A 57671-nucleotide genomic window follows, 5' to 3' on the forward strand; every position below is an offset into this window, starting at 1 on the left:
TGCTGTTGCTATTACTGAAACCGCTGATGGCCCAGTGGCTAAATGCAAATTATTGCGCGACTTAAAAGTAGGAGAAAAAGTAGTTGTTGATGTGGTCGGCATCCGCACCATCCGCAAAACAGAATCGCGGGAACAGCGCAATTCTCAAGAATTCAGCTTTATGTCGGGCAGCGTTTCTAGCGAACGCCGGGTAGAATTGGTGGTGGAACAAGTAGCGTGGGAATTGCGCCAAATTCGCGATCGGGGTGGCAAAGTTGTAGTTACCGCAGGGCCTGTTGTCATCCACACTGGCGGTGGCGAACATTTAGCGCATTTGATTCGCGAAGGTTACGTGCAAGCGTTGTTGGGCGGAAATGCGATCGCAGTTCACGACATGGAACAATCGAATATGGGAACCTCTTTAGGGGTTGACATGAAACGCGGTATTGCTGTGCGTGGCGGACATCGGCACCACTTGAAGATAATTAACACTGTGCGACGTTACGGGAGTATTGCAAAAGCTGTTGAAGCAGGGCTGGTTACTAACGGTGTGATGTATGAGTGCGTAAAGAACAATATACCGTTTTCTCTTGCCGGTTCGATCCGCGATGACGGCCCGCTTCCTGACACGCAAATGGATTTAGTTAAGGCTCAAGAAGAATATACTGAGCTGTTACGAGGTGCAGATATGGTGTTAATGCTTTCGTCTATGCTGCACTCAATTGGTGTGGGAAATATGACGCCGGCTGGTGTGAAGATGGTCTGTGTGGACATTAATCCGGCGGTGGTGACGAAATTGAGCGATCGGGGTTCGATCGAGTCTATTGGAGTTGTTACCGATGTAGGATTGTTCCTCAGTTTGTTGGTGAATCAATTGGATAAATTGACCAGCCGCCATCATGTAGCTCAATCTGTTTAGATTTAGCTAGTCTACTCGTTACCAGGCTCTTCCTGGTAACGCAGATGCGGAGGCTGTGGAATTAAGAGATTTAACCGCAGAGGGCGCAGAGAACGCAGAGGGAGATCCCAGAGAGATGAATAATTCCGATGAAGCGTGGATTTGATATTACTTAGGGCCATAAAAAACCTCAGACCCGCAAGTCTGAGGACCGGAGTTCCTGAAAATCGTCACTTCTTGCTATTGTCGCCAACAAACAGCACAACATACAAGAGGGGTGCAACCCAGCACGGCAGCTTTTGGCAGACAGAGATTGCTTCCTGACTCGCAACGCGAAAGCAATTTTTAATTCAAAGCTTCACGAAAGCAAAACAGTTTCTCTCACAATTTTCAGATATGGGTTGATAATTTTGCTTTAGGAGGGGAGTCTGTCCTCGATCGCAATATAAGGAGCACCGTGAGTCCCCGTATATATTTGAGTTGGGCGGTAAATGCGGTTTGCCTCTAGCTGTTCTTTCCAGTGGGCCAACCAGCCGGCAACACGGGCGATCGCAAAAACTGGTGTAAATAAGTCCAGCGGAATTCCCATTTTTCGATAAACCAGACCAGAATAGAAATCTACATTTGCATAAATTCCTTTGTGACCCAATTTCTCTTCAACCACTTCTTCCAACTTGACAGCAATGTCGTAATAATCATCGCGGCCGAAGTTCTCAAACAACTGTTCCGCTAACCTCTGAAGAATAGTTGCTCTCGGATCTTTCACCTTGTAAACTCGGTGACCGAAACCCATGATTTTGTCCTTATTTGCAACGCACTTCTCGACAAAAGGCCGCACGTTTTCTACCGAACCAATTTGCTCCAACATATCAATCACTTCTTCATTAGCTCCCCCGTGCAGTGGCCCCGCCAAAGTGCCAACTGCTGAAGCAATCACTCCGTAAGGGTCTGTCAGCGTCGAAGCTGTTACCATTGCCGAAAATGTAGAGGCATTAATTGTATGTTCAGCGTGGAGAGTCAGACAAGTGTCAAAAATGCTAGCTAACAGCGGATCGGGTTCTTGCTCGTTGAGCATATAAAGAAAGTTAGCCGAGTAGTTCAAGTCATCCCTCGGCCGCACCGGGTCATTTCCCCGTCGCATTTGCTGGAACGCTGCTACCATTGTGGGAATCTTAGCTAGCAGTCGCACTACAGCTTCTCGAATGTATGCCGGGTTAGCCAGAGCTCTGCGAGAGTAGAACAAGCCCAAGGCGGCCGCTGAAGCTTGCAGGGCGTCCATTGGATGTCCTCTTTCTGGAAAGCATTTCATCATGTCCCGGATGCGATATTTGATCCGGCGGTGATAGCGAATTTCATGCTCGAAAGCTTCTAGTTCTTCCTTTGTCGGAAGTACCCCCCAGATTAATAAATATGAAGTTTCCAGAAAGGAACTTTTGAGTGCCAGTTCCTCGATGCTAATCCCGCGATATTCCAGCAACCCTTTTTGTCCATCGACGTAGCTAATGCTGGACAAGGTGGCGGGAACACCTTCTAAACCTGGTTTGAATTCGCCGACGACCATTGCGATACCGTTTTGTGTGAGTTCAATCTACTAAAAGTACATTACCAGAAACGAAGATAGTGTCACAGTCTTGACAAATAATCATTTAATTGGGGTTCAGAAACCGGGTTTTTCAAGAGACAGCCCGATCGCACCGCTGCGTATTGTCACCCCTCAAACCCGGTTTCGCCGTGCCAGAATGCGGTTTTAAGAGGGCTGGCGCGTCCTGTTACTGTCGGGGCGGTTCGCTGTTTCTAGGGCAGCAAAAACTTGGGCGCAGTTAGCCAAAACATTTGGCTGCGGCCGACTGGGGAGCCGGTCTCCGGGAGGATTAAGCCGATGATACCTGCTTTTTTGAGAATCAGGGCATCTTGCGATCGAGCCCAAAGCAAAGTTTCGGCCCAGTTGCCTAAGTCGGGTTGGTGGCCCACCAGGGCCAAGCTGCGGCTACCTATTTCCTGCCACTGTTTGTACCACTCCAGCCAGTTCCCGATGTCTCCTGAAGGTGCGAGGGTGGCGGATTCTTCTATTTGGGAACTCAAACCGACTGTTTGCAGGATTTGGGCGGTTTGCTGGGCCCGCAGTAGGGGACTGGTGAGAATCAGGTCAAACTGAATTTCGAGTTCGTACAGCCGTTGGGCAATTTTCCTGGTTTTACGATCGCCCTCTTTAGTCAGCGGGCGTTCAGAGTCTGTATCATATTCTTCGGGTGCGGCGGCGATACCGTGCCGGATCAGATAAATAACCATATATTAATACTTCCAGGCATTGGTGCCCGTTTTTCTAGGAGCAATCTAGGATATACCTACCTTTTGCCTATTCTACAACTGGATTAACCTCTGGCGCTGTTATCGGGTTGGCGCTTGTGTAGCGATCACGCCCTTGTCGTTTCGCATCATATAATGCTCGATCGGATGCCAGGAGCAGTTCATTCGGCGATTTTTCACAGCAGGGAACCATGCTAGCAATTCCCATGCTCACAGTCACGATCGAGCTAACATCAGATTGCTCGTGAGGGATTGCCAAATCTCGGATTGCCTGACGCATCGACTCAGCAACCGCGATTGCCCCGGCAGCATCCGTACTCGGCAGGATAGCAGCAAATTCTTCGCCCCCATACCGCACAAACAAATCGGTAGAACGTTTAACCGAGGCTGCTGCAGCTTTCGCGACTTTCACCAAACAAGTATCCCCAGCTTGATGTCCGTAGCAATCGTTATATCGCTTGAAATAATCTACATCCAACATAATCAACGAAAGCTGTTGTTTTGCCTGCATCAGCCGATGCCATTCCGACTGCAATCGCTCATCAAAACAGCGGCGGTTTGCTACTTGTGTTAACCCATCTGTCGTAGCAATTAATCTTTCTCGTTCCGCCCGGTGTCTTAGCATCTCATCTGCCCGCTTGCGTTCTGTAATATCAGCAAAAGTCGTTACTACTGCATAGGGTTGAGACTGATTCATCTGGAACAGCGGTTGCGAATTAATCGAAATCCAAGTCAGCGTTTGATCCGATTTGTGAATGCCCATCACCACATTTGATAGCGGTTGTCCCGTCCGTAGGGTAATCATTGCCGGATGCTGTTCGCCGGGGAAGGGAGAGCCATCTTCCTGAACGGTTCGCCAGTCTAAATCTATGGATGTACGGCCCATCATTTGTTCGGGGGTCAGCCCTATAATCCTTTCGGCACTGGCATTACAGGTAGTAATTTGTCCGTCTGCTAGCTGAAGTATGACGCCTTCAGTCATGCTTGTAATCACAGAACGATACCGTTCCTCGCTTTCGAGCAATTGACTCAGGAGAATGTTTTTAGCATCAAACTCTGAAGCCAGATGCAGGCTACCCGCCAAAAACCCCGCCATCAGTTGTAAGGTATGAATATCTGACTCTGTAAAGGCACAGGGTGTAGCTGAAACAACTTTTAAGACGCCAACCCGATCGTCTTGATAGAACAAGGGAACAACCACCAGTGACCGGATACCAATGCGCTGACAGACAGCCTGATCCACCCGTGCATCGGTTTGTGAATCATCGCAAAGCAGGATTTTGCCGGTCGCAATACATTTTCCCGATAAACTTGTCGCTACTTTGATCCGTAATCCAACATAGGCGCTGGCGATACCGCTCGCTGCCCGATACACCAACTCATCCCCTTCCAGCATTTCAATCACGGCCCCATCGGCACCGAGCGATTTTTGAGTTCGATCGGTAATCACCGCCATCACTGCATCCAGGTTAGGATTGGGGGTGGCGATTTCCTGTTGGGTGGCAACCACCACAGCCAGACGCTGGAACTCTTGTTTTAATGCTGCTTCTGCTTGCTTGCGATCGGTGATATTTTTCATAAAGCAGTGATGCCCGATCGATCGCTCCTGCGAGTCGTAGGCTGCCAACATCACCACCTGCTTGTAAAATATCGAGCCATCTTTCCGGATACCCCGGGCCTCAACCTCCACTCGGCCGCAGGCTAGCATTTTTTGATAAGCGGCCATCATCCTGTCGCAGTCTTCGGGATGAACTGTTTTCTGCCAACTCATACCAACCATTTCTTCAGGCTGATAACCTGCTAGATTCGCGTAGGCTTGATTAACGGTGATGTACCGTCCGAAAATATCCAGCCGCGAGATGCCCTCAACGGCATTAGCAAGAGCTGTACTCAATTCTCTGAGTTCTGTTTCTGCCTGGACAAGATCCGTAATGTCTTGGCATGTACCAAACAACCGAATGACTTTTCCCTCTGCATTGAGCTGAACCTGTCCTCTGCCTTCGGTATGGCGGATAGAACCATTCGGGCGCACGATTCTGAGGCGCAATAGATAAGGCTCTCCGTGAGTGAGTGCTCGTTGAACTACCAGGTGTAGCTGTTTGGCACTTTCGGGATGGTAAAGCCGCAGGTTTTCTTCATAAGTAGGTTCGCCTAGGGCCCTGGATCGTCCCAAAATCTCGAAGAGTTCGGGAGACCAGGTAATTTTACCTGTAAGTACGTCCCATTCCCAGTTACCGATGTGGGCAACCCGCTGGGCTTCTGACAACCTGGTTTGACTCTTTTGCAGGGCTGTTTCTGTCTGCTGGCGGTCGGTAATGTCGTTTTCGTTCACGAGCAACATCGGGTTGCCTGTTACCGGGTCGTCGGTACACCGCACGTCCATCCCATGCCAGCGAATTCCCGCCAGAGTAATAACTTGAGCCTCAACACTAAAGACCTCACCGGACTTAAGAACTGCCATTGCTCGCTCTCCTACCTGAGAGTCAACAAAGCGGCTCACAAAAGCATTGTCTGTCGCAGAGTGAGGCGGCTGCATATCCCCATAACAGCGCAAGGCCGCCGGGTTTTGCAGCAGCGGCACACCTTCGAGGGTGTACAGCGAAACCATCAGCGTGGTGTGTCGGAGTGCCTCGATCGATCGCAAGGTTTCCTGCTCAATCTGATCGGTAGTTTCAACCATCCCCTCTACCAGCATTGCCAAACGCCCGCTGTCAATCCTGATGCCAGAGCACCGACAGCCGACAGAAACAGGCTCACCGCCCGGATAAAACGTCCACTGCTCGGACAAGGTTTTGCCTTGCTTAAACTGCTGTAGATTGCTCTGCAAGCGAATCCGAGTAGACTCTGACATATCGCTAAAGTTGCGACTTATGAGCTGCTGCTGCGTCGAAGCATTCCACAGGTGTAAAGATGTCTGGTTTGCCCATCGCATTTGCAACTTTTCAATATCAAATATCCAGATCGGGTTTTGCAACAAGTCAAAGGCACTGAGGTGAAAAATATCTCCGCTAGGGGAATAGGCAAAGTCTGGTTGCAGGCAATTTTGATGATTGACTCTTGGCGCGCTTTCTGTATTAATCGCAGTTTGATTCGGTTCTGTTTCGAGTTCTGGCGGTTGATTGGGCGCCAGCACCGGGCGGTGAGATTCCAAGTGCCGCATCCTCAACCCAAGCTGCACTGCAACGTGTTGCACGATCTGAACGTCGAGAGGTTCCCACTGACGCGGACTTTGGCATTGATGAGCAATCAACAGTCCCCAAAGCTTTGGAGATTGCTGCTGTTTGCCATCTAGCAAGATTGGCACAACTAAATTTGCCTGAACCAGGAGGCGCGAGAGCAATTCGACATCACAAGCTTGAAGATCACCAGCGTGAATATCAGAAATGGCACTCGTTTCTCCCTGGCTGTAACGCTCTACCCAGTTGGCTTCAAAGCAAGAATCATAAATCTGTTTTCCTAGGATTCGCGGCCACTGGGCATCAACCGATTCAGCCAATACTACACCATTTCCTTTTGGTAGGAAGCGATAAATAATCACGCGATCGGTTTGCAGCAGCATCCTGGTTTCTTTTACCGCACATTGCAAAATTGTCTCCAGATCACCGACCTCGTTGATTTGAAGTGCAATTTCTGAAATTTTTTCTATGATTTTCTCTAACGACCAAGAGAAAGTCTGTTTTGTAGACATCTCGGTGTTCCTTTTTTTGTCAAGCATTTTTATACTATTCTAACCCGCGACAAATAAATATAATAAATATAATAATAATAATAATTTGTTTTAGGTCGTAGCAACTGCTTGTTTGATTGATTGAGGAACGAAACCAACACTTTATGTTAAATAAAAAAAACTAAAAGTGTACAAATTTTATTTTTTATGTGATTTAGCCAAGAATTTAATTTTTTCCCTGTCTATAAGCTGTGTTGCATCTAGATTGCCTATGGTATTAGAGAGGGAGAGGGGGAGAAGAGGAGAGGGGGAGAGGATTTGACGATTTTTGAGCGGGACTCGAAATATACAATTTAAATGCACAACAGCTTAGTAATCCTTGCAGGAGTCGTAAATTTTTTACCCCACCCCAACCCTCCCCTTATCAAGGGGAGGGAGTAAGAAATTTACCAAGGATTTAGGATGGCTATATGTGGCTTATTGTACGGCGCTTTTTTATAATAAGTTAGCGAAAATCTCCTGCACCAACTATAATACATGGTGATTTATTTAGGTAATTTATAGGAAAATATCAAAAACCTAGCCCTGTATAATTGTTAAAACTTCAAAAATATGTTAGGAATTCTAGTAAAATAAATAAAACTAAATTTGCCCCGAAACTTGGTTGTTTTACCAAAATACTTCGTTCTTTACCTCCCTATACAATAGTTGAAAAAACGGTTTTTTGGGTTTGTAATTTTTGCCAATAGGGATAAAATTTATTATTGTTACTCCTGGAATAATCAACCGGGTTGTTTAACCTTCTTACTTCGTTCAAACCCTCAATAAAAGTATAAAAAACCCGGTTGATGAGAGTGGGAGTGCGTCGATGATTGATTGTCAAGTTGAGATTTTGCCCGGAATGAGAAAAAAACGCGGCAAAACCTCGTAGCAACCGGAAGCAGAACCCCAAGATCGCATTCCCCGACTGTTGCTGGAATCAAGACCGCACCTAGAAACCCCAGAGTTAATGATCGTAAACAGGATTGTCTTTAGGGCTAATTAAATGCAGCAACTTTTGCTTGATCTGATCGTCGAATACTTCCCATTTTAGCCTTGCATAATCGCTGTTCTCATTCCCGCCAGAAAGAAATCCCACGGGAATTTCAAAACCTCCAGCTTGACTTCGACCGCCACCAAAAAAGCGTCCTTGAGCATCTTGACCGAAGGCTTCTTTAATGAATTCGTCGGGGTCGAGAGTAAGTTTATTGGTTCGCAGCGAGCCAATTACTACTTCAATTTCTTCGTCTTTGTCGTGAACAATTGCGTAAACAACGGCTGTATGTACGTTCTCCTCTGTTACTAAAAAGTCCGCTGCTTGGGGAATAGAATCCCGGTCGTCATAACGGAGGTAGCCGATGCCGGCGATCGAAAAATTGTTCTGGACAGTGCGGTGTTTGAGCGATCGCTCGATCGCATCCATCACCCACTTAGAACGAGACGACTGTAACACGGCATTCAGCAACTGCGGGTCGTAAAACCGGCTCAAATAAGCAGCCGCTAAAAAGTCCTCCTCCTGAGCTTGTCTGAGGGCGATCGTATCCGATCGCAAACCGTGCATCAAAGCTGTAGCGCACTTGATGTGGAGACTGACGCTGGCGTCGAGACTTAGGAGTCCAGACTGTAAATACTCGGCAAAAATCGTGGCTGTAGCGCGGATTTGAGGGCGCAAATCGGTAAATTCTGCGTTCATTTCCCCCTGCAAATTGTGGTGGTCGATGACGGCGGCGATCGGAACTCCGGCCGCTAAAATATACTGGGTTAAGTTACAAGTAGTCCCTTGGTTGTCAATGAAAGCGCAGCCCTGAAACACGGACAAATCCTTAGTTTTTACTGTTTCCACCGTCCAGCGCTGCAACGGCAACCCTGTCAATTTAACTAAGGCAATATTTTCTTGGTGGCTGAGGGCGCCGGCGTAGATAATCTCGCAGAGGATATCGTATTGTTCGGCGATTAATTTGTAAGTCCAAGCGCTGGAAAGTGCGTCGGGATCTGGAAAATCTTGCAGCAATATTAATTGGCGAGTGCCTTTGTGCCGATCGAACATTTGGCGCAATTGCTCGACTTTGCGATCGTGCAATTCCTCGCGGAGACGGCCGCGATTCTCTTCGGAAGCAACTTCGGCTTTGCTGCGCCGTTTCGCAGGCGCACTTACTTCGGCGACAACCTCGCTGCTGGCCTCAAGTTCACCTTCGCGGTTGCCAGATGTTCCATCGGAATTGGTAAGGGCGTGGTCTTTCATCATTAAAAATTAACAATTTAACTATTTAGGATTGGCGCGACATTCGCTCTTAAACCCGGTTTCTTTGTAGATGCCTCGTTGTCAAAGCCCATACTTATTACGAGAAACCTGATTTAAGAGCGTAAATTCTCTCTTTACTTTTTTAATTCATGCAGAGAGTGTGTGTTGCCAGGAACGAAGCAATCTCAGAACTAATAACTCCCGCAAAAAACCCCCGCGCTTGCGCTGACAGGGGTTTTAAAGGCCTATTACATATTTTTGCCATTCTTTGTGCATACCGCTCTTAACGTGTTTAGTCACTTCAAAATAAAGACCGCTGTGAGGTTTCCGAGGCGGATAGCGCAGCGGCATTCCCGCTTCTTTCGGCGTGCGGCTACCTTTATTGACATTGCAGCGCACGCAGGCGGTGACGAGGTTTTCCCAACTGTCGCCTCCTCCGCGCGATCGGGGAATTACATGATCCAGGGTTAAATCGTCCCCCGTATAACTACAGTATTGACAAGAGTGTGCATCCCGGTGCAAGATGTTCCGGCGGGTTAGCGGAATATCCTTATAGGGAACTCGGACGTAATGCCTGAGTCGGATCACAGTTGGTAGCGGGAAGTTTGGCGCAATAAATTTCCCGTTGTGTTCTACCTGTTCTGCTTTTCCTTTCAGCAACAAAACTACCGCCCTTCGCCAATTGGTGATGTTAAGGGGTTCGTAGGAGGCGTTCAGCACCAGAACATTGCCCATTGTTGATTATTAAAGAGAATATTTTTTTCGATGTTAACACAGGTTCCAGTTTAGGTGGGACGGCATCAGGAACAGCGAGGCTCAGCAAAAAAAGGTGAAAAACCACTCCTTTACCCTATACCTTGGCGCCTGCGCCCCCTAGCGCTGCATCTATTTTCTGCCGTCGGTGTTTGTCAGGGAGCATTTTTCCCTGAGTTTTGGCTGAGATGAGGCCAGTGGGTGCGAAGGCAAAAATTTGCCAAATAAATTTTATTTTTTTCTCTAAATGCCTAATCTTCCCGGCAACAAACAGTTTAACTTTTTAGACTATTAGTAACCTTAAATGAAAAAGCTTATTACTGCTCATGAAATTTCGGCTCTTAAAGTCAGCTTTTAGCGCGTCAATTATTGCCCTTGCTGCTCCCATTTTAGCAAACAGTCCAGCCTTTGCCCAAGCGCCTTCATTCTTCTGCGGCGCTGCTGGCGGCCGCCCCGCTACAATTGCTGTCCAACAAGGCAAAAATATTCCCGTTATTTTGTGGCTAGCTGATAACTATTTCAATGAATCAGGAGAAGATGCGATTACTCGGTGTACCAGAGTCTCAGGAATTCTCAACAACTCGCAACCGCAAGGAAGCTGGGAGAATATTGTCACAGCAGGTGCATCGTCCAACGGTCAACTAATTATTTGTGCAGCTAATCCTCAAGACGGTTCCTGTAGATTATTATATCAAGTACCCAAAGGTCAAAATCCCGAACAAGCCCGACAAGAACTCTTAAAAAGAGTTACAAATCCTAATGTAAGTGTTTCGCCTGTTAAAGTAAATTGATAGTCATTAGTAGGGACATGGCATTGCCCATAGGTGTCAACTTAAGGTACAACCAATAGTCCGGCAGGGGTTTCAACCCCTGCCTCAACTCATTAGTCCTCTAAAAGAGGACTAATGAGTTGAGATTCTTCTCTTCAGTCCTCTTTGAGAGGACTTTCGCTATTAGACAGGGGTTTCAACCCCTGGCGGACTTAATGGATGACTAACGGACTTGGCGGGCTGACAGCTTAAGTTGACACGCTTTGGGCATTGCCGTGTCCCTACTTGCAGAGAGTTGAAACTCTGGTAAAATACTTCGGTTGACTGGTGAAAAAATTGCAGCTTTGCTTCAGCAATTCTTCTAACCCTTCAACCTGCCTCAGCCAGACAGTGCCGTTGCTTCCAGCTACAGCAATTTGCTTTCCGTCTCCACTCCAACTGACACTAACAACATTCTCCTCGAACTCAAATTGAGCCACCTGTCGCCCCGCTAAATTCCACAGTCGCACTGTCTTGTCAATTCCCACTGTAGCCAGCCGTTCTCCGTCGGGGCTAAAACTAATTGATTTCGCATCAAAATGCAAGGTTTGAAATTCCTTAACTAATTCTTTTTCTGACAGATTCCACAGCCCAACTTTGCCATTTAATGTTACTGTAGCAAAGCGATACTGGTGTTGAGCCGGAGTGAAACTGATCCCAATTGCCTGAATAGGCAGTGTTTTTTTCAGCTTGCCCGACAAGTTCCAAAGTCGCACTGTAGATTTGCCATCTAAAGTCGCCATGAAATCGCCCTTTGGGCTAAAATTTACGCTTCTCACTAAGCCGTTGTGACCTGGGAGTTTCAGGCTAGACGATACTAATTGTGGCAGTTTAGACAAATCCCAAATTGCAGCATAGCTGTCTATCCCTGCCGCCGCTAATAACTTTCCTTCGGGACTAAAACTGATGCTGGTAACAGAGCCTTTAATTCCTTTCAAATTAGCAATATTTTTACCTGATAAATTCCAGATTTTAACTGTGCTGTCCCTTCCGGCGGTCGCTAAAAATTTACCATTCGGGCTAAAGTTTACCATATTAACTGACTGCTGGAAAGCTTTCCATTCAGCAATTTTTTGCCCGGAAAAGTTCCACATCCGAACTTGATCGTCTATTCCTGCGGTTGCTAAAGTCTGCCGAGTTGGGCTAAAAGTGACGCTGGTAACGGCACCTTTATGAGCTTGCCAATTTCTCTTGGTTTTGGGAAGTGATGAGGATTTTCTCTCCTGTGTTTCGCTAATTTTATCAAGAATTATTTGTAAAGCTAACAGAGGTCTAGTTGCCGGGTATTGTTCTAGCTTATGTTTGTTTTTAACCAAGGTTTTTAATTTTTTACCGGAGGCGATTGCCCTCAGTAAAGCTTCTGATAAAGCTTCGGTGTTTTCTGTTTTTTGAGATACCGCCAACAGTAAAGCATCGCTGCCATTTTGTTCGATTTCAATACTTGCTTGTGCTAATTTAAACCGCTGGTAAGCAAGAGTTGAAAAGCCGATCGCCGCCAGTAACGATGCTGCCAGTACCGCAGAACCGATGCCGATCCACTGTTTGGCTTTTTGTTTGGCAGAGTCAGCTTCACTCAAAGCTTTTTCGGCATCACATACAGCTTTTTTGGTTTCGAGTGTAGCTGAACGCAGCAGTTGATTTTGGTCGCTCAAAATAACTTTCTGGCTGGCAGTCAAAAACTGAAAATCTTCGTTTCTTAAACTTTTTCCTGCCGCCCAAACTAATGCTGACTGCAAATCATCCCCTCGCAACAGTTGGGAATCATCTTCACAGCTAGAATTTAGCCAGACTTTGATCGCTTCCGAGTAAGGCGAGAGTTTTTCTAATTTTTCTTCAATTAATTCTTTGTTAAATACAGCTTGATAAATAGGATTAGAAATTGTTAATTTTTCCCCGCGCTTAACGATTAATCCGCTTAATCGCAACTCCATTTGTTCGGCACTACCATCGGGGACAATTTCAGCTTGTTCTAAAATGTGCTGATATAATCCTAGTCTCCTGACAATGCGCTGGTTTTCTTTGAAAAGCCGATCGCGAATTGTGGACAAATGTTCTGGAACATCCTGAGATTCCCAATTCTCCACGATTTTCAAGCGTACTACCTTTTCAACCCATTCTTGAGGATTATTGACTTGCTCTGACTCCCCCCCTTGGCAAGGGGGGGCTGGGGGGGGTAAATCCGGGATTAAATCTGCATTTTCCAGCAAGAGTTTGCACAGCTTTTGAGTCAAAAAAGGTTGCCCGCCAGTCCAATACAATACTTCTCTCAAAACTTCCTGATAACTGTCTGTCAGCTCTGCCAACCCCGCTGCTAGCGGTTGCGCTTCTGTTTCGTCAAAACCAGTTAATTCGATCGCATTGCCAATATTAAAAGGGGTATTGCTGATGGCATTTTGCTCGCGGCACAAATCCGTCGGCGATGCTACGCCTAAAAGGGCCCAAGTTAGGCGATCGAACTCTGAATTGTTGGCGCGCTTGTTGTAGCACGATCGAATTAAGGCTAAAAAATCATCGGCGGGAAAATCTAGGGCGAGAATGCTGTCGATTTCGTCAATAAAAATGACAATATTGCTGGAAATGTTGGGTAAGAGTACGGTTTCGATGAATTCGCTCAATCTTTGAACCGGGGTTAAAAAATTGCGATCGCGCCACCAAGTCCGCACGTTGACAATATCCGACAGGTTAAAGTTATTTTCGAGAATGCGTAGCAAACCAGCATACCACTGTTCGGGAGTGACGCCGCGGTTGCCAATTTCCGAAATGTCGATGGCAGCACAAGCAATTCCTTCATTTCTCAGCCGCTGAATTGTCCGCACCTGCAAGCTAGATTTGCCCATTTGCCGGGAATTCAAAACATAACAAAATTCCCCGGCTTTCAATCCGTTATAAAGGTCGTCGTCGGCTTGCCGCTTCACATAATTGGGAGCGTTATTTGTCAAACTCCCACCGACTTGATAGTAACTGGGTTTTGTGGTATAATCCATAGGATAAAATGGTACAATAAAAAAATCACCTTTTAGTCATTCGGCGGTGTCAACCGCTACTACATCATTTAAAATATCTCTTTACATTTACCGAAACTGGCACAATTAGTAAGGTGCGTCATATCCGCAACCCCGAATAATTGCCCTATAACGAAAGTCGGACGCACCCTACAATTTTAGCGCAGTTTACCGCCACCAATAAGGCCTAATAACATGAAAACTGATTGGACTGGATATAACGACGACAAAGACAAGTTAAGAACAGAAATTTGGTCTTTGCTGAAGCAGCAAGCCGCATCTGTTGGCGATCCGTTTGGTCATATTCCCAACTTTGTCGGTGCTGAGTTAGCTGCCGAAAAATTGGCAAATTTACCAATTTGGCAACAAGCAAAAACGATTAAGTGCAATCCAGATGCGGCGCAAAATCCGGTGCGGATGCGAGCTTTGCAAGATGGAAAACGCCTGTATATGGCAGTACCGCGATTGACAGACGATCGCTGTTTTGTTGAGTTAACGGCTGAGGATTTGCAGAGGCAAAATATATCAATTGCCGAAAGTGCGATCGCCCGCAAAGCTCTCGATTGCGGAAAATTGGTAAGTTTTGCAGAAATGGAGCCGATCGATTTAGTAATAGTCGGTTGTGTCGCGGTGGCGCGCAACGGGGGAAGAACCGGGAAAGGTGCAGGTTTTGCCGATTTGGAATTGGCGATGTTGCAGGAATTCGGGTTAGTACAAATCGATACGCCAATTGTGACAACAGTGCATCCTTTGCAAATAGTCGAAGATTTGCGTTTACCGATGCAAGCTCACGATTGGGCGCTGAATAGGATTGTTACTGCTGAGGGGGTAATTGAGACTAATACAAGTTATCCGCGTCCAATTGGGTTAAACTGGGATAGTTTGCGATCGGAACAGTTGGAAAAAATACCAATTTTGCGAAAGTTGAGAGAGCAATTAACCAATAACAAATAGCTTTCAATCAAAATCAAGGCAAAAGAGAGTTAACAGCGAGCGCCCCAATTTCTATCCCTTCAATAATAATCGGTATAACAGCCGATCGCCCGAAATCCAACCTTTGACTGTAATCTGGCTGCTCAACTTCCACAAGAGGTTGAGAGTACACCTCAACCAGTCCTTCAACAAGATTCACAATCCAATAAATCGCAATTCCAGCGCGGGCATAAATCCGTTTTTTAACAGTGCGATCATCGCGCTGAAGTGTCGTATCAGATACTTCAATAATCAGGGCAATATCTTCAGCACCCGGATGGCGATCGAGATACTGTCGCGTATCCCCTCGGACAACCACTATATCAGGTTCAGGTTCGCTGTTAGATAGCGTTATCGGTTCTTGGGAATCAACATACCACCCTGCAGGTAAAATATTCTCTAAAGCTGTTCTGACAAGACGAGTTGTGACTGGATGCGGTGGATTTTTGGGCCTTTTGAAAACCAGCCAACCTTCCAGCAATTCTACAGAGTCATCATCCGTGAGAATGCCAGCTTTAATTATCGCATGATACTGCTCGATGCTCAAGCGCAAAATCAGATCGTTCGGAATTGCTGCAACAGTTTCGACGGGCGGCATAACTGTAGGGGGGAGTTGATTATTTTCTTATTTTACTGTTTATTTAACGAACCGCGAAGGCGCGTTCGGCGAAGCCGTTCCCGTAGGGTAGGACGCAAAGTAAGAAAGAAGAAGAAGAGGAAGAAGGTAATTTCATAATCTATCTACGTGGTGAACACGCGCCATGCAATGAAAGCAGTAAAACCTAGATAACCAAACACGGTTATCCAATCTAGCCAATTATCGGAAGTTATAAAAAAAATATCGTTCATGGGTATCATTCACCTGATTATTAATTACAGAAATTATACCAAATCCTCGTTAGTTATCCCCATCTCTCTCTTCTGGAGAATCTGCGTCCTCTGCGTCCTCTGCGGTTAAATCATTCCGATGGAACCGCTATTGAGATGACTGGCTTTTTGGAAAAATTATATTAAGTTTTTTTCAGATTTGCCGTATGCTTCGTCAAGAAATCTAACAGTGCTTCCGCCTGTGGGGATGGCTGTAAACTAGCGTAAGAATAGCGATACAAACCTCTGCAAATCAGAGATAACCGCGTTGGGAAATCAAGGACTGATGGGATATCGACAATCACATCATCAACTGGTGGAATATCCCCTCGCTGACAATATACTGCATAGCTAATTCGAGGCGATTTAGCCCGACTGCTGCTGCGGCTTCCCCAGTGAAAAACATATTGATCCCAGCACGAGACAGTACCAGCTTGTGTAGGTAAAGCCCGGATATCTTCCAAAGCAAATTTAGTAGCTTTTGTCTTGAGATTTTTGATAGCTTCAGCATACTCTGGATCGCGGTTTGCCGGAATCATGTACATACATGAATTGAGGGGATTAGCCTCAGTAATTGTCACCCAGATAGTAAGCACTGTCGGCATACCGTTGGAGTCTATAGTATTTTCGTACTCGGCGTCGCGGTGAGGCTCAAATCCTTTGCCGCTGTCAGAAGTTTCTATGTAATAAACCCAAAAATTTGGAACTAGCTTGTAGCCGTTTCCCAAAATTCCTGTCAAGGTTGAGTTAAAGTAACCAAATGCTTGATAGAAGATATCGTAGACGAGGGCAAACATTGTCGGAAACCCTGCTTTTCGGACATTTTCTATACAGTCGCGCATCTGGTGAATAGTCGCAGCAGGTATGACGCTAGGTGTTTGGAAATAGCCTTCTTCTCGCAGTTGCAGCCTGTACTCGTCAATTTCTGCTTTTGGGATTCCCGATACTTCTGAAAAGCCTTCAAATGGTCGATCGGAAATAGTTGAATTGGGGTTGAGATCGCGCCAGTAGTTAATATCTTCTGCTTGGGGCAGAAGTGGAATTAATTTATCTAAGTCCAGAGACTTTCTCAGAGTCACGGTTTCTTCAGTCATCGATCCTATTTTACCTTGATACTGCACAGGGGAAAGCCGGATCGATCGCTCTTTTGCGATATTTGTGCTGCTGTTTCCCCCTACTGCTGATTCTACGTCATTAACGAGCTAAAATCTCCAATTAATTAACTCCCCAATTAGTTTTAAAATAGTGTCGATACAGTTCGCACCTCGGCACGCACTCGTTACCATGCAATTTTACCAACCCCAAACTGTCTAATTTAAACGCCTGCATCGCCTTTAATTGCACCGGAGAATCCGCCGCCACAATATCTCTCATCCCCTGCGCCAACTCAGGATATTCTTCTAAGTTCCACAATTGCCGGCGCAAATGGTCGCTGTAAATTCCCGCATCTGCGATCGCACTTTGTTTTAATTCATCGAGTGTCAAACCCGATCGCGAAATGTGATATAATGCAACTCGCACTAAATACGGATGACCGCCGACAATTGCCATCAATTCCTCAACTTCTGCCGCCGACCAATTCAAGTTGTGGCGCGCTGCTAAATCTTGTATTTGCTGAGAGTTGAATTCGGGCAAATCTACGGGAAGTCCGACGTTGAAAGGCGATTGATTGATGTTCATCGGGATGTAAACTTCGGTGGAGTGAACTACAATTAATCGCAGTTTTTTCCAGATGTCGCGTCGCTTCGATTCTTCGTGCCACGCCCGCAGCAGTCCTAAAAAGTCTTCGGCTATGTCTGGATATTGGAACACGCGATCGATCTCGTCTAATCCTAAAATTAAAGGACTGTCGATTTGCGGCAAAATGTATTTTTCAAAGTAATCTTTGCAGTTAACTTTGCTGCCAAAAATCTCGTCCCAATAATCTTCTAATTGATTTGGTAAGTGCAACTCGCGCCCCACGTAAGCGCAAAACCACTTTAAGAATTTATCTAAGTTGGCGAATACGGCTTTATCTACTAACTGAAAAGTTAGTGGCACTGTGCAATAGCCTTGACGGGCTCCGTGATGCAAAATTCTTGCCATCAAGGAAGTTTTGCCCATTTGTCTCGGTGCTTTGATTCTAATTAAGGCGCTGGGCTGCACAATAGTTTGATAACAGCGTTCTTCGATGGGCGGGCGTTCTACATAAAATTGAGAAGCGACATCGACTTGTCCTCCCGGTAATTCTGGTTCTGCGGCGGGTAGAGGTATTTCGTCGCTGCTAATTTCTAATAGCTGTTTTTGTGTTAAATCTTCCGTTTTTTCTGTAACGGGTGCGGGTTTTTCTGCTAGCAAATTCAGAACTTCTTCGATAATAATTGGAGTGTCGGCGGTGGTTTTCCATTCCCTCTGTTTGATGCGGTACAGATAGCCCCGCAAGTCGTGATTTAGAGGCGCGTTCAGGGGGAAACCGACGCGGATGGGGAGAATTATTGGTTTTCTGTCAGGGCGGGAGTCTTGTAGTTCTTTTGCTTGCTGAACTTGATATGTTAGCAATTCGCTTTGGTTTCCCGTTGGCGGCAACAGTAGCAGCAAATAATCGCATTCTTGGAGGAAGAAATTAATGCGATCGAACCAATTATCTCCCAATCTAATGTTATTTTCGGCGGTGAAAACTGTATGACCGATCGCGCTTAAGGCCGTTTCTAACTGTTTTCCCAACTCGCGATCGGGTTCGGCGCTGCGATAACTGACAAATACTTTAACAATTCTGCTGCTGGTGGCTGTTTCCCCCGCTGGTGGCAAATTGTCCAGCTCGTCTAAATTTTCCGCTTCCTCAAGTTTAGCCGATCGGTGGTCGCCATTCGCCAGATTCATTTCAAAAGCCGCGAACAACTGGCGAATTTTACTCAAATCCGCACCTTCTCTACCCTGCTTAATTTTGCTGACTGTATCGGCACCGACGCCAGATTCAGCCTCGATTTCCGTCAGAGTACCTCTAATGTTATGTCGGTCAGACCATTCTTGGAGCGCCTCGTTAAGTTTCTTTAAGCCAGAGGCAGTGAGAATGCGACCGCGATCGCGTTTTGACTTGAGCACTTCGCTTGCACTGAAAGGGGAACGAATCTAGAAATGTTAACGCCTTAAGTTCCTATTTTAGACGATTTTAAGGGAGATAGTCAGCCAGCCGGAATTTAAGGGATTTTACTTGGAGAGGTTTTTGGGGCGATCGACTCCTCAAACTCTGTCCTGATAACGGCTTCAACAGTTGAATATATTTGAGGAGAAAAAGTTTTTCTTAACTCCCCAATCTCCGCCGCTAATGACGATTTAACTTTTTAGAGTAGATACACGAAGCAAAAAAGGAGAACCCAAATGAACAAAATCTTACACAGACTGGCAATGGCCGCTTTGGGAACTGCCGCCATTTTCACAATTAATACACTTAATAATTTAACAGAAGCATCAGCCGCTGGTAAATTTGACCAACCAGAAATTTATCAAAACACAGTTTTTCCACTTGGCGTACCGGGTCAGTTCCATAAATAGGGCAATCCATTGATTGATTGATTTAATTGAATTAAGGAGAAATTATGAAGTCTACACTGTGTTCGCCACAACCTATAGCTACCAAATCTGAGTCCGTTGACGCTGAGGCGATCGATGCCTGCACTGCACTTGCATGGGTGGAATTGGTAGCATTAGATGCCAGCGCTCTGACGGGGGATGATTGGCTGGCTTTGTGCGATGATATAGATAGCGGGGAAATCTACCGCTGCTGGTTTTTGTGGCGCGATCGCGAAGTTAGCGGTAATTGGGAAGCTTACGATCCTTTGAGCGATCGCCGATTTGTTGCTAAAGGAAAAGTGTTTCTCAAAGCCGCGATCGACTCCCTTGAAGATGCTAGAAATCGGGAAGTCGCCTAACTTGAATTCATTTCAGAGGAAGAAAATTTGTGTCTACAAAACAATAATTCTGCCAAGAGAATTCGCCAGTGTACAAAGTTTTGTCCGCCTGCACGAGGCAGGAAGAAAAAGGGGTAATAGAACCGGATTTGATATGAGTCCGGGAAACGGAATACTCTCAAAGAAAATAAAAAAATTACGGCTGCGGGCAAGAGTTGACTGTATGATGCTAGGTGCTTCGCCTCGAAAGCGGTTGATAACGTTTTTTCAGCCGCTTTCTCGTTGCAGCCGTTAAACTCTTTCTCTTCACACATGACTCCTAAACTGCGATGGCTGTTGCCGGCCGCCCTTAGCCTTTTCTCGATCGCCCTGCCCGCAAAAGCTGATACACTAACATCTTGGCACTTCGATGCCCGCGAAAACCAACTCAATTTAACTACGGATTCAGGAGTTCAGCCGGAAGTCAAACTCATTGCAAATCCCACTCGCTTAGTAATTGACTTACCTGGAATAGTCTTGGAGTATCCCGAAAGTCCTCAAAGCTACAACTCAGCTATTCAACAAATTAGAGTCGGGCAGTTTGACACGGAAACTACCAGGTTAGTGATACAATTAACTCCCGGTTATAAGTTAGACCCGCAAAAAGTCCGAGTCATTAGAGAATCTGCCACGCGCTGGTCCTTTCAGTTGCCGAATCCAGAGCAAATAGCGGGGAACGAGTCTTTTATCCCCACAGCTATTACCGGCATAGAACAAGCAGCAGGTCAAGTTACGCCCACTGTTTCGCCGGGAAATCAGAGAAACTATTCCGCTGATTTGGCGATGTCAACAGGCTCGGAAATGATAGCCATCAAGCCTCAAATCCAAAGTGCGATCGAACAGTATAGATCCCTGAGCGCCGGAATGTTTTTTCTGGATTTAGATACAGGAAACTATTTGGATATCAAGGGCGATCGAGTATTTCCGGCAGCCAGTACCATCAAACTACCAATTCTGATTGCTTTTTATCAAGATGTAGATGCAGGCAAAGTTAGCCTAGACGAAACATTAGTTATGAAGTCCGACTTAGTTGCCAGCGGCTCTGGAACTATGCAAGACGAACCTGATGGAACTCGGTTTAGCATCAGAGAAACCGTAGATAAAATGATTACCATCAGCGACAATACAGCCACCAATATGATTATTGAACGTTTGGGGGGAATTGCTAAACTCAACGAGCGTTTTCGCAGTTGGGGATTAACTGATACCAGAATTCGCAATTGGCTCGGCGATTTTCAAGGAACAAATACCACAAGTTCTGTGGATATGGTAAAGTTGCTGGCGATGCTGTCTCGCGATAAATTAGTTTCTGAATCCAGTCGGGAACAAGCTTTAGAATTACTGCGGCATACTACAACTAGAACGCTTTTGCCTTCCGGTTTGGGGCCGGGAGCCGTGATTGCTGACAAAACCGGAGATATCGGCTTTGTAGTTGGCGATGCGGGAATTATTGATATGCCCAACGGTAAGCGTTATTTGGCCGCAATCTTTGTCAAACGTCCTTACAATGACCCGATTGTAAGAGATTTTGTGCGTCGGATTTCGCGGATTGTTTACAATTATTTAGACCAACCTGCGGCGAAAGTACCGGATAATTTGCGTTGATCAGACAATTCGGCGGTTGAAATCGCTACTAAACAAACAAAGTCCGCCTTCGCGGACTTGAAGAGAAGATTTTTAATTACTAATCACTATTCTTTGCGCTCGATTGCTACAGTCAAATGAGCCACAACTGCCCCCACTGTAGCCAGTACAGCAGCAATTGGAAAGACTACTGATCCTGCAACGCCGCCTACCAATCCCGCCATCAGCGGAATGTCTGCCAAAGTCCGCCCTTGCGAGTTTTTGATGACGAGGCGGCGGAGTTTTCCTTGCTGAATTAGTTCTTTGACTTTAGCAATTAAACTGTCGGTGCTAATCTTAAATTCTTCCACTCTGACTTTTTCCTCTGTTACAAATTCTGAGGCGAATACATGAGTTTCAACTGTTGGGTTGGCTGAATTCCCGGCCGCTGCTGTTTCGTCTTGTAGAATTGTTACTTGTTGTTCTAGTTGTGAGTTCATTTTGTGTAAGGGCGGGTGAAAACCAGCCGTTTAATTTCTATACCCTTATCTTCGGCGATCGCACTTGGGAATGACAGGCAAGGAAACCCTACAATCTGCATTCGTACTTTCCACCCCTGCCTTTTTACTCAAAACTTTATTTTTGTGGCGTTAAATCAGGGCGGGTTTATGTATTCCTAAAGGTAGAGAAAATATTATTGAAACCACCCGTCTCTAGATACAAGTAAGGTTCACACTGCTAGCCCGCGTCTTGGTGGCTGCTGTGTGTTGAATTTTTAAGTTGGACGCCAAGCGAACTAAAGTCAGCGAAAATTATTAAAATTAAAACTTTATATTTCTACAATGACTTCAAAAGTGATTGCTATCTAGGCACAATCAAGCTATGGCTTGCAATGCCAGTTCTCAAAAGCATCTCAGAGATAGCGATCGCACTGGCGAATTACAATAAAATCAGAGAATGAAGAAAGGTTCCGGCCGTCGCGACGAAAGTACGATCGTCAAGCTGGAATTCAATCTCTCGGTTTTGAACCTAAAATGATTCATTTTCTCGGTTGTGCCGATGGGTCAGCGTACCGCCACCAGGTGCAACAATTCCTTCACAAAGCGCCTAGGCTTCCCCTGTTTCTTCACCAATTGATTTTAAGGTATAGAGGTATTGACAAAAGTAGTAATAACTACTTTTGCCAGCTTAAAGAAAAAGTCTGTTTTGATGAATTGTCATTTGTTAATCGGTAAAACGAAGTGTTAGCGGGCTAAGATGGCTTTTTGTTGAACATTGTTCACGAATTCAGAGTTTTCTCAATACGCCGATCGGGGATAAGCCACACGATCGCAACTAAAACATAGAGCATGAAAGCCAACCATGAGTTGACAAATGAAAGCAGGATTGCTACGGTATAAATCAGCACTGATACTTTACCCTTAAAGTCTCGCCCCAGTGCAATTGCCAGAGTGGAATCTTTACCGTGGTGAGAAATAAGGACACGAGTAAGAATGAAGTAAGCGATCGCAGCCAACAACAGCACTGTGCCATAAAGCGCAACTGGCCAGGCCGCGAAGTGGTTCTCGCCTGTCCAGGCAGTGACAAAGGGAATGAGTGACAACCAGAACAGCAGATGCAAATTAGCCCACAACACATTACCATTGACGTGCCGAGCCGCCTGTAACAAGTGATGGTGGTTGTTCCAGTAGATACCCAGATAAATAAAACTGAGTACATAGCTCAGAAATACTGGAACTAGCGGACGCAGCGCAGCTAAATCAGCTTCATGGGGCACTTTCAATTCCAGCACCATAATGGTGATGAGAATGGCGATTACACCATCGCTGAATGCTTCTAACCTGCCTTTACCCATTTTTGTACATCCTCCTTTTTTGCTGGCGCGGCCGATCGCTTCTCATTCCAAAAATAACTTAGCATAAGGTCGGTTGCAGTGATGTGCTATACCGATGGGCGATCGCTGGGACTTACCAACAAAGCCAACGATTTTGCTTGCCTAATCTCGGCTGAAAACAGATAACCTTAACGGACTTTTCGCTTATATGTTTAAGCAGTCGATCGGCATATCGGCATATCTCCTTATAAATACCCGATCGCGCAACGGGTAAAACGGGAGAAGCAGTTGTTGAAATAAAAAGAGCGATCGATTAAGGAAGCGCGTAAGATTGTATAATAGCAGGTAACAATGAGACTTCTATTTTGCATTTTTCCAAAATTTTCTCGTTAATAATTCCATTGATTCAGAACCACAAACTGATTATTGAGTTCATATTCGGCTGTTTCTAAATTATCAATTGCCTTCACTATCGCCTGATAACTCATATTCTTAGAAGCTTCAGAATCTTGATAAACTGCCAAAATTCCTGAATGTTCTGGGTTCGCTTGATGCAATTGCTGAAAGTCATCACAATTGCGTGTAAGTAGCACTCTCTCATTTTCTCTGGCAGCGTCTAGCACGACTGAATCTGGATGATTCATTAAATCCAAGGTATTGACTGTGGCTACATCGTGATCGGCTGCCTCAAGAAGATTGACTAAATACTTTGCTTGAGTATCTTCGTCAAGCAGCATTCGTAGACTCAACTTGGACTCCTTTTACTTCCAATCGATAGCGTTCCTCGTCTGCTTCTAATTTTAAAAGTTCTTGATTATTCTCACAGTAATCAATCACCTCATAGATAGCAGAAAGTGGTAAATCCCAGTTTTCGGCGGCTTGTTCCGGTGACATCCCATTAGCAGTCATGTCTCGCAAAATAGTCGATGCTAGTAATTTACGTCCCTTAATATAAAGTTGTTTGCGCCAAGCATGAGGACGCGAAACTAAATATTGCCAATTTTCGATTTCTGGTGTACTTTGCAGCGATTGAACGATCGCACCTAGCAGGGCAAGGCGATCGCTGACTGATAGTTGGCTGGCTTTTTCTTTAAGCTCTTGCAAGGACATAAAAAAATACTCCAACAAAGGTTGGTATCTGAATTATAGTACATTGGAAGGCGTGGACAATCGAGATTGACATAAACCTTTTGAGCATCAGGGTCACGTAAATGACTGTTTATACTGATGACTATTTTTTAGACATCCGGTATGAGTGGCAGACGACGAATACGAATACGGCTTGGCTCGACCGAAATGGCCGCTCCTTGTTCTAAATCCTCCTCGCACTCAGCAATTACCATCAGCAGCAAATCCGTTAATGCTTGGGCGCGTAACCTTTCAATCCGAACGCGAATAACTGAGGGAGAAGCTGCTTCATCAAGTGCTAGCAATGTATGAAAATCTGCATCGAGTGTAACAACCACACGTTCCTCAACTCTTGCTTTCTCGATGATTTCGGCATCTTCGGCTTGAGACATATCAATTTCACCAACATGGATGGTGTCGATACCTGCATCACGTAATAATGCTGCCGCAGAAAGTGGTAATCCTTGGTCAAGCAACAGCTTCATAGCGATTAGGTAGCTCAATGATGCGATCGTCAAGGTAAGAGGATACAAAAATTAGGGCTTGCCGGATATCTTCATCCTCTAGTTCTGGAAACTCTTGATGTAGTTCTTCTCGATCGGGATAAGTTGCTAGCAGCTCGATCACTCGACGAACAGTAAGCCGAAGATCGCGAATACATGGTTGCCCGTTCATCCGCTTTGGATTGCTTGTAATACGATCTATTTTCATTTAGATTCATCTGAACTCTTCATTATTATCTTATATGCTCTATGGTCAGTTCGGAAACTTAGCAGGATAAATCTCTATGCAAACTATTTTTATAAGCCTTCATTTTTATAATCTCAACTAATAACGAATGGTTAGTCCTTTGTTTTAGTTTTAGAACGTTCATTGTGAGTTTCTACCAAGAAAACAGCAAGCGTTGATGCAGCTCCTACTGCTAATCTTGCGTGACGTGGCAGTAATCCTTTTGTGCCAGCCACTTTTCCATGACCTGTTCCATAGTGATTTCGTAATTCATTGACTCCTTGCGTGATGGTGGCGAGATTACTGAGTAATCGCTTGATTGTGTCGCTGGCTTTAGCTTTTTCTGGAATATCATCTGGGGTTAGTTCTAGCTCTTTGATGGTTAGCTTAACTAATTCTGGAATGTCTACACTCTTTGAAAATGCGATTCCTCGATTAGTCAGAATAGTCTTACAGCACGTTTCAACGAGTTCTTTTGCTGTGCCTATTGCTAGGCTTGGATCGTTGCTGACAGCCACATCCATTCGAGTGATTTGTTGTGCTACATATCCTGGGTCTGTTCCTGCCAGAGTTTCGCGTGCGGCCGATATTCCGGGGACTTTTGTTAGCCCAACATATCTTCCTGAATACACGGGCTTTGCTGATAACCTAGTGACTTCAAATAATTGAAAACCGTCATTTTGAAGGTGTTGATTATATAACTGGCAGATTCGCTCTGTTTCGGTAACATCCGATCGAACAACTGGATGAAGTGTTTCACATAAGAATCTAAGAAATACTTCGTCATCCCCGTTTATTAGACCAAATCGACTGTCATAGAAAACCCAATCATCCTCCCAGTCATCATTATTAATTCTGTGCTGAAATATGTCGCCAGCAGCATTATTAAATCGCGAATCTGTTGATGGCATACTTTGTAAATCAAAAAGGCGAGAAAGAAATTCAGATTCTTCTAACCGGCCAGACCAGTTTATTTTTTCTATCGCCATAGATTCAAAAATATCGCGTCTAGTAACTTGTGAAATTTTCATATTTCTAGTCAACGTTCTTTTTGTGAATTGAGCCGATAGAGAGGTGCGGTATTTGGCTAACTTAGTATTCTATTGCAGGTGCGGTACAATACATGATATAAGCTAAAGTACCACAACTCGCTTATGTATGTCAAAAGTTAGGTAGATAATTTTATATACTCATGACTATTTTTACTCTGCGATCGATCAAAAAAGACTTCGGCATCAAGGAACTCTTGACAGATGCCAGTTTCAGCCTGGATGAAGGCGATAAAGTCGGACTCATCGGCACCAACGGTTCCGGGAAATCAACCCTGCTGAAAATGATTGCCGGTATGGAGTCGATCGACTCTGGCGATCGCTGGGTCAATCCAGGGTCTACAATTGTCTATCTCCCCCAACAGCCGGATTTAGACGAAAATCACACTGTCTTAGAGCAAGTATTTGCCGACAGCGGCGAACAAATGGCTTTAGTGCGCGAATACGAGGAAATTTCCGATCAACTGTCCCACGGCAAAGGCGATACAGACAAGTTGATGGCGCGTCTGTCTGCAGTGTCTGAACGCATCGATGAGGTGGATGCGTGGGATTTGGAAACGAAGGCGAAATTGATTTTGACCAAGTTGGGGATTGAGGATTTTGATGCGAAAATTGCCGACTTGTCCGGCGGCTACCGCAAGCGAATTGCCTTAGCAACAGCCTTGTTGTCAGAGCCCGATGTGTTGCTGATGGATGAACCGACAAACCACTTGGATGCGTTGTCTGTGGAGTGGTTGCAGAATTATTTGAACGGCTATCGCGGTGCTTTGCTGCTGATTACGCACGATCGCTATTTTCTCGATCGCGTTACCAATCGCATCCTGGAGATCGATCGCGGCGACCTTTACAATTATGCTGGCAATTACGCTTATTACTTGGAGAAAAAAGCCCTAGCTGAAGAATCGGCCGCCAGCACTCAGCGCAAATTCTCGGGAGTATTGCGGCGCGAGTTGGAATGGCTGAAGAAGGGGCCGAAGGCGCGCAGTACCAAGCAAAAAGCTCGGATCGATCGCATTAAAGATATGCGAGCAGAGGAATTCAAAACAGCCAACGGCAAAGTCGAGATTGCGACAGCGGGCCGCCGGATTGGTAAGAAGGTGATTGAGTTACTGAATATCTGTAAAGCTTACGGCGATCGCACTTTAATTAAAGATTTTACCTACAATTTCACACCCGAAGACCGGATAGGAATTATTGGCTGCAACGGTGCGGGAAAATCGACGCTGATGGATATCATCACCGGACGCATTCAGCCGGATTCGGGTACTGTCGAAATTGGCACAACCATTCATATCGGTTATTTTGACCAGCATTCAGAGGATTTGACGCCCAACGAAGACCAGCGAGTTATTGAATACTTGAAAAGTGTGGCGGAGTTGGTGCAAACGGCGGACGGGGAAATCATTACCGCTTCTCAAATGTTGGAAAAGTTTCTGTTTCCACCGAACCAACAGTATGCACCGATTAACAAACTTTCGGGCGGGGAAAAGCGCCGATTATTTCTGTTGAAAGTGCTGATGAGTGCGCCGAACGTGCTGATTTTGGACGAACCGACAAACGACTTAGACGTGCAGACTTTGGCGGTTTTGGAGGATTATCTCGAAGATTTTAACGGCTGCGTGATTGTGGTGTCCCACGATCGCTATTTTCTCGATCGCACTATCGACATGGTTTTCGCCTTGGAACCGGGCGGCAATTTGCGCTTGTATCCCGGCAATTATTCTGTCTATTTAGACTACAAAAAAGCGGAAGAAGCCAAGGAAATCAAAGGGCAAAAAGAAAAAGAAAAACTTACACGCACCGCTGAATCCAACAATTCAAAAGCCCAAACTTCTAGTCAAAAATCTACCAAAGTTTCCTTCAATGATAAGCGGGAATACGAACAATTAGAAAGTCTAATTCCGCAGATGGAAGCTGAGAAACAAGAGATTGAGAAGAGGTTGTCTAACAATGCTCCAAGCGGGTTTGCCGAGGTGAAGAAGTTATCGGATCGTTTGGCTCAGTTGACGCAGCAGATCGATCGGGCGACTGAGCGCTGGTTGGAATTGGCCGAACGGGTGGGTTAATTTGGGGTTGCTGAAATTGGAAATATTTTAAGAGATGTTTTCGATGGCTTCACAAATTTACTGAGAAACGATAAAGAGCTTGGGAAGCATATCGCTCTGAAAAGAAGATACACAGCACCCCATGGCTGTTGACAAAAAGTTGTGTTGGTGATATACAAAAGTTACCCAAAAACCTGGTTTTGTGACAAAAAAACTGCATTTGAGCTTTTAACTAGGAGTGAAAAACCAGGTTTATTTGGTATTTCTGCGTAAGTCCTATTATTAAATAATCAATGCAGTAGTTTTACAAAAATTACCCTCAACAATCAACAACCCAATCCAGCATCAGGAATTTTCGTCAGTAATTTTCAGCAGAGTAGATCTAACTTAAACTATCTTGGATGCAGAAATCCCGTTAATTCCGGTAATTGCTTGATTGCAGTTCAATTACCATAGCTAACAATCCGGTTTCTCAGCCGATTCTGCTCAGCGACTGTAAAAAAAATCATCTTAGTCCGAGGAATACGATCAGATGAACAACAATCGACTGAAAGCTCACACAATCTCAGCTCTGGTGAGCTTAGCATTAACTGCTGCCCTTTTTACCTATTCCCCAGTCGCCGCTCAAAATACTCCCACCAATTTCCCCGCAGCCGCACCAAGGTCAACCACCGCAGCCACAGCCCCGACAACACCGCCCCTAGAAACTCCCAAAGCTGGTCTCAAAAGTCCTCCCAACGCTGACAAGCCAACAGAAGTTGCCATCGGTTTCTATTTGACCAACATCGGTCGCATTAATCAATCAGATGAAACTTTTGATGTCAGCGGTTATTTGTCGGCCACTTGGCAAGACCGGCGCCTAGCATTTGACCCCAATGCAGTTGGCGACACAGAAATTCGCTACACTCCCGAAAAAATATGGGAACCAGTTTTAACAATTGTCAACTCTCCATCAGCGGCGAAAAAAGGCGCGGTGGAATTAACCGCGCAGCCCGACGGCACCGTCACTTATTTAGAACTCGTTAACGCCACTGTATCATCTGACTTAAATTTGAGAAAGTTTCCCTTTGATTCGCAAACAGCTAAGGTTGTTTTGGAATCATTGTCTTTTGATGACCGACGTGTAGTTTTCCAAAAAGATCCCAAGCTGACTGGATACAGCAAGGATTCTTTCGTTTCTTTATCCGAATGGCAAATTAGGGAATTGAAAAGTACAGTCACTTCCAACAAATTTGAACTAGAAAATAAAAACTATTCGCGATACACTTTTGAACTTAAACTCAAGCGCAATTACCAGTTTTACCTATTTAAAGTCTTTAGTCCCCTGCTGCTAATTACGCTGCTTTCTTGGGCGACTTTTTGGATGGATGGAAACACGGCTTTTAACCCTCAGATGAGTGTAGGCATGACCAGCACCCTCACGGCAATAACTTTTAACTTCACTGTTGCTAATGCTTTGCCGAGATTATCTTACATGACTCTGCTGGATGCCTACATATTTATCTGTTATATTTTTTTCTTTTTGGCGATTCAGGCTAATGTCACCGTGCATTTCTTGCAAAAAAACCACAAAAAACCAGATTTCACCGCTGGGATGATGCAAATGTTTCGCTGGATTTTTCCCTTAGCTTTTATCCTCTGTCAAGGGATAGTAATGACAATATTTTGGCTGTCATGAAGTTGAAATTGGGAGTTGGGATTAAAATTATTTTCCAAAATCCAATTTTAAGCAAACGGACAAAGAAACTTAAGACGGGTAAAAGTCTGAAATCCTTGTCAAAGCTGCAAAGCGATCGGAAACAGCGACAAAAAACCCGCTTTTTTTGCGATCGCCTTAAGTAAAGCTGTGTGTCAAAAACTGCGAAGCCCCGGAGGGTGGGGTTGACAAAAGCAGTAGAATATGCAGAAAAAGTCAGGGTAAGCAAATAAGACTGGCAGCAGAAAACAGGGGCGAAAAGGCCCAAAACAGGTAAAACAAAAGTCGATCGGGCAAAGTAAGTTGGCCGAGGACTAAAAATATGGTGATGAGTGAGATACAATTGACCTGTTCTGAGCCAAGAATTGGTCAACATCACAAGTATCCTGTAGAAGTCTGAAGTTGAGAATCTCAGGGTTGTCGAGGAGCGGGAGCAAACAGAAAACTATGCCTCAAAAAGTAATCGCCGAACAGATGTCTTGGGAATCAGCGTCAGAGCCGATCGCCGTGAGGGCGACGGTGGAAACAGTGCCAGCCGAAGCAGTGGCAGTAGAGTCCTACGCCGATCGGTTGATGGACGAACTGTTTGAAGGAGTTGATCGAGCATTCGACGGCAGCGGCGGACTGCCATCGGAACCAGTGCAGCCAGAATTCGTGGCGCTCAAGTCGATATCGGTACCTCAAATAGTTTTGTCGCAGTTGGCACCCCCCCAGTCGCAGCGGGGCGAAAAAGACGTAGAAGCGATCGCCCGCCAAGTCGCCCTAGAAACAACCAAAAAACAGCAGTCCAAACAATCATTCGACAGAATCCTGCTGGGAGCAGCATGTGGGTCGCTGCTGCTAGTCATGGGGTTATGGCTCGCAAGCAGGTCGGGACTCGTGCGCTTGCCCGCCACCCAGGCACCAGAGAGGCCGACAGCAAGTGGCAAAACAGCACCAGACACCCAGTTTGTCGAATACGTGCAGCGATCCCTAGAAGCGATCGAACAAAAAAAAGCACCCCAGGCTAACCCCCAACTTGCAGGAGTTCCCCCAGCCCCCACCCCAGGGACGCTGCCGAGCATTCAAATTTCCGGCGCGCCGCCCGCAACCGCAGGTCTTTCTACCGCAGTCAACCGCATCGCTGATGCCCTAGAACAAGCCGGCGCGCAGCCGGGAGCACCTGCACCCCAAATCGTAGTCATCCCTCCCCCCGCTCAGGTGACTGTAGCTCCGCCTGCTCAGGTGGCGGCAGCTCCGGCAGCTCCGGCAGCTCCGGCAGCTCCTCAAACCGCGGCAGTTTCCCCCTCGCCTGCTGCTCCAGCCTCCGGTCGTGCGATCGCCGCTGCGGGAAATCGAGATCCCCTCGCCGCTTCCCCTTCCCCCTCGGAGTCTCCCCAGCCAAAGATTTTGGCTCGCGAAACCGAACCGGCACCAGCGCCCGCAGCAGCCCAGCAATCTGCGCCCGCGCCCGAGCAATCGGCACCTGCCGTTAGCAGCGCCCCGACTTCCGCCCACACGCTGGTAGGGATTTTGGAGTTGGGCGATCGATCGGCTGCTTTGTTTGAAGTAGACGGCGTAGCCCGCAGAATTTATGTCGGCGAAAGCATCGGCGCTAGCGGTTGGACGCTGGCAGAAATCAAAAATCAAGAAGCAGTGATTCGCAAGGGAGGAGATGTGCGATCGGTTTTTGTCGGGCAAAAGTTCTAATCAGTCATCAGTTATGAGTCATTAGTCATCAGTCATTAGTTATGAGTTAGGTCATCGGTAATCAGTAATAGGCAGCGATCGGGCTTTATATCAGGAGCAGTGAAAACAGTTATAATATAGGAACCGCCAAGACGTTCTTAATTGCTGAAACCAGTGCTCTTATTGCTTCTTCCTTCTATCCGTTAAATCGCTTACCCACTTCGTTACCGAACTTTCTTCTGCTATAACTAACAACTCAGGATCGATAATCGATCGCCAGTGACTAAGAACCAATGACTAATAACTAATGACCAATGACTAATGACTCATAACTGATGACTGAGGAATTATAAAAAATGGGCTTATTTGATGATTTCAGCCGCTTTCTAGAAACCAGATTAGAAGAATTTTTGCGTAGCAATCCCCATCTCGAATTGCAGGCAATAGAAGAACAACTGAAGGAACAAGAAGAAGACACTCTGCGGCTGATTCTCGATATCCAAAAACAAGAGAAAAAACTGCAAGCCGAAATCCTCTCCGCCGCTCAAGAAATTCAGCGCTGGAACGATCGCATCAACAAAGCTAAAGCTGCTCAAAGGCTCGATTTAGCTCAAGCCGCCCAAGAGCGGCAAGCCGCTTTGCTGCGTCAGGGAAATCAGCGCTGGGGCCAAATGCAAGGCTGCAAAGAACGGATTGAAAAAGCAAAAGAACTGTACCGCCAAATTCAAGTACGGCGAAAAGAAGTCCGAGCAAAAGCGGCCGAAGCTGCAACTCGCACTACCACTAAAACAGAGCAGAATTGGGATACAAAGGGTTGGAATCAGAGTTCAAATTATAACAGTTTTAAGGCGGCAGACCCTTTAGAAGAAAAGTTTCAACGCTGGGAAGCAGACGAAGAACTCGATCGCATGAAGCGGAATATAGGCAGATAGTTACGAAAGCATCCCAATCCTGTAGGGACGGGTGAACCCGGAACTATTCGTCAACCCTCCCGACTCTCAGGTATTGCGATCGATCGATCAGACTTGATACAATTACAATCCTAAAATTCTAGGGCCAATTAATCAATCATCCCTACAATATTCTCACGTAATTAATTGGCGTTTTTTTAATTTAAATATCGCTGTGGTTATTCACAACGGTTGCTCTGCTTGAGAAGGTGGCTCTTCAGGTAGCGGAATAAACTCTGTCTCTTGAGGAACCTGAGCAAACCGTCCCTCTCTCCAATCGAGTTTAGCTTGCTCAATGCGCGAGAGGCGACTCGAAACAAAATTCCACCACTTATGGCGCTCACCAACAGGTTCACCGCCAATCACAATACAACGAGCCTTGCCTGAAGCAGAAATGTTTACTTCCGTGCCTGAATTTAGAACCGCTAACCGATGTTGTTGTAAAGGCACTCCATCAATAACAAGCCCCTCTGTTACGCTGTAAACCGCCTGTTCGCTGTAATGACCCGGTAAGGTAAATTCTCTTCCAGCAGTTAGTTGCACGTCCAGATAAATCATGGGTGAAAATATTTGAACTGGGGAAGTGCGACCATAGGCCTCACCCGCAATTAAGGTGAACGAAACTCCTGCATCCTCCCAAACAGGGAGTTCAGAAGCCGGATGATGCCGAAACCAGGGGTCGGTTTCTTCGTATTCATCGGGAAGGGCTATCCAGGTTTGGATGCCATGCAGGATGGCTTCTTTGCTGCGATCGTCATCAGGCGTGCGTTCCGAGTGGACAATGCCTCGCCCTGCAGTCATCCAGTTCACCGCACCAGGACGGATTTCTTGAACGCTGCCCACACTATCGCGATGCAGCAAAACACCTTCAAACAGGTAGGTGACGGTTGCTAAGTTGATGTGCGGATGCGGTCTGACATCCACGCCCCGGCCGGGTGGAAAAACCGCAGGGCCCAGATGGTCAAAAAAGATGAACGGGCCTACCAATGCTAAAACGTCTGAGGGAAGCAAGCGGCGGGCTTGGAACCCACCCAAATCTTGAATGTGTGGCTCAATGAGATGCTGGATGGTATCCGTCATAATGTTTATGAAGTTGGGAACGCTAATCGTCTATCTCAAAAGTGCATTATACAAAAAGCTATCCCTAGAGAGTTGTATCAGTGACTTGTTTAAACTTCCCCAACGGAAAGCCGTTGTAGAGTGTCGAGTTCTCAACCCGCTTTCTGCTTACCAAGATAATTGGGTCTAAAGCCCCGTCCTTATAGGACGGCTTTAATTGATTGCCGATTTTTGTTTTAATCCTTTAGTTGCGTTAGTATCTATTTTTCAAATTTCCTAGCATTCTATTTAAAGTAGAGTACAATGATACTTATATCACAGGTAAAATAACCGCCGATACATAAGAGACACCAAGCTCAAACGACTGGTCGGAAAATAATAATGGTTAGTGGGTGGCGAAAACCACGAAAAACATAGCTAGGCTGACTATAGCTAGGCTGACTAACGTAAGCCAAAACCAGAAAAGTAAATTTTGGGAAGTTAAAACGTACCGAGCGGGCATCCGGTAACATGAGAAGTAATTCTCGAACGCTTGGGGAGATAAAACCCTCTGGGACTAACTAAATTAGGCTCGATATTTGGTTCATTTGAACGGATATTTGTTTTAAGTATTGCCGCAAGGATAGATAGTTTTAAGGTAGGTCGCCAGAACCAAGAATCCCCACGCCTGATAGCTGGGGAATGTCAAGAGACGATGGAGAGTTCATCACTGACTTGAATCCTACCTTTGACCAGGGAGCGAATCAGACGATCGAGTGAGCCACGTTCTTCTTCACTGATAGACTCATCGAGGATGGCGGCCATCATGCCGTAGCGGTCAGCCTTGGTAACGCGGTGAGTATCGGTGACAGTGGCAATTAATTCGTTGATAGCGCCGGGGAGAAGATTAACTGGATACATGGGATTGTTTTGAACTCGACACCTTAATCATCTCGTGGTTTCTCCTAAGAGCAAGTGATGGTGCTGGTTTTTTTCCGTGATAATACTGAAAATATTGGGTGAACCAAGTCCGTGTTACAAGTGATCGAAGTCACAACATTGAAACCAATGCAGCGGTGGAACAATTAGAACCCACATTCCGCCCTTTGAGCATCTGTTGACTTGGAATTCCCTCAAAATTGACGCAAACCTCATGGCTTGGTCAAAAATACCTAAATGTGAGAGTCAAAGGGCGGAATGTGGGGAATCGCCCTTTTATCCAAAATCAAAATAAGTAGACAGACAAAAAAATTAGTCCGCCTACTTAATTGCTAAGGATCGCGAATTAAATAATTTACACTCTTGAAAGTGGAGAGTAGGGGTTGGGCGTCCCGCCCGCCCTTTCTGGACGGGCGGGACGCCCATCCCACAAGAACCATCAAACTTGTAAGTTATTTAATTCTCATTCCTAACTAGAAATCACTCCCACTCGATCGTTCCCGGTGGCTTAGAAGTAATATCGTAAACCACTCGGTTCACCCCCTTAACCTCATTCACAATCCGATTCGAGATCAGTTCCAACAAATCGTAAGGAACCCGCGCCCAATCAGCCGTCATCCCGTCTTCACTCTTAATAAATCGCAAGACGATCGGGTAAGCATAAGTGCGCTGATCGCCCATCACGCCTACACTGCGAATCGGCAGCAAAACTGCAAAAGCTTGCCAAAGTTCACCGTACAATCCGTGCCGATTAATTTCTTGGCGAACAATGAAGTCAGCATCCCGCAAAATATTTAGTCTCTCTGCGGTAACTTCTCCTATAATCCGAATCGCCAATCCCGGGCCGGGGAAAGGTTGTCGGTTCACTATTTCTTCGGGAAGCCCGATCGACCGGCCGACTTTTCGCACCTCATCCTTAAACAGTTTTCGCAGCGGTTCAATCAGCTTAAATCGCAAATCTTTCGGCAAACCGCCGACGTTGTGGTGGCTTTTAATTTTAACAGCAACTCGTTCGCCACTTTTCGGGTCTGCATTAGTGTCAGCCGACTCAATCACATCAGGATAAAGAGTGCCTTGGGCGAGGTAGTCGAAGGGGCCTAGACGCTTCGATTCTTCTTCAAATACGTTGATAAACTCGTGACCAATCCGCTTGCGTTTTACTTCAGGATCGGTAATCCCTTCAAGCTGAGCTAAAAAGCGTTCGCGAGCATTAACATACTCAACGTCAATGTGGAATTGCTCTTTAAATAATTTTACCAACCGTTCTGGTTCATACTTCCGCATAAACCCTTGGTCGATAAACATACAGGTAAGTTGGTCGCCGATCGCCTTATGCAGCAAGAAAGCCAAAGTAGAAGAATCTACACCGCCCGATAGAGCCAGCAAAACTCGTTTATCTCCCACTTGCGCGCGAATTTCGCGAATCGATTCCTCCACAAAAGTAGCAGTCGTCCAAGTCGGTTCGCACTCGCAAATGTGGTAAACAAAATTGCGAATTAAAGCTATTCCCCCGATCGAGTGAACTACTTCTGGGTGAAACTGAACCCCGTACAAATTTTTCTCGTGGTGAGCAACAGCAGCACACGGAGTATTGTCAGTGTGAGCGAGGATTTCAAAACCAGGTGGCAGTTGAGTACACGAGTCTCCGTGGCTCATCCACATCGTGCTGCCCTCTTCAACATTTGTCAGCAAATCCGTAGGATCGTCAATAAATAGCGATGCCTTGCCGTATTCGGCTAACTTAGCCCGCTCAACCGTGCCTCCGAGCTGCTTTACCATCAACTGCATCCCGTAACACACTCCCAACACCGGTATTCCCAAATTCCAAATTTCTGGGTCGCAGTGGGGTGCTTTTTCATCGTATACAGAACTTGGGCCTCCTGAAAGAATAATTCCTTTAGGATTGATAGCTTTTAACTGTTCTGCAGTAGTCCGGTAAGAAATAACTTCTGAATATACTTGAGTTTCGCGAATTCGACGAGCAATCAGTTCGGAATATTGCGAACCGAAGTCGAGAATCACGATGATCTGGCGATCAATCTGCTGCATTAAAGAGTTTGTGAGAACGGATTCAGTTTCTATTTTAGTAGTCACGGTTATTGCGTAATTCCTAAGTGCTAATTGGGCATAAAGTAGCGGACGTATCTGTCGCGATCTCTGTACAATTCTAAGGAAGGCTAGGAACCATTGGTCACTAGGAATAAATCTTATTGATACTAGATTGCCGTCAGCGATGTTAGTCGATTAATCGGGTACAGGGCCATAGATTTACTTCGATACTTACCCTAATTAATTGAATTCTTGCTTCAGAAATAACTTCCCGAAGCAACCTAGTATAATTAAGGTTTAGGGACAGAGAATTATTACTTGTTAAATATTATCCCTGACCGATGTTTTAAACAGAATTCAGGGATATTCACACTACATTAACAAATTTGGGTCAAAAATGTATCTCCTATGTCACTTTTAACAATAATTTTGCGATCGCGCCCGAACATGACCGAGCCCACGGGGATTCTTCGGTTGGTGTGAGTAAAAATGCAATCCGAGGATCGCAAGTCTATTTGTCGGGCGATGTCGCCGTAAATTTGATCGACCCAATTGCTCCCAAACTCGGCGTCTAAAGCCCGCAGTTGCCCCAGAGCCTCTTCGGCTGTCGCGGCGGCAAAAATTGCGGAACACGCATCGGCAGCCATTCCAGCTTTAGCACAGTAAGCTGTGAGAATTTCCCTGCGCCCGTCAGCGAGGTGGTGGTGAGTGTGAAAAATTCCCGCAGCCAATTTCATCAGTTTCCCGTGATAGCCAAACAGCAAAATTGACTGCACGCCCTGATATCCGGCCTCTACCAGCAGCGGGCCGAGCCAGTTAGCGGTTTTGACGAGCCTATCAGGATTAATCCCCAGTTGTCGCGCCAAATCCAAACCGTTTTCGCCGATGCAGAAAACCAAACAGTCAAACAATTCGGCTTTTTGTTGCAGTTGTTCGCGGTAAAGTTCCAACTGTCCAGGGGCACTCAGCGGCTGAGAAATGCCAGTTGTACCCAGCAGCGAAAGTCCTTCTACCACGCCGAAAGCTTCGTTAGAAGTGCGGGCGGCTAGTTGCCGCCCAGACGGCAGAATCAGGGTGACAGTAATTTTTTCTCCTCCTGCGAGTTCTCGGCTCAGATTCGATCGCAACAGTCGCATTGCGTAATCATAGATCGCCGCCCCTCCACCGACTGTGTGACGCCCTATACCTTCACCGCCGAGAATCACAATCTGCTCTCCCTCTTCCCAATTCCCCAATTCCACCATTGCCCAAACGGGGGTATTGCGAGTCAGATCGAGATTGTCCCCCGGATCGGAGCGAGTCACTCCTAAAGCGGTATCAGTTTTGAGTACAGACGCCTGTTCGATCGGAATTTCTGCAGTTATTTGCGGTTCCAGTAAATTGACTGATACGCTATCTAGAGACTGAATACCTGCGCGTAAGCACCGCAAAGCTGCAAGTGCGGCCGCACAGGCAAATACTGGCAGTGTATACCCCGATAAAGGTTGAGTTTTTGTCACGTTGTAATTCAGAAATCCGTAAATTGGCTGGCGATCGACATCACGCCTTAGCACTGATACCCCTCAAACATTTAAGTGTAATTCTAGGGTTTGCTATTATCTGCAGTTAGCGTAATTTTTGTCAACTATAATTTTGTCCTACCAGTTGGCGATCCTCGTAGAGGATCGCCAATAACCCACTCCGAAGCTTTATCGGCACCTGGGGGCGATTTTCACAAAAAACCCGGAATCTCGATCCCCAGCGCTGGGACTGAACAAACGCATTCCAGGAATTAGGTACAAATAGTTAGCAGCGATACTCAGCAAGTTGATCGTCTTTCATTCTATAAATTTACCTAGCCGTAAAGGTATCAGAGCCGAGTCGAGGATCGGGCGCTAAATTTGCTTTTGCCTTTGGGGAACTTGTTTGAGGCGGAATTCGAGCAATTTTTGGTATGCAAAATGCTGCGCTCGCTTCCTGGTTAAGCCCTAAAACCTACTTTTTTACAATTAGCAGATTTATATCTCCCAAGCGGTTGATGTCCTAGCGATTGCAAGTCATTTATATTTATCTGAATTACCCGGACGTGCCAGTCCTACTTTCGAGCTAGCCTCTTGAAGGTGGGGCTGGTTTTATCTAACCCTGTTACTTCAATTCTCCAATCTAAAATCTAAAATCTAAAATCTAAAATTGATTGACTATGGTTGAACCAGTTGCAGAGTTAAATGAACCTCTATCTCTTCAGACTCCAGAAATAGTAGACCCGAAAATATTTCAGCTCGTTCTCTCTGCAAAAACAGCTCTCAAATTTTCTAAAAAAGACGTTCGATCGACCCTGAAAGCCTCAACTCTAGACGGCGTTTTTGCCGCTGTCTTCGAGTCGGCGACCACCGGCGTGCTGCTGAGCAACTTCTTGCTGCAACTCGGCGCGAGCAGCGTGGAAATAGGTATATTCTCGGCTATTCCGATGGTGGTAAATCTCCTGCAACCATTAGGAGCCTACATCGCAGATCGCACAACCAGCCGCCACTGGTACAACCTATTTGTATTCGGTGCGTCGCGGCTGCTGTGGCTGGTGCTGGCGGTGGCAATTGTTTGGGGTTCCCAGCACGCAGACCCTCACCAACTGCTGCAATGGACGCTGGTAACAGTCGTAGCAGCTAGCGTGCTGGTAGCTTTTGCTAATTCTAGCTGGTTCAGTTGGATGGCTGCTGTGGTTCCTCAGCGCTTGCGGGGACGCTATTTTGGCTTTCGCAACAGTGCTGTCAGCCTCATCACTTTGCTGGGAGTGCCGTTGATGGGATTGTCCGTGTCAACTTGGGACGGCGGTCCAATTTTGGGCTACGGTATTGTTTTATTGGTGGGTGTTTTGGCGGGAATGATTAGTTTGGGGTGTCAATGCTTCATGGTTGATGTGAATCCCCAGCTATACAAAAAAGATGCAGAGAACGATCGACTTACAGAGAAAAAAGCAAAGCAAATAACAGATTTTGTACCTTCTGTGCTGAAAGATTCTAATTTTTTAATGTTTATTCTTTACTTCAGCGTGTGGACATTTGCTATTAATCTCAGCGCGCCTTTTTTTAATATCTACCTGCTGAAAGATTTAAGCTTGGATGTGAGTTTGGTAACGATTTACACCAGCTTAAGTTCCGGGGCCAATCTACTGCTGCTGATGTTTTGGGGTAAGTTAGCCGATCGCTGGGGAAATCGCCCCCTGCTAATTACGGTTGGGCTGGTGGTGGCCCTAACGCCCTTGCTGTGGTTGGGTACGGGCAATTACCCTTTTGCCCTATGGGTGTGGCTGCCGTTGCTGCACTTGTTGGGGGGGACGACTTTAGGCGCGATCGCGCTGTGTAGTAACAATATTCAAATGGAGATAGCGTCGATCGAGCAACCTTCGACTTATTTTGCGATCGCCGCAGCGGTTTCGGGATTAGCTGGGGCTTTGGGAACTACCGCCGGCGGCTTTCTTGCCGAACTTCCCGGCATGAGTTTGGGAGCATTGTTTGCGCTCTCGGCTGCTGTGCGAATGTTGGGCTTACTGCCTTTGATTTTGGTGCGAGAACCCCGTAGCCAGTCGCTGCGGTCGATCGTCCCCACTTTTGGACGTTTCAAATTTAACCGGGGCTAGGAAATTTTCGCACAAATTTACCGATCGAGAAACCAGAAAAGCCCACAGATTGTTAAAAACTTCAAGCACATCGCAGAAAATCTGAGAGTTCCTGCAACAAATTTTAATCCAAAACATAGTCCAAATCTGCTATTTGTTCGACCCCTACGTCACCATTATCTTGCAGCCAACGGACAAATCGATCGGATATATAGCAATCCTAAGTGATTTTCTAGATCTGTAAAATCTGAAAGTCTTGCTATACAAGAAGTCTAGGAAGACAAGAGGGCGTTGTGTTGTGAGACTCAGATCGGATTGCTATAGCTGTTCTAAAAACTGACCAGGCAGAGCGTAAATGTGTTTAAATGTTTGTTAGCTATGGCGTCGGAGCGCTACTCCTGTTAGGAAAATCGAGCCTTTTCCCAGAACCAAAGCTACTATTTCACGCTCTACATTTTTTGCGTTTTAAGAGAATCGAGCCTTTTCCCAGAACCAAAGCTACTATTTCACTCTGTAAATATTTTAATTTAAGAAATATAAATAAAATTAACATTTTAATACAGCCAACTAGACTAGATGGTGTTTTGAGACTAATATCCTGACAATCGAAATAGCTAAAGATTGCCCAGCCAGATAACAATAGGGTCGAGCAAGAAATTAGGAGGGCTCGCCTGACGCGACAGAAAAACGGGAAGTGGCAATTCTCTTGTAACCGATGACCAATGACAGATCGCTATTAAATTTCAAATTCAAAGAGAGAATATAAAAATGACGAAACCAGGGAAACGTCTGATTGTTTGCTGTGATGGAACTTGGAACAAACTAGATACTAAGTGCCCAACTAATGTACTTAGGCTTGCCCAGGCCGTGAAACGGACAGCCAGTGACGGGGTTCCGCAGATCGTGTTTTATGACGAGGGAATTGGAGTAGACAGTAACAAGATTGTGGGCGGAGTCACTGGGCTGGGAATCGATAAAAATATACAAGATGCCTATCGTTTTCTTTCTCTCAACTACGATCAGGGTGACGAAATCTATCTATTCGGGTTCAGTCGCGGTGCTTACACAGTCAGGAGTCTAGCGGGGATGATCTATTGCTCCGGTCTCCTATCCCGCCGTTATATTACCAAGGCATCAGAAGCTTACGAGCTTTACCGTGACCGAGGCCTTAAACCAAATGATGACAAAGCAAAGAGTTTCCGCAAAGATTACGGCAAAGATAACGGCGATCGCGTCCCGATTACCTTGCTTGGTTGTTTCGACACCGTTGGAGCCCTTGGTATTCCTCTTGTACCCGCCTTGAAGAAGTTTGAGGGACAGATCAAAACAAGGTACAAATTCCACGACACCACTTTAAATAAGGATATTGAGAATGCGTTGCACGCCGTTGCGATCGACGAAATTCGCGAAGTCTTTGATGTTACCCTGATGAAGAAAAATCCTGATGCCCCGAAGCAGAAGCTTCGTCAAGTTTGGTTTCCAGGCGAGCATGGCTGCATCGGCGGTGGTACGCCAGAATACCGTGGGTTATCAGATGCTGTCTTGAAGTGGATGTTGGATCAAATCAGTGACCTTGAATTGAAGCTGGAATTCGAGCCAGAGGCCATTGAGGATATCAAGCCTGATTATAAGGCTCCATTTAAAAACGATCCTGGGTTCTTCAAATTGGCAGGAATCAAGTGGCGCGAGGTGGGGGAGACCCTTGAGGATCTTCATGAAAGCGCGATCGAGCGATTGAAAAAAAGCCAAGACTATCGGCCTAAGAATCTGCAAAAGATTCTCTCCAAAGTAATTGAAAATATAGAAAAATGATCGAACTTTATCAACCTCTCAGAACCCCGAATAAGAAGACGATCTAATCTACAACAATCGAAAGGAAAAGCAATCATGGAAAGAGATACATCTAGAGATGGATTCAGCAACAAAGCTTTAGCATATACGTTGACTCATTTCAAACCAATTTGGAATTTAGTTCAAAGTTACGAGCCTCTGAAACGGAAACTAAACAAATTTTTTCTCAATAGCATCATTTACAAACTTCCGACTCGCCCGCTTCCCTATAGCTTAATGGGCTTAGATCCCAAAATTCCAGGGACAGATATTCCCAAGAAAACTGATACCTACATCTCTTGGGATTCACTTACAGACAAGACTTATACTGGGCGACATTTACCTCCCGACCCAGAATTCAACAAAGAAGGGAATTTACCACCACTGGACAAAGTAAAGACCTTATTCCAAAAAAGAGATGGAAAAACCATTTATTCGGAAAAATCCACTCTGCTCTTTCCCTATTGGGTGCAGTGGTTTACAGATAGTTTTCTGCGGATCGATCAGCAAAACCGCTTCAAAAATACCTCCAACCATCAGATTGATATGTGTAATGTTTACGGGTTGACCCGCAAACAAACAAATATGCTCAGAGCTTTCAAAGACGGTAAATTTAAAACCCAAAAACTCAAGCGCAAAGATGGCGTAGAAGAAGAGTATCCCCTCTTTTATTATGCCGATCCTGAGCAGGGTATTATCGATCCTCAATTTGAAGGTCTTCATGCACCCCTTAATGATGAGAAAAGACAACCCCCCGAAAAGAAAAGCAAGCTATTTGCAATGGGAGTTGAACGGGCAAACGTCCAAGTTGGCTATGTCATGCTCAACACTTTATGTATCAGGGAGCATAATCGAATTTGTGATGTTTTGTCCAAAAGCTATCCGGAATGGGACGATGAGAGGCTCTTCCAAACCGCGAGAAATATTCTCATGGTGATTATTCTCAATATCATTATGGAAGAGTACATTTTCCACATTACGCCCTATAATTTTAGGTTCTTTGCCGATCCTGAAGCTTTTACCAAGGAAAGTTGGTATCGAGAAAATTGGATGGCGATTGAGTTTAGTTTTGTCTATCGCTGGCATAGTGCGATTCCGGAAACCTTTATCTATGACGGCCAAGAAAAATCCATGTACGATTCCCTCTGGAATAATCAGATGTTAATCGATAAAGGGTTGGGTGCATTGATGGAAGAAAGTTGTTCCCAACCAGGCACTAGAATTGGTTTATTTAACACACCTGATTTTAAGATCGCAGGAACACCCTATACATTTATTGATGCTACCGAACTAGCATCTGTTAAACTCGGACGGCAGGCGCAGTTAGCCAGTTATAACGATTACCGCGAAATGTGTGGTTATCCCAGGGTGACTGATTTCAATCAAATTACGGGTGACGAATACGCTCAACAGAAATTAAAAGAGTTGTATGGTCATGTTGATAAGATTGAACTATTTGTCGGATTGTACGCTGAAGATGTCCGGAAAAATTCAGCAATTCCGCCTTTAGTAGCACGGATAATTGGCATTGATGCTTTCTCCCAAGCTTTAACTAATCCTTTGTTATCGCCTAAAGTCTTCAATAAGGAAACTTTTTCTGAGGTTGGTTGGGAAATTATCCAAAATACCAAAACAGTCTCTGATTTAGTGAATCGTAATGTTCCTCCAAGCGATCCCAAGTACAAAGTCTCCTTCGAGCTTTAAGTTGTAGCGGACAACTAAGACTCAAATTAGTTGGGGGCGCAAAGACACCTGCGCCCTCAAAAATGAGGAATAAAAAGGCGATCTTTTCGCAAGCGCTCGGCTACGGCAATTCGGGAGCAATTGCACCAGCAGTTATACTATTTAACAGATGCAACGGTTTGTGTAGAACCTTTTTTAGCGATTAACCGAAGGTTATTTATGAGCAAGAAGTTATTTACCGAATATCCCGAACAGGACGAACGCAAATACTACGATCTTTTGGTTGAGCAGGCCAAGCTTCGGATGGATAATCTTTACGGGGATAAGGAGCGGGCGCTGCGAGATACTCACGCCAAAACTCATGCCTGCGTTAAAGGAACTCTGGAAATTTTTGACTTTGATGAGGAAGAGATTAAACGGGAATTGGGTAAACGCGCTTCGTTAAGTTCTTCGCGACTCAATGCTATTTCCCTTAAGCAAGGTTTGCTAGCAAAACCCAAAGAATATCCTGTTTGGTTGCGATTTGCTAACGGGGCTACCAAAGTAGCCCCTGATTACCAAAAAGATTCGCGCTCAATATCACTGAAAGTGATGGGGGTGGAAGGCGAACGACTCACGCAAAGCCACGAGTCAAAAACCCAGGACATCATTGTTCACAATTCAGAGATATTTGTGAGCCAAACCATCAAAGACTACTACGGCTTTTTTTCTGCTCTGGTTGAATCACCAGAGACATTGAAAAAGTGGCTAATCCGACATCCCAGACACTTTTTAGCTGTGTCAACGCTTACGGGTAGCCGGACTCCGAAGAGTTTGCTAACAGCCAAATATTGGAGCGGTTCACCCTCTGCTTTGGGTCTCAATCCCGATTTCGATCCCTCCCAGCCTGGTCTAGTTCCTGTCGAATATCCGGCTGTAATTAAGTATGGGTTTACTCCAGTTTCATCCGAACCACCGCACGAGATAATTCCAGAACAATCTCGACCGGGAATTCCTAAAATTCCCTTTGTCGATCGCGCTAAAGCCTTGCGTTTAGATCCCAATAAACCAGACAATTATTACCGGGATGACCTTATTCAAGCTCTGGCGAAACCTGATGCCCAATACTGTTGGGATTTTGGCATTCAGTTCCAAACCAGCTTAAAAATGCCGATCGACGATGGCATCAATGTCTGGAAGGAAAAGGAATCACCCTTCTTGAGAGTAGGTCGTCTCACAGTCAAGCATCAGATTATTGATTATGAAAAACAATCTGATTTCAACGAAAACCTGCGATATTCTCCCTGGAACGGCTTAGCAGTTCATCGTCCAGTAGGCGCCATCAATCGGATACGCGGTGTTGTTTACCCGGTTGTCGCGAATTATCGCCTTCAAAAGCGAGGTCTTGTCCACCAAGAACCAACCGGAGAAGAAACATTTTAAGGGAATAATTTGAGGCTGGGACATCATTTAATGCCATCAGGCAGGTGTCGTCTGAGCAAATGGCTACTCAAAGAAGTTAACAAGCGAAACCTTCAAAAAATCCCATCCCTTTTTAGGGGGGTGGGAGTGTTGAAAATTATTAATTCTTAGTCCTCAGTCCTTAGCCCTCATTATTCAGTAGCAATTAATCAATAACTGGGTTTCTACCCAATTATTAATTATTCTGCTAGCAACTAACTGATGACTAATGACCAACGACTGATGACTAATAAATTAGGCTTGACGCGAGTAGTATTCCACCACTAGCAGTTCGTTAATCTGTAGAGCAATCCACTCGCGTTCGATAACGCCATTAACTTTGCCAATTAGTTTTTGCTTATCAAATTCCAAGTGATTGGGCAAGTGAGCCAAGCCTGGGTCTTTGAGATTAGCTTCTACCATTGTGCGCGAGCGCTCTCTATTTTTCACAGCAACTACATCACCAGGCTTGCACTGATAGCTGGCGATATTGACTTCACGGTCATTGACAGTTATGTGACCGTGATTTACCAATTGTCTAGCGGACGGAATGGTTGGAGCCATTCCCATCCGAAACACAGTATTGTCCAAGCGCATTTCCAAAAATTGCAGTAACACTTGACCTGTGGAGCCCGTGACACGGCGGGCTTTGCGGACGTAACGGAGCAGTTGGCGTTCCGTCACACCGTAATTGAAACGGAGTTTTTGCTTTTCTTGCAAGCGAACCGCATACTCAGAGAGCTTTTTGCGGTTTTGACCGTGCTGTCCAGGCGGATAATCTCGTCTGGGGGTTTTGCGGGTTAGACCGGGCAACTCTTTCAGGCGACGGACGATTCTCAATCGGGGGCCTCGATATCGAGACATTTATTTTCCTCTCTAATATCTGTATGCAATATTTATGCAGACTCTATATTATATGTTGGTAACGGTCAAAATTCCAACAAAGATCGATAAAAAAACGATCTACCGGAGGGCGATCCATAATGTGCGGTAAATTCTGAAGGAAAAGCCGATCGCTCGATCGCCCCAATCAGCCAAAAAAACTCACTACTCGATCTGCCATGCACAACCGCAATTTCTCCCGCACTTCTTCCCCAAAGCCAGCACCGACAGGCTCAAACCCTACCGCGCGCTGGATATTAGCTCTCGGCACGCAGCTAGCAGCACTCGGTTTGTTGGCAACAGCACTGCCAATCTCACCAGCATCAGCCATCACTATTAGAATCCCTCGCTCTAGGAATCCCTATCGCGTCTGCGCCCTGGAACTAATCGAAGCCGGAGTGGCCGCAGAGGCAGCCGCCGCCGCTTGTGCTGACGCCCTCCGCCCCCGCGACATATCTAAATGCGCCCTCCAAATCAACCGCAAAACCAAGATTTCTGGTGTCGAAGCGCTCTCTAGCTGTCGGCGGGTGAGGCGTCCCAACGAATTGGCTACTTGCGTAGTGAATATTAACGGCAAAAGTCGAACTCAACCTGCTGATCCCCTGGTAGTGCTGGATGGATGCCGCCGCAGTTTATTGCCACAACAGTTTTCTGAATGCGTAGTCGGTTTGAGCGGCAGGCTCGACTTTCCCACTGACCGGTTAATCGCCACTTGTCTTGACCCCAGAGACAGCGTGAGCCAGTTGGACGGGCGCCCTGCACCTACCCCTCCTGTGGAGCTAATTCCACCGCCTTCGCCCCTCAATTAATTACTGTTAACAGTTGACTGTTGACTGTTGACTGTTAACTGTTGACTGTTGACTAATGTCCGATCGATTAACAATAATATCCTGGTCGGGGCGGGTTTTTGAGATTGTCCATTATTGGCAGGTATTGTTGGTGAGGGGAGCCCCTACAAAAATCGCGGTCGCTCGACCGGACATGATATGACTGATGCCTACATTTTCCTAATCAAATGTCAGAAATTTTTGCTCAAATTACAGTCGAAGAATTAGCTCGCCAATTAGCAGAAATCAATGCTGAGAAATTGCAGCTTGTAGACGTGCGGGAACCTTACGAAATTGAACTCGCGGCGCTGCCGGGATTTGTAGCTTTTCCGCTGAGCGAGTTTGCCGAATGGTCTGGTGAAATTGACGCTAGACTCGATCGCGACACAGAAACCCTAGTTCTGTGCCATCACGGAGTGCGATCGGCTCAAATGTGCCAGTGGTTAGCCGCTCAAGGATTTACTAACGTTAAAAATATCGTTGGCGGTATCGATGCTTACTCAATGGTGGTCGATCGAACCGTCCCCCGCTATTAACATCAAATCCAGTTCTTAACTATCATTTTTTTCAGAGTCCGCGCGGGCGGACTTTGTATGTGTAGAAACGAATTATATTTCCCCGGAATTAGCTAATTAACAGCAGCAAATCGAAAATTTAAAAGCGTACTCATAGTGAGCCGATCGCGCCCGTGCCTTTTCGAGTCATAAAGAGCCTCGTCAGCCGCCAGTAGTAGCGTTATCGCATCATTTTCCTCGCTCGGAACAACGCTGGCAATTCCCAAACTAATCGTTACCACAGAATGAGGTAGACCGTCAACACTCTCTGGGTTAAAAATAATATTCAAAGCTTTCACTTTCGTTCTAATTTGTTCGGCAACAACCAGAGCCGCCGATCCATCAGTTTCCGGTAAAATCACAGCAAATTCCTCGCCCCCGTAGCGAGCAGCTACATCAGCAGGGCGCGGGAGCGATCGGCGAATTGTCTGAGCTACCGATCGCAAACACTCATCTCCTGCTTGATGTCCGTAGGTATCATTATATATTTTGAAATAATCGAGATCGCACAAAATTAAAGATATCGGAGACCCCTCGCGAGCCATATGTTTCCATTCCGTTCGCAAGCAACTATCAAAATACCGTCTGTTGCCAATTTGAGTAAGTTCGTCCACATTCACCAAAGCTTGCAGCCTTTGATTTTCTTGCTGCAACTCCTCAAAACGAACCACCGACAACTTGTCCTCACACAACATTTGCCCTTGAAAATACAGGCGATATAATTCGCAAGACAAACTACAGTTATTTCCCTCTAATTTGATAAGTCCCATGCTGTCTAACTGATAAGCCATCAAAGGTTCGAGGTAAATGCTATTTTTAGCATCGACAACTTGTTGGAATGCGAAGGCTAGTTCCGGCTGTTGTTGAATGGCGATCGACTGATTTTGCAAGTAGTCGCTATAAATTCCGCTGTGAGTAGGAGCTGCTGTTAACAGTTCTGCCAACTCGGCTCGCCCCAGTTCCTCCCCAGGCTCATCCCGATCAACCGACAGGCGGTTTTGTGGCAAAATTGCCAGGTGATAGAGCGCTAAATGCACTAAATAAGGATGCCCGCCTACCATGTTCGTTAATTGCTCTATCGGATCGCTATTGCTCCAGTTTAGTCCGTATCTGCACGCCAAATCTTGAACTTGTTCAGCAGTAAATTCTGAGAGTTTGATCGGCATTCCTACATTAAATGGAGATTGATTAACATTCAAAGCAATATAATTTTCTGTCGAATGAATGACAACGGTGCGGAGTTTTTCCCAAATTTTGCTAGCGCGAGCTTGTTCGTACCAAAAACGAATCACAGACAAAAAATCTTGAGCAATATTGGTGCGTTCAAATACTCGATTGATTTCGTTGATTACCAAGACAATAGGACTGTCAATTAGTCCGAGCAAATAGTTTTCAAAGTAAATAGTGCAGCTTACCTTGCTGCCCATATCTTCATCCCAGAATTCATCAATATTTGGTTCGAGTTTGAGTTGCCGAGCGACATTGACACAAAGCCAGCGCAAAAATTTATCTAAACTAGCAAAAACCGCTGCGTCGGCTTGCTGAAAATCTAAAGTTACTGTGCGATATCCCCGATCGACTGCCGCGTGAATTATCCGCAGCATCAGCGAACTTTTGCCCATTTTTTTGGGAGCTTTAATGCGAACAAGGCCTCCGGGTTTGCTAATTTCTGCACAGGCGAGGGCTTCGGCCCCTGAGCGCTCAATATAAAATCGAGAGTCAAGCGGTATGGGGCCGCCGGGAAATTCTAGGTCGGCAACTGTTTGGATCAAGTTTGGTGATTTTTGGAGTCCTGGCATAGTCCTTGCACAAGGCGATACCCTGACTGTATCTTACTGTGCGTCAACCTTTGTCAGGTTAGGAGCTAGACGATCGGTGTCCAAGATCGATCGACAATCCTACAAAATCTAAGTTTTTAGGGACTTGCCGGAACTGACTTTGCTATAGTAGTGTCACTTTACCCAATATCAAATGCTGCTTCAACACGGCTCTGCAGATCGACAAAAATTCGACGGTAGCCCAGACGCGATCATTCTTGGTCTTTACCGGAAAAATAACTCGTCGGTCGTCGAGGTCGCGCAGGAAGAGCCCCTATCTAAGGAGAAATAATCATTGTCACGCCGCTACCTGTTTACCTCTGAATCGGTCACTGAAGGCCATCCCGATAAAATCTGCGATCAAATTTCAGATACGATTTTAGATGCCTTACTGACTGAAGACCCCAAAAGCCGCGTCGCAGCCGAAGTCGTCGTCAACACCGGCTTAATGCTGCTGACGGGCGAAATTACCACTAAAGCTCAGGTAAATTACATAGAATTAGCCCGGAAAAAAATAGCCGATATTGGCTACATCCACGCTGACAACGGGTTTTCTGCCAATAGTTGCTCAGTGTTGGTAGCTCTTGATTCTCAGTCTCCCGATATTGCTCAAGGGGTGAATACAGCCCACGAAAGCCGGGAACAATCGAGTGAAGAGGAATTAGACGCCATTGGAGCCGGCGACCAAGGCTTGATGTTCGGCTTTGCTTGCAACGAAACGCCGGAATTGATGCCTCTGCCGATTAGTTTAGCGCACCGGATTTGCCGTCAACTGGCAGCAGTCCGCAAAACCGGTCAGTTATCTTACCTGCGTCCCGACGGCAAAAGCCAAGTTACGGTGATTTACGAGGACGGCAAACCTGTTGGCATAGATACGATTTTAATTTCTACCCAGCACACCGAAACGATCGGCGACATCACAGAAACAGCCGCAGTTCAAGCCAAAATCAAAGAAGACCTTTGGGCTGCAGTCGTCCAACCTGTGTTTGCCGATATTAACGTGAAGCCGGATGCAGAAACTCGCTTCCTTGTCAACCCCACCGGCAAATTTGTCGTCGGCGGGCCTCAAGGAGATTCGGGTTTGACGGGCCGCAAAATTATTGTGGATACCTACGGCGGCTATTCCCGCCACGGCGGCGGCGCTTTTTCTGGGAAAGACCCCACCAAGGTAGACCGCAGCGCGGCTTATGCTTGTCGCTACGTCGCTAAAAATATCGTAGCGGCTGGTTTGGCCCAAAAGTGCGAAGTGCAGTTGAGTTATGCGATCGGCGTTGCGCGGCCTGTTAGCATGATGATCGAAACTTTTGGCACTGGGAAAGTTGATGACGATCGCCTTTTGGAAGTTGTGAAGGAGCATTTTGAACTGCGTCCTGCGGGAATCATTCAGGCATTTAACTTGCAGAATTTGCCTGCTGAAAGAGGCGGCCGTTTCTATCAAGATGTGGCGGCTTACGGTCACTTCGGGCGCACTGACTTAGACTTGCCTTGGGAACAAACTGATAAGGCCGAACTTTTGAAAGAAGCTTTGAGCCAGCAGTTGTCTGCTGTCGCTGGATAGTACAATGTTGGGGTGCGCGCAGCGCACCTTATCCATAAATAATATCGGGTGCTACCAATCAATATAGGGTGCGTACTCCGCACCTTATTCAAAAATAATATAGGCGGTGCTTCGGCGCATCTTATCCATAAATAATATCGGGTGCTACAAATTAATAACGTAGCGTGCGTACTCCGCACCTTACAAAAAAAAAGAATAAATAAATGCGATTTTTCACACCTTTCCAATCTGCAATTCGCAGTTTGGTCTCTTCGCTCCAACTGCGTTTGGCGACTGGATTTTCTGCACCAAATCCATCAGGGCTGCCAAGTTCGTTAGCGGCTGACAATCCTGGTGGAATTCGCGGCGTTTGGATACCCAGCACTGACTGCAAAGTTCTCACCTCAAAACAGCGAATTGCTGACGCAATGGACTTTCTCGCCGATACGGGATTTAATACAGTTTTTCCTGTAGTTTGGAACGGGGGTTTTACGGCTTATCCTTCTCAAATTATGTGCGAACAATTTGGGGCGGAAATTGACGCGCGGTATGGAGGTCGCGACCCCTTGGCAGAATTAATTGTTGAGGCAAATAGAGCCGGACTCAAAGTTATTCCTTGGTTTGAATACGGATTTGTGAGTTCTTACAATCGCAATGGCGGTCATTTGCTGGCGAAAAAACCTGAGTGGATCGCCCGTGATGCCAGCGGCAATTTACTTAAGAAAAATAACTTTGACTGGATGAATTCCCTTGACCCAGAAGTGCAAGACTTTGTGCTGGGGTTGATGCTGGAAGTTGCTAAGAATTATCCGGTAGACGGGCTTCAAGGAGACGATCGCATTGCGTTTCCGGTAGAAGGCGGTTACGACGAAAAAACCGTTAAACGCTATCGAGAAGAGTGCGGTAAAGCAGCACCATCGGATTGTAAAGAGCCACATTGGCTGCAGTGGCGTGCTAATATTATTACTGAGTTTGTGGCTCGTTTATACCGAGAAGTGAAAGCGATTAATCCTGATTTATTGCTATCGATGTCGCCGAGTCCTTATGACTGGGGACTGGCGGAATATTTGCAAGATTCTAAAGCCTGGGTTGACAAAAATTTGGTGGATCTGCTTCACCCGCAGTTTTATCGCCGCGATTTTAATGCTTACAAACAATTGGTTGATAAAATGATTTCGGGACAGCTTAGCGGGCAGCAAGTAAAGTGTGTGTCGCCCGGTATTTTGTTGACGAATCGAGGCAGCAAATATAGCATAACTCCCGAACAGTTGTTGCAAGTAATTGCTTACAACCGCTCTTGCGGCATTCAAGGAGAAGTGATGTTTTTTTACGAAGGTTTGCGAGATAACGATAACGCTTTGGCTAAGGTTTTGAAAAAAGGGCCCTATGCTCGTTGAGAGATTGTCCGGGAATCAAGCTGTTTCCGGTTGGCTGCACTCAACCGCGCCGATCGCTATTTCAAACCAAGTTGGTATAAAATAAGATGTGGCACCATTCTCAATAAGCTTTTATGAACAGGCAAGATGCCTGTTCCACAAAGAGTGAAATTTCTTGTGGAACAGGCATCTTGCCTGTTGCTGACAATGGTGCAAGATGTGAGTATAAATGATATAGCAGAGCTAGGTCAGTTAAAAACCCAGCAATGCCAAGCAGCAAGCGCTACTCATTGTCAAGCCGATCGCCCAAACAAACCCGATAATTAATAATTGGGGAGTTGCAAAAATAGGGGAATGAGACATATTTTAGAAGTGGTGCAAGCTTTTTTTGATTAGAAGTAGCGTTTTGTAGATGCCATATTTTTTTAAAGACAGTTTAAAAGAGCAATCTCAACCGCTCGCCAAAATATTAGGATAAATCAGTGACCTCAGCAGCAAGCCTCATCCAACAGCTACCCCAACTCAGCGATGCTCAATTCCATCAAAAATATTTGAAACAAAAACAAGGGATGCACACCTTGGCTACTATATTGCCGCAAGTAGAACAGCAAAGTCTGGCTTTGCGGGCAGTAAAATTAGCTCTAAAAGTAAATTTAAAACTCGGCTCAAAGCTAGCAGGAACGGTAAAGCCAGAATTTCAAATAGCCACCATAAAATTAATCGACAAAATCCCCACTTCGCCCCTACTCAAAATTCAACTGCTGGCCCTAACAAGTTCCGATATGGCAATTCCGATGTTGGTGGCCGCATTGAACCACAAAGAAAGTGCAGTGCGCCTGGAGGGGATTCGGGCGATCGGGAAAATCGGCTCCGAAGCAGCAGTAATTGAATTAGCCCGATCGCTCGAATCCAAAGATTCCCAAATCCAAGCTTGGGCTGCTTGGGCTTTAGGAGAAATTGACTCGAAACCAGCCGCCGTAGCACTGCTCAAAGCCGTCAAACACCCAGATTCCAAGGTGCGCGCCTGGGCTGTTTGGGCCTTGGGCAAAATTAACCCAAAAACAGCAGTCCCCGCGCTGCTGAAAGCCCTCAAACACGAAGACTCCGAGGTGCGCTGGCGGGCAGCCGTCAACTGCGGGAAAATCGGCGTCTCTGAGGTAGTTTCCGGGCTGCTGAATGCCCTCAGAGACGAAAATCACATCGTCCGCGCTAGGGCGGCGACGGCTTTGGGGAAAATCGGCGATTGTGACGCAGTACCGGGCTTAGTAGAATTGCTTCACGACGATCCCGACTCCTATGCAGTTTCTTTGAGGGCCGCCGAGGCCTTGGGACAAATTGGCACGGAAACGGCTGTGGCGGGATTGGTGCAAGCCCTCAACCATGACGACTCAGACGTGCGCGGCAGTGCAGTTTCTGCCTTGGGGGAAATCAGCAGCGAGGTGGCTATGGTGGCCATAATCGGGTCGCTCTCGGATCGAGATATTTTCGTGCGCGGCAGGGCGGCGGTTGCCCTTGGGAACATCAATACAGAGGGAGATGCGAAATTGCCAAAAATGGTGGTCGCGGGACTGGCGAGCGCAATTGGCGACAGCGAATCTTATGTGCGGTGGAGAGTTGCTGCTGCTTTGGGGGAAATTGGGACAGAGGAAGCTGTGGCAGGTTTGATGCGGCTGCTGGGGGACGAAACTTCTGGAGTGCGCCAAAAGGCTGTTAAATCCCTCGGTCAAATTGGCTCAACGGCTGCTATTTTGGCTCTGGAAACAGCTTTAAATCGCGAATTTGCTGACGTTCGTGCGCTGGCTGCCCAATACTTGGCGGATGTCAGCACTCAGGCAGAAACAGTGGATTTAGATCCCTCTGTCTCTGCAGATTTCTCGGATCAAAAACTGCCGAAAATCCTGATTGCTTCGCAAGCAGAAGCCAGCGAATACATTGTTGAGGGCCCTGCGCGACGCGAGATTAAATACCTGATCTCGATCGGCAGTCCGGGTGTGCCCGAACCCAAAACTTTTCATCAAATCCCGAACCGAATGTGCCTGGAGTTTAACGACCTCGACACCCCCGTTGACGACCCCGATCAAATCTTGCCTACCCTTGAGGATGTACTGAAAATTATTGATTTCGCCCTTAAAATATCGTCTGAGGGAGGCAGTTTGCTCATCTGCTGCCAAAGTGGAATCAGCCGTTCAACGGCCACAGCTTTGACTGTGTGTGCTGCGCTGTTGGGTCGTGGCAAAGAACGGGAAGCTTGGGCGTTGGTGATCGCCGCCAGACCCCAAGCCAAGCCGAATCGCTGGATGGTGCACTTGGCCGATGAAGCTTTGGGTAGAGACGGTAAGCTAGCACTGGCGATCGAATTGACTACCGTAACTCCAGAACTCGCAATTGCCAAAAATTGACAATCAAGCATCCAGGATACCCGCCACGTGATTCATTCCTTCGGAGACTCAGGACCCAGAAATAAAAAACCTGTATCCGATCAAACTTGCCGAACGTATTTATCCGTCGGGTCAATGCTTCAATTCTAAAATCTAAAATCTAAAATCTAAAATCGATTGACTCGCAGAAACCGGGTTTCTTTTCGCAAGCCGCTACAGTTATACTCAATTAACGAGACTTCGCCTCAGACTTGTCTTTGCGGGGCAACGATGCCAAAAGTCGATCGCCAGGGTGCAAAAGTTCGATCGGCTGCCGCATTTGTGACATTCTGTGCTATGAAGTTGTCGGATGCTCAACAAAAACCGTCAAGCAATCGTCGCATTGCTGGCAGCCAAAGTCCAAAGCGAAGGAATCGGGTGCATTGTCAACAGACAATATCAGCTTTGGGCTACTCACAGGCAAAACAGGTCAGAGAGAATTTTCTGACTGTAACATTCCACGCGGGGATAATTCACTGCGGGGATAAAGTTTTATTTTTTTTGCCTGCTGCAGACTTTTACGAGTCGAAAAAGTAATTTGGCAACAGTCCTCAACAGCCTAATTATCTCTTAGACATCAACCGAATTTAAGTTTCTCCTCTGACTCGACCAGAGTTTCAGATGCTTTTTCGCAGATGTCTACGGTCAAATAGACAAGCTTTTCCGTTTGGAGAACTTAAGAGCGTGATAGATTTTAACAGAATACAGGGGTTGCATATGTCAAAAATTAACTTGCTAAAAAAAACAGGACATGAAGCAAGTTTATCGGTTGCAGTTTGTGAAAACCAGGGGGAATTGAATTCAGACTTAGAACCATTTAACCCGTCGGATAAAAACGTGAAAACGCGAAAGGTTAACCCAAAAAATACCAATTTAGGCAAACAGATTCCAGTTTTAATTTCTGGAAAAGTGGCTTTTGTAGAAAGCGTGAAAACAAAAAAAACCAGCCATGATTTGTTAGAAAAATTATCCTTAAAAATCGGCAAAAGTTTGCCATCTAAAATTGGCGGTTTGCCTATCCATCAAAAAATTGGCTACGGGTATTTGCTGGCAATAGGAATCGGTTTTTTGGGTTCGCTGAGCGGACTGGTGATTGCCGATTACTACCAAGGACAAGGATTAAATCAATTCAATGATGCTCACCTACAAGCGCAATTGCTCGGCAATTTTAAAGATGCAGCGCTGGCTGCCCAATTGCAGGGTTCACAGCTAGATTCTTTTGTAGATAATTCGGTCAAGCTAAAACAGCAAGAAGAACAGTTGGTTAAGAGTATTGTTAAGGCCAAAAATCTGCGGTTGCGTATAGAAAATTTTGCCGACAGCCAACCCGCTTGGCTGGCAGCAAAACCGGAAGTTCTCAAGCTTTTAGTGCAAGATTGCACTAAAAATTTAGAATCCTACGCCGATACTCTCAAGTCAACTTTGCAGGAAATCCAGCAATCGCAACTATCGCCTCGGGAGATAGAGTCGGCTAGAAAATTGCTCGCAATCGAAAGCGGAGAAGGTGTAAAACAGCTCAACAGCAGCCTTGAGGAATTGAGCAAAATCCTCGATATTGCCCAGCAGCAAGAGGGCCAAGGCGGTGAAGTGATGGAAGACGCCCAAGGCATGGAAAAAGCCATAATTATTTTTAGTATGCTGCTGTCGGTAGTGGTGGCTGGAATGGTGGCTTACCGGACGAGTCGGGCGATCGCTCAACCTATGATCAGCGTTACTCAGGTGGCCCAACAAGTAGCCGCTGAGTCTAATTTTGACTTGCGAGCACCCGTCACCGGACAAGGCGAAATCGGCTCTCTGGCGGCCTCTCTCAATCACTTAATCGAGCGGGTTTCGGGACATACAAAAGAATTAGAACAAGCTAAGGAAGTCGCAGTCGCCGCTAACACTGCTAAAAGCCAGTTTTTAGCAAATATGAGCCACGAATTGCGGACGCCTCTAAATGCGATTATCGGCTACAGTCAACTACTTTCAGAAGATGCCCAAGATGCTGGATTTGATGAGTTTGTACCCGACTTGCAGAAGATTGAAAAAGCAGGCGCGCATCTGCTATCTTTGATTAACGATATCCTTGATTTGTCAAAAATTGAAGCGGGGAGTATGAAACTCGAAATCCAGGAGTTTGACATCGAATCCCTGATTGACAATGTTGCGAGTGCCGCGAAACCGTTGGTAGAGAAAAATGGCAATGTTTTGGAGATTGAGTGCGATCGAACTGTGGGCTTAATGCACGCAGATTTCAAAAAAGTGCGCCAGGTTTTGATACATCTGCTTAGTAATGCTGCGAAGTTCACCAAAAACGGTAGGGTGAAAGTGACTGTGAAGCGCATTGCAGGAAGTGGAAAATTGAATGCAGCGGGGCGATCAGTGATTGACGATTCAATGGCTGCCGATGAAATTCCTTCTGGGGCGATCGCTTGTCCCCTGCCGAATGTTCAAGACTCCGATTGGATTTGTTTATCGGTTAAAGATACCGGAATTGGAATGTCGGAAGAACAACAACACAAATTGTTTGAAGCTTTTGTGCAAGCTGACTCTTCAGCGGCGCGACCTTACGACGGCGCTGGATTGGGGCTGACACTTAGTCGCTACTACTGTCAGATGATGGGCGGAGAAATTTTGGTAGAAAGCGAAGAGGGAAAAGGGTCTATTTTTACTGTGCGGATACCGACAGGAAACGGGTGATGTGATTTTTGGGCGAGAGATTTAGGGGGTAGGCAGAGGGGCGAAAATGTATGTTTCAAACCTCTGGCTTTATATCGAAATGCTTTAGTCTTGTCAGTGGGGGCGATCTTTCCGGGTGCGATCTTTTATTTTTTGGGAAGTTCTATTTAATATTTATTCTGGTGCGTTTGGTTACACATTTTAAATATATTATTGCACTATTTACAGGGTTCGTATATAATTATTATATATTGACATTTTGCAAATCTGTAAAAAAAAAACGTTTATTTAAGGATGTGGATTGAGCCATGATTGACTGTCTCAATGCTGCTAGCTACTTCATTATCAGAGCTTATGAGGATGGTATAGAAGCTGAAATGACCAATATGAAGGTTCAAAAGCTTTTATATTATGCTCAGAGCTTACATTTGGCGCTGTACAATGAGCCATTGTTTGCAGAAGAAATCCAAGCGTGGCGCTATGGGCCTGTTTGTCCTCCTGCTTATAGATTCTACTGTGATTTTGAGGCTAAACAATTACCAATTCCTCCCAAAGAATCCTTGTCGGATTTTCCGTCTGAGAAGAAAGAACTTTTAGAAGAAATTTGGGAATACTTCGGTGGCTACCATGCTTATCGACTCAGCGATATGACTCACGGAGAATTTCCTTGGAAGAAAGCTCGTAAAGGTCTACCACCTCAAGCAAGTTCAACGGAGCCAATTCAGCTTAATGACATGAAGGAATTAGGCTATCAAAAGCTCGATCGCATAGAACGCGATCGTCCTGCATACGAACTAGCGATGTCTCAAATTGTAAACGATGCGTTGGCTTCGGAATCATTAAATAGTATTGGCCAAGGAGAAGTGCATGACTGGCTCAACTCCCTTCTCGATTGAACCATCCGAT

General features: G+C 45.9%; 45 protein-coding genes (1 of these 45 only partly in view). 23 read left to right on the top strand and 22 right to left on the bottom strand.

Features of this window, described 5'->3' with window-relative positions; translation table 11 throughout:
• On the top strand, positions 1-898 hold the end of the coding sequence (gene argZ, locus QUB08_RS10465) for a bifunctional arginine dihydrolase/ornithine cyclodeaminase (protein ID WP_333106884.1). The gene continues 1217 nt to the left of window position 1, outside the view; 898 of the gene's 2115 nt are visible here — the last part of the coding sequence; the start codon falls outside the window, past its left edge; it ends in the stop codon at positions 896-898.
• A gap of 394 nt (positions 899-1292) precedes the next feature.
• Here the strand turns inward: argZ and QUB08_RS10470 are convergent, their stop codons facing one another.
• The 5 genes from QUB08_RS10470 to QUB08_RS10490 form a co-directional block, all read right to left on the bottom strand.
• Complete coding sequence (locus QUB08_RS10470; RefSeq protein ID WP_333224680.1) at positions 1293-2438, bottom strand: citrate synthase; 1146 nt, start codon at positions 2436-2438, stop codon at positions 1293-1295.
• A 233-nt stretch (positions 2439-2671) separates the two neighbouring features.
• Positions 2672-3166: a phosphohistidine phosphatase SixA gene (sixA, locus tag QUB08_RS10475; RefSeq protein ID WP_333224681.1), complete on the bottom strand. Its 495-nt coding sequence runs from the start codon at positions 3164-3166 to the stop codon at positions 2672-2674.
• A 67-nt stretch (positions 3167-3233) separates the two neighbouring features.
• Positions 3234-6872 carry a diguanylate cyclase domain-containing protein gene (locus QUB08_RS10480; protein ID WP_333224682.1) on the bottom strand — a complete coding sequence of 1213 codons (3639 nt, stop codon included), beginning with the start codon at positions 6870-6872 and terminating at the stop codon, positions 3234-3236.
• Between the two features lie 985 nt (positions 6873-7857).
• Positions 7858-9135 (bottom strand): bifunctional oligoribonuclease/PAP phosphatase NrnA, encoded by a 1278-nt coding sequence (locus QUB08_RS10485; protein ID WP_333224683.1) that lies wholly within the window; start codon positions 9133-9135, stop codon positions 7858-7860.
• Positions 9136-9369: 234 nt separating this feature from the next.
• The gene (locus QUB08_RS10490; protein WP_190659271.1) at positions 9370-9867 is read right to left on the bottom strand and encodes an HNH endonuclease; all 498 of its coding nucleotides are present in this window, start codon (positions 9865-9867) and stop codon (positions 9370-9372) included.
• 344 nt (positions 9868-10211) lie between these two features.
• On the opposite strand from QUB08_RS10490, the gene QUB08_RS10495 reads away from it, so the two are divergent.
• Complete coding sequence (locus QUB08_RS10495; protein ID WP_333224684.1) at positions 10212-10676, top strand: COP23 domain-containing protein; 465 nt, start codon at positions 10212-10214, stop codon at positions 10674-10676.
• A gap of 260 nt (positions 10677-10936) precedes the next feature.
• Here QUB08_RS10495 and QUB08_RS10500 read toward each other — a convergent pair whose 3' ends face one another.
• The gene (locus tag QUB08_RS10500; RefSeq protein WP_333224685.1) at positions 10937-13678 is read right to left on the bottom strand and encodes an AAA-like domain-containing protein; all 2742 of its coding nucleotides are present in this window, start codon (positions 13676-13678) and stop codon (positions 10937-10939) included.
• 213 nt (positions 13679-13891) lie between these two features.
• Between QUB08_RS10500 and QUB08_RS10505 the strand changes: the two genes are divergently transcribed.
• Positions 13892-14650 (top strand): 5-formyltetrahydrofolate cyclo-ligase, encoded by a 759-nt coding sequence (locus tag QUB08_RS10505; RefSeq protein ID WP_333224686.1) that lies wholly within the window; start codon positions 13892-13894, stop codon positions 14648-14650.
• Positions 14651-14663: 13 nt separating this feature from the next.
• Here the strand turns inward: QUB08_RS10505 and QUB08_RS10510 are convergent, their stop codons facing one another.
• The 3 genes from QUB08_RS10510 to QUB08_RS10520 form a co-directional block, all read right to left on the bottom strand.
• Complete coding sequence (locus QUB08_RS10510) at positions 14664-15266, bottom strand: Uma2 family endonuclease (protein WP_333224687.1); 603 nt, start codon at positions 15264-15266, stop codon at positions 14664-14666.
• 412 nt (positions 15267-15678) lie between these two features.
• Complete coding sequence (locus tag QUB08_RS10515) at positions 15679-16629, bottom strand: phytanoyl-CoA dioxygenase family protein (RefSeq protein WP_333224688.1); 951 nt, start codon at positions 16627-16629, stop codon at positions 15679-15681.
• Positions 16630-16750: 121 nt separating this feature from the next.
• Positions 16751-18616, bottom strand: coding sequence for an AAA-like domain-containing protein (locus QUB08_RS10520; RefSeq protein ID WP_333224689.1), 1866 nt, complete (start codon positions 18614-18616; stop codon positions 16751-16753).
• A 276-nt stretch (positions 18617-18892) separates the two neighbouring features.
• On the opposite strand from QUB08_RS10520, the gene QUB08_RS10525 reads away from it, so the two are divergent.
• The 3 genes from QUB08_RS10525 (at position 18893) to QUB08_RS10535 (ending at position 21066) form a co-directional block, all read left to right on the top strand.
• Positions 18893-19066 carry a hypothetical protein gene (locus QUB08_RS10525; protein ID WP_333153126.1) on the top strand — a complete coding sequence of 58 codons (174 nt, stop codon included), beginning with the start codon at positions 18893-18895 and terminating at the stop codon, positions 19064-19066.
• 44 nt (positions 19067-19110) lie between these two features.
• Complete coding sequence (locus QUB08_RS10530; RefSeq protein WP_333224690.1) at positions 19111-19443, top strand: hypothetical protein; 333 nt, start codon at positions 19111-19113, stop codon at positions 19441-19443.
• A 291-nt stretch (positions 19444-19734) separates the two neighbouring features.
• A complete protein-coding gene (locus tag QUB08_RS10535) occupies positions 19735-21066 on the top strand; it encodes a serine hydrolase (protein WP_333224691.1) in 1332 nt (443 codons plus the stop codon).
• Between the two features lie 86 nt (positions 21067-21152).
• Here the strand turns inward: QUB08_RS10535 and QUB08_RS10540 are convergent, their stop codons facing one another.
• The 7 genes from QUB08_RS10540 to QUB08_RS10570 all read right to left on the bottom strand — a co-directional run bounded on the left by QUB08_RS10540 (position 21153) and on the right by QUB08_RS10570 (position 25746).
• A complete protein-coding gene (locus tag QUB08_RS10540; protein WP_333224692.1) occupies positions 21153-21524 on the bottom strand; it encodes a DUF4342 domain-containing protein in 372 nt (123 codons plus the stop codon).
• A 779-nt stretch (positions 21525-22303) separates the two neighbouring features.
• Entirely contained in the window at positions 22304-22879 is a 576-nt protein-coding gene (locus tag QUB08_RS10545) for a TMEM175 family protein (protein ID WP_333224693.1), read from the bottom strand.
• Positions 22880-23247: 368 nt separating this feature from the next.
• Positions 23248-23595 carry a DUF5615 family PIN-like protein gene (locus QUB08_RS10550; protein WP_333224694.1) on the bottom strand — a complete coding sequence of 116 codons (348 nt, stop codon included), beginning with the start codon at positions 23593-23595 and terminating at the stop codon, positions 23248-23250.
• Entirely contained in the window at positions 23585-23968 is a 384-nt protein-coding gene (locus QUB08_RS10555; protein ID WP_333224695.1) for a hypothetical protein, read from the bottom strand. Before QUB08_RS10555 ends, QUB08_RS10550 begins: the two co-directional genes overlap by 11 nt.
• A 128-nt stretch (positions 23969-24096) precedes the next feature.
• Positions 24097-24471 carry a DUF5615 family PIN-like protein gene (locus QUB08_RS10560; RefSeq protein ID WP_333224696.1) on the bottom strand — a complete coding sequence of 125 codons (375 nt, stop codon included), beginning with the start codon at positions 24469-24471 and terminating at the stop codon, positions 24097-24099.
• Entirely contained in the window at positions 24455-24697 is a 243-nt protein-coding gene (locus QUB08_RS10565; RefSeq protein WP_333224697.1) for a DUF433 domain-containing protein, read from the bottom strand. The genes QUB08_RS10560 and QUB08_RS10565 overlap by 17 nt, the downstream gene beginning before the upstream one ends.
• Before the next feature lie 131 nt (positions 24698-24828).
• Positions 24829-25746 (bottom strand): abortive infection family protein, encoded by a 918-nt coding sequence (locus QUB08_RS10570; RefSeq protein ID WP_333224698.1) that lies wholly within the window; start codon positions 25744-25746, stop codon positions 24829-24831.
• Between the two features lie 161 nt (positions 25747-25907).
• Here QUB08_RS10570 and QUB08_RS10575 point away from each other — a divergent pair, with 161 nt between their 5' ends.
• The 4 genes from QUB08_RS10575 (at position 25908) to QUB08_RS10590 (ending at position 32105) form a co-directional block, all read left to right on the top strand.
• Positions 25908-27830, top strand: coding sequence for an ATP-binding cassette domain-containing protein (locus QUB08_RS10575; protein ID WP_333224699.1), 1923 nt, complete (start codon positions 25908-25910; stop codon positions 27828-27830).
• A gap of 511 nt (positions 27831-28341) precedes the next feature.
• Positions 28342-29487 carry a hypothetical protein gene (locus tag QUB08_RS10580; protein WP_333153117.1) on the top strand — a complete coding sequence of 382 codons (1146 nt, stop codon included), beginning with the start codon at positions 28342-28344 and terminating at the stop codon, positions 29485-29487.
• Positions 29488-29952: 465 nt separating this feature from the next.
• Entirely contained in the window at positions 29953-31194 is a 1242-nt protein-coding gene (locus QUB08_RS10585) for a hypothetical protein (protein ID WP_333224700.1), read from the top strand.
• A gap of 335 nt (positions 31195-31529) precedes the next feature.
• Entirely contained in the window at positions 31530-32105 is a 576-nt protein-coding gene (locus QUB08_RS10590) for a TIGR04376 family protein (protein WP_333224701.1), read from the top strand.
• A gap of 201 nt (positions 32106-32306) precedes the next feature.
• On the opposite strand, the gene QUB08_RS10595 is transcribed toward QUB08_RS10590, so the two are convergent.
• The 4 genes from QUB08_RS10595 to cbiD form a co-directional block, all read right to left on the bottom strand.
• Complete coding sequence (locus tag QUB08_RS10595; RefSeq protein WP_333224702.1) at positions 32307-33203, bottom strand: pirin family protein; 897 nt, start codon at positions 33201-33203, stop codon at positions 32307-32309.
• A gap of 663 nt (positions 33204-33866) precedes the next feature.
• Positions 33867-34082, bottom strand: a complete 216-nt coding sequence (locus QUB08_RS10600) for a hypothetical protein (RefSeq protein ID WP_333054638.1) — start codon at positions 34080-34082, stop codon at positions 33867-33869.
• A gap of 498 nt (positions 34083-34580) precedes the next feature.
• Positions 34581-36194: a glutamine-hydrolyzing GMP synthase gene (guaA, locus tag QUB08_RS10605; protein WP_445300907.1), complete on the bottom strand. Its 1614-nt coding sequence runs from the start codon at positions 36192-36194 to the stop codon at positions 34581-34583.
• Between the two features lie 332 nt (positions 36195-36526).
• Positions 36527-37648: a cobalt-precorrin-5B (C(1))-methyltransferase CbiD gene (cbiD, locus tag QUB08_RS10610; RefSeq protein ID WP_333224719.1), complete on the bottom strand. Its 1122-nt coding sequence runs from the start codon at positions 37646-37648 to the stop codon at positions 36527-36529.
• A 680-nt stretch (positions 37649-38328) separates the two neighbouring features.
• Between cbiD and QUB08_RS10615 the strand changes: the two genes are divergently transcribed.
• The 4 genes from QUB08_RS10615 (at position 38329) to QUB08_RS10630 (ending at position 44676) form a co-directional block, all read left to right on the top strand.
• Positions 38329-39762 carry an MFS transporter gene (locus QUB08_RS10615; RefSeq protein WP_333224703.1) on the top strand — a complete coding sequence of 478 codons (1434 nt, stop codon included), beginning with the start codon at positions 38329-38331 and terminating at the stop codon, positions 39760-39762.
• A gap of 747 nt (positions 39763-40509) precedes the next feature.
• Positions 40510-41553 (top strand): DUF2235 domain-containing protein, encoded by a 1044-nt coding sequence (locus QUB08_RS10620; protein WP_333224704.1) that lies wholly within the window; start codon positions 40510-40512, stop codon positions 41551-41553.
• Positions 41554-41808: 255 nt separating this feature from the next.
• Positions 41809-43275 carry a peroxidase family protein gene (locus QUB08_RS10625; RefSeq protein WP_333224705.1) on the top strand — a complete coding sequence of 489 codons (1467 nt, stop codon included), beginning with the start codon at positions 41809-41811 and terminating at the stop codon, positions 43273-43275.
• A 198-nt stretch (positions 43276-43473) separates the two neighbouring features.
• Positions 43474-44676 carry a catalase gene (locus QUB08_RS10630; RefSeq protein WP_333224706.1) on the top strand — a complete coding sequence of 401 codons (1203 nt, stop codon included), beginning with the start codon at positions 43474-43476 and terminating at the stop codon, positions 44674-44676.
• Between the two features lie 273 nt (positions 44677-44949).
• Here QUB08_RS10630 and rpsD read toward each other — a convergent pair whose 3' ends face one another.
• Positions 44950-45558: a 30S ribosomal protein S4 gene (gene rpsD, locus QUB08_RS10635; protein WP_193975783.1), complete on the bottom strand. Its 609-nt coding sequence runs from the start codon at positions 45556-45558 to the stop codon at positions 44950-44952.
• A 197-nt stretch (positions 45559-45755) separates the two neighbouring features.
• Here rpsD and QUB08_RS10640 point away from each other — a divergent pair, with 197 nt between their 5' ends.
• Entirely contained in the window at positions 45756-46385 is a 630-nt protein-coding gene (locus QUB08_RS10640; protein ID WP_333224707.1) for a hypothetical protein, read from the top strand.
• 206 nt (positions 46386-46591) lie between these two features.
• Positions 46592-46939, top strand: coding sequence for a rhodanese-like domain-containing protein (locus tag QUB08_RS10645; protein WP_333224708.1), 348 nt, complete (start codon positions 46592-46594; stop codon positions 46937-46939).
• 92 nt (positions 46940-47031) lie between these two features.
• Here QUB08_RS10645 and QUB08_RS10650 read toward each other — a convergent pair whose 3' ends face one another.
• The gene (locus tag QUB08_RS10650; RefSeq protein ID WP_333224709.1) at positions 47032-48756 is read right to left on the bottom strand and encodes an AAA-like domain-containing protein; all 1725 of its coding nucleotides are present in this window, start codon (positions 48754-48756) and stop codon (positions 47032-47034) included.
• 313 nt (positions 48757-49069) lie between these two features.
• Here QUB08_RS10650 and metK point away from each other — a divergent pair, with 313 nt between their 5' ends.
• From metK to QUB08_RS10685, 7 genes are all read left to right on the top strand, one after another.
• A complete protein-coding gene (gene metK, locus QUB08_RS10655; protein WP_333224710.1) occupies positions 49070-50332 on the top strand; it encodes a methionine adenosyltransferase in 1263 nt (420 codons plus the stop codon).
• 203 nt (positions 50333-50535) lie between these two features.
• A complete protein-coding gene (locus tag QUB08_RS10660) occupies positions 50536-51708 on the top strand; it encodes a family 10 glycosylhydrolase (protein WP_333224711.1) in 1173 nt (390 codons plus the stop codon).
• 126 nt (positions 51709-51834) lie between these two features.
• Entirely contained in the window at positions 51835-52014 is a 180-nt protein-coding gene (locus tag QUB08_RS10665; RefSeq protein ID WP_333224712.1) for a hypothetical protein, read from the top strand.
• A gap of 155 nt (positions 52015-52169) precedes the next feature.
• Entirely contained in the window at positions 52170-54086 is a 1917-nt protein-coding gene (locus QUB08_RS10670; protein ID WP_333224713.1) for a HEAT repeat domain-containing protein, read from the top strand.
• Positions 54087-54242: 156 nt separating this feature from the next.
• Positions 54243-54641, top strand: a complete 399-nt coding sequence (locus QUB08_RS10675; protein ID WP_333224714.1) for a hypothetical protein — start codon at positions 54243-54245, stop codon at positions 54639-54641.
• Positions 54642-54821: 180 nt separating this feature from the next.
• The gene (locus QUB08_RS10680) at positions 54822-56786 is read left to right on the top strand and encodes a HAMP domain-containing sensor histidine kinase (protein WP_333224715.1); all 1965 of its coding nucleotides are present in this window, start codon (positions 54822-54824) and stop codon (positions 56784-56786) included.
• 287 nt (positions 56787-57073) lie between these two features.
• Positions 57074-57661, top strand: a complete 588-nt coding sequence (locus QUB08_RS10685; protein WP_333224716.1) for a type II toxin-antitoxin system antitoxin SocA domain-containing protein — start codon at positions 57074-57076, stop codon at positions 57659-57661.
• Positions 57662-57671 lie beyond the last annotated feature (10 nt).

Source organism: Microcoleus sp. BR0-C5, from assembly GCF_036705045.1.
Taxonomy (GTDB): Bacteria; Cyanobacteriota; Cyanobacteriia; order Cyanobacteriales; family Microcoleaceae; genus Microcoleus.

Bases quoted from the DNA above. Each gene is read 5' to 3' on its own strand.
- QUB08_RS10470 (WP_333224680.1), bottom strand. From the start codon at position 2,438: ATGGTCGTCGGCGAATTCAAACCAGGTTTAGAAGGTGTTCCCGCCACC.
- sixA (WP_333224681.1), bottom strand. From the start codon at position 3,166: ATGGTTATTTATCTGATCCGGCACGGTATCGCCGCCGCACCCGAAGAA.
- QUB08_RS10480 (WP_333224682.1), bottom strand. From the start codon at position 6,872: ATGTCTACAAAACAGACTTTCTCTTGGTCGTTAGAGAAAATCATAGAA.
- QUB08_RS10485 (WP_333224683.1), bottom strand. From the start codon at position 9,135: ATGATGAAAGACCACGCCCTTACCAATTCCGATGGAACATCTGGCAAC.
- QUB08_RS10490 (WP_190659271.1), bottom strand. From the start codon at position 9,867: ATGGGCAATGTTCTGGTGCTGAACGCCTCCTACGAACCCCTTAACATC.
- QUB08_RS10495 (WP_333224684.1), top strand. From the start codon at position 10,212: ATGAAATTTCGGCTCTTAAAGTCAGCTTTTAGCGCGTCAATTATTGCC.
- QUB08_RS10500 (WP_333224685.1), bottom strand. From the start codon at position 13,678: ATGGATTATACCACAAAACCCAGTTACTATCAAGTCGGTGGGAGTTTG.
- QUB08_RS10505 (WP_333224686.1), top strand. From the start codon at position 13,892: ATGAAAACTGATTGGACTGGATATAACGACGACAAAGACAAGTTAAGA.
- QUB08_RS10510 (WP_333224687.1), bottom strand. From the start codon at position 15,266: ATGCCGCCCGTCGAAACTGTTGCAGCAATTCCGAACGATCTGATTTTG.
- QUB08_RS10515 (WP_333224688.1), bottom strand. From the start codon at position 16,629: ATGACTGAAGAAACCGTGACTCTGAGAAAGTCTCTGGACTTAGATAAA.
- QUB08_RS10525 (WP_333153126.1), top strand. From the start codon at position 18,893: ATGAACAAAATCTTACACAGACTGGCAATGGCCGCTTTGGGAACTGCC.
- QUB08_RS10530 (WP_333224690.1), top strand. From the start codon at position 19,111: ATGAAGTCTACACTGTGTTCGCCACAACCTATAGCTACCAAATCTGAG.
- QUB08_RS10535 (WP_333224691.1), top strand. From the start codon at position 19,735: ATGACTCCTAAACTGCGATGGCTGTTGCCGGCCGCCCTTAGCCTTTTC.
- QUB08_RS10540 (WP_333224692.1), bottom strand. From the start codon at position 21,524: ATGAACTCACAACTAGAACAACAAGTAACAATTCTACAAGACGAAACA.
- QUB08_RS10545 (WP_333224693.1), bottom strand. From the start codon at position 22,879: ATGGGTAAAGGCAGGTTAGAAGCATTCAGCGATGGTGTAATCGCCATT.
- QUB08_RS10550 (WP_333224694.1), bottom strand. From the start codon at position 23,595: ATGCTGCTTGACGAAGATACTCAAGCAAAGTATTTAGTCAATCTTCTT.
- QUB08_RS10555 (WP_333224695.1), bottom strand. From the start codon at position 23,968: ATGTCCTTGCAAGAGCTTAAAGAAAAAGCCAGCCAACTATCAGTCAGC.
- QUB08_RS10560 (WP_333224696.1), bottom strand. From the start codon at position 24,471: ATGAAGCTGTTGCTTGACCAAGGATTACCACTTTCTGCGGCAGCATTA.
- QUB08_RS10565 (WP_333224697.1), bottom strand. From the start codon at position 24,697: ATGAAAATAGATCGTATTACAAGCAATCCAAAGCGGATGAACGGGCAA.
- QUB08_RS10570 (WP_333224698.1), bottom strand. From the start codon at position 25,746: ATGAAAATTTCACAAGTTACTAGACGCGATATTTTTGAATCTATGGCG.
- QUB08_RS10575 (WP_333224699.1), top strand. From the start codon at position 25,908: ATGACTATTTTTACTCTGCGATCGATCAAAAAAGACTTCGGCATCAAG.
- QUB08_RS10580 (WP_333153117.1), top strand. From the start codon at position 28,342: ATGAACAACAATCGACTGAAAGCTCACACAATCTCAGCTCTGGTGAGC.
- QUB08_RS10585 (WP_333224700.1), top strand. From the start codon at position 29,953: ATGCCTCAAAAAGTAATCGCCGAACAGATGTCTTGGGAATCAGCGTCA.
- QUB08_RS10590 (WP_333224701.1), top strand. From the start codon at position 31,530: ATGGGCTTATTTGATGATTTCAGCCGCTTTCTAGAAACCAGATTAGAA.
- QUB08_RS10595 (WP_333224702.1), bottom strand. From the start codon at position 33,203: ATGACGGATACCATCCAGCATCTCATTGAGCCACACATTCAAGATTTG.
- QUB08_RS10600 (WP_333054638.1), bottom strand. From the start codon at position 34,082: ATGTATCCAGTTAATCTTCTCCCCGGCGCTATCAACGAATTAATTGCC.
- QUB08_RS10615 (WP_333224703.1), top strand. From the start codon at position 38,329: ATGGTTGAACCAGTTGCAGAGTTAAATGAACCTCTATCTCTTCAGACT.
- QUB08_RS10620 (WP_333224704.1), top strand. From the start codon at position 40,510: ATGACGAAACCAGGGAAACGTCTGATTGTTTGCTGTGATGGAACTTGG.
- QUB08_RS10625 (WP_333224705.1), top strand. From the start codon at position 41,809: ATGGGCTTAGATCCCAAAATTCCAGGGACAGATATTCCCAAGAAAACT.
- QUB08_RS10630 (WP_333224706.1), top strand. From the start codon at position 43,474: ATGAGCAAGAAGTTATTTACCGAATATCCCGAACAGGACGAACGCAAA.
- rpsD (WP_193975783.1), bottom strand. From the start codon at position 45,558: ATGTCTCGATATCGAGGCCCCCGATTGAGAATCGTCCGTCGCCTGAAA.
- QUB08_RS10640 (WP_333224707.1), top strand. From the start codon at position 45,756: ATGCACAACCGCAATTTCTCCCGCACTTCTTCCCCAAAGCCAGCACCG.
- QUB08_RS10645 (WP_333224708.1), top strand. From the start codon at position 46,592: ATGTCAGAAATTTTTGCTCAAATTACAGTCGAAGAATTAGCTCGCCAA.
- QUB08_RS10650 (WP_333224709.1), bottom strand. From the start codon at position 48,756: ATGCCAGGACTCCAAAAATCACCAAACTTGATCCAAACAGTTGCCGAC.
- QUB08_RS10660 (WP_333224711.1), top strand. From the start codon at position 50,536: ATGCGATTTTTCACACCTTTCCAATCTGCAATTCGCAGTTTGGTCTCT.
- QUB08_RS10665 (WP_333224712.1), top strand. From the start codon at position 51,835: ATGCCTGTTCCACAAAGAGTGAAATTTCTTGTGGAACAGGCATCTTGC.
- QUB08_RS10680 (WP_333224715.1), top strand. From the start codon at position 54,822: ATGTCAAAAATTAACTTGCTAAAAAAAACAGGACATGAAGCAAGTTTA.
- QUB08_RS10685 (WP_333224716.1), top strand. From the start codon at position 57,074: ATGATTGACTGTCTCAATGCTGCTAGCTACTTCATTATCAGAGCTTAT.